The sequence below is a fragment of the Janthinobacterium sp. NKUCC08_JDC genome, assembly GCF_019345575.1.
GTDB classification, from domain to species: domain Bacteria; phylum Pseudomonadota; class Gammaproteobacteria; order Burkholderiales; family Burkholderiaceae_D; genus Janthinobacterium; species Janthinobacterium aestuarii.
The window spans coordinates 857,046-914,074 of the sequence record NZ_JAHKQW010000001.1 but is presented as its reverse complement, the minus strand read 5'-3'; the positions used below and the strand labels follow the sequence as shown (position 1 = coordinate 914,074).

Sequence of the window (57,029 nt, the reverse complement as noted above, 5' to 3'; positions counted from 1 at the left end):
CATGATTCCACCGTATCTGACGGCGCCGCTGATGGACAATGTGCTGATCCCGTATCAAAACGGCAAGCATATCGACCCGTGGCTGGTGGTGTACTACATGAGCGGCTTGCTCGGTTCGGCCCTGCTGGCCTGGCTGCTGGGCTGGGGCAAGACCTATGTGCTGGCCCTGGTGTCCGAACGCATGGGCGCCGATTTGCGCTCGGCCACGTATGAACACCTGATGAAACTGTCGCTGGAATTCTTTGGCGGCAAGCGCACGGGCGACCTGATGGCGCGCATCGGCAGCGGCAGCGACCGCATCTGCGTCTTCCTGTCGCTGCATCTGCTCGATTTCGCTTCCGACGTGCTGATGATCATCATGACGGGTGTGATCCTGTGGTCGATGAACCCATGGCTGGCCATCATGACCCTGGCGCCATTGCCCTTCATCGCCTGGATGATCCACCTGGTGCGCGACCGCTTGCGCACGGGCTTTGAAAAGATCGACCGCGTGTGGAGCGAAGTGACCAACGTGCTGGCCGATACGATTCCCGGCATCCGCGTGGTGAAGGCGTTTGCGCAGGAAAAACGCGAAGCGGCCCGCTTCCGCGACGCCAATGCGCACAACCTGGCCGTCAACGATAAACTGAACAAGGTCTGGTCGCTGTTCTCGCCCACCGTTTCCTTCCTGACGGAGATGGGTTTATTGGTCATCTGGTGCTTCGGCATCTGGCAACTGTCGCGCGGCGAAATCACCGTCGGCGTGCTGACCGCCTTCATCGCCTACAGCACGCGTTTCTATGGCCGTCTCGACTCGATGAGCCGCATCGTCTCCGTGACGCAGAAGTCGGCGTCGGCCGCTAAGCGCATCTTCGACATCCTCGACCACGTGTCGAGCGTGCCGGAACCGGCGCAGCCCGTGAAACTGGACAAGATCGAAGGCAGGATCGACCTGCGCGAAGTCGGTTTCCGCTACGGCAACCGGGCCGTCAACCGCGGCATCACCCTGAACATCAAGGCGGGCGAGATGATCGGTCTGGTAGGCCATAGCGGTTCGGGCAAGAGCACCCTGGTCAACCTGATCTGCCGTTTCTACGACGTCTCGGAAGGCGCGATCTTGCTCGATGGCGTCGACATCCGCTCGTTCGCCGTGTCCGACTACCGCCGCAATATCGGCCTGGTGCTGCAGGAACCGTTCCTGTTCTTCGGCACCATCGCGGAAAATATCGCCTACGGCAAGCCGCACGCGACACGCCAGGACATCATCGCCGCCGCGCGCGCCGCGCATGCGCACGAATTCATTCTGCGCCTGCCGCAAGGCTACGATTCGATGGTAGGCGAGCGTGGCCAAGGCTTGTCCGGCGGCGAACGCCAGCGCATCTCGATCGCCCGCGCCCTGCTGATCGACCCGCGCATCCTGATCATGGATGAAGCGACATCGTCGGTCGACTCGGAAACGGAAAAAGAGATTCAAAAGGCGCTCGATAACCTGGTGCAGGGCCGCACGACGATCGCCATCGCGCACAGGCTGTCGACCTTGCACCGCGCCGACCGCCTGGTGGTGCTGGACCGCGGCCAGGTCGTCGAAGTGGGCAGTCACGATGAACTGATGGCGAAAGAGGGCGCCTATTTCCGCCTCTACGAAGCACAGGCGCGCAACAACGAACTCGCGCTCGACGACAAGGAATAAGCATGGCCAGTACAACTTTTACATTAAGCCGCGACACCTTCGGCAAGCTGGTGATGACGGACGCGGACGGCCAGGTCTTTGAAGGCGTGGCGCCCGTGCGCGCCTTCCCCATCCAGTCGCCCGACGAAGGCATTTCGCTGGTGCTGGGCAATGGCAAGGAAGTGGCGTGGATCGACCGCCTCGACGCCTTGCCGGAACCGGCGCGCAGCCTGCTGCAGGAAGAGCTGGAAGGGCGCGAATTCATGCCCGAGATCGCGCGCGTGAAAAGCGTGAGCAGCTTCGCCACGCCGTGCACGTGGTACGTGGACACGGACCGGGGCGAGACGCAGTTCGTGCTGAAAGGCGAGGAAGACATCCGCCGCATCGGCGCCACGTCGCTGCTGATCGCCGATAACCACGGCATCCACTTTCTGATACGCGACATGTTCAATATCGACAAGACGACGCGCAAGATACTCGATCGTTTCCTGTAAGCGTTTCCCTACCTTGAAAACCGCTGCCTGCAGCGTTTTTTTTTCGTCTGCCGGGCATGAAAAAGCCGCACAGGAGTGCGGCTTTCATGGGTAGCACCGGCAACCATTTCAGGCCGCCGGGATGGCGCTGCATTACATGAACTTGTAGCCTGCGCCGATGTAGAAGTAACGGCCGCGCACGTTGTACAGCTGGGCAAAGCCCAGGGTGCCGTACTGGTTGCCGGCGCCCATCGCGCTAAACGGTGGCATCTTGTCGAACAGGTTCTTGATGCCGGCCGTGAAGGTCAGGTTTTGCATCGCCACGTACTGGCCCGTCAGATCCACTTCCGTGTGCGAAGGAATCGTGCGGGTGCCCGGCTTGATTTCGTCGCGGCGCAAGTCCGAATCGATCATGTCGCCCGTCGTACGGATGACCAGGGAGCCGGACATATTGTCCTTTTCCAGGCTGGCAGTGAACGTGTTGCGGTACTTCGGATTCATGAACGTCTTCAGCGTGCTTTGCACCGGATCGGTTTCCGTATCCTGCGTTTCCATGCGGGTGTAGATGGTGGACGCATTGCGGATCGTGAATTTGCCGAACATCGTTTGCGGCGATGTGTAGCGCAGGTCCGTATCGAAACCGCGCACTTCGGTGGTGGCCAGATTCTGGTTGTTCAGCAGGATGCGTGCGTCGCCATTCTTGATTTCGACATTGCCGCGCTCGATCGCCTTGGTTTCCGTCAGGGTGCCGATCTCGTTCTTCTTGTCGATCTTGAAGTAGTCGATGCTGACCGTCAGCGAGTTCACTGGCGAGAACACCATGCCCAGGTTGTAGGTCTTGCCCGTTTCAGGTTTCAAGTCCTTGTTGGAGCCGGAGACCTGGTAGTAGGCGAAGTTTTTGCAGTTGCCGGCGATCGAAGGGAATGCATCGCAGATTTCCTTGTCGTTCGTCGTATAGGCGCCCGCATCGACGCCGCCATACATCTGTTTCAGCGATGGCGCCAAGTAGCTGCCCGCATACGAACCACGGAACATCAGGTTGTTCAGGGGCTGATAGCGCAAGGCCAGTTTCGGGCTGGTTTTGCTGCCGACATTCGAGATGTCGTCGTAGCGCACGGCCACTTGCGCTTCGACGTTTTTCAGGAAGGGAATCGACAGTTCGCCGAAGATGCCCTTGGAATTGCGGTCCGCCTTGACGGCAGCCTGCTGGATGCTGCCGAAGACCAGGCCATCGATCTGGTTCTGGTCGGGCTGGTCGCTCAGCGTTTCCTTGTTGTACGACACGCCGACGGCGTAAGCCATCGCGCCGCCTGCCAGGTCCATGATCGGCGCCGATGCCTTGGCGTTGAAGAAGGTCAGTTCCGACTTGCCGGCGCGCGTAGGCGTGAGGCGAATCTTGTCGACGGCGGCCTGCGGGTTGTCGGTGCGGGTCGGGTTGATCGTGCCATTCTCGATCGCTTCGTTGAACAGGTCGTAGTGTGCGTAGTTCGAATCGCGGTTGGTAGCCTTGCTGACGCCCTTGCCGATGGCGACGTCCCAGTCGATGCCGCGCGTCGTGCCTTCCAGGCCCGTCGAGAACTGGGTCATCGTGCCCTTGCGGTTGGTCTGGCGCGGGCCCATTTGCATGAAGCGGCCGGCAACGGTCTGGTTGCCGACCTTGAAGTTGCCTGGCGCAGGCTGGGACGAGAAGTCATCCTTGCTTTCGGAATAGGTAAATTCCGCGAACGCGCGAATGCTGTCGCTGATTTTCAGGCTGCCGATCAGCATGCCGCTGGCGCGGTCGGCGCCGTTGGTCGAGGTCAGCAAGGTCTTGTTGACGTCGAAACGGCAGGAACCGTCGCTCAAATCGTCAGGTGGGCATGGCACCAGGGTGCCGCCGCCGACGATATTGCCGCTAGGATGATAGCCACTGCGGCCATCCGGGCCGCCAAAGCGGCGGAAGTCGGCCGAACGGGTCAGGTCGCGGTCTTTGCGGTAGATCGGATCGCGCTTGAAGATGTCGACCGTAGCCAGCACGTTGAAGCCCTGGGTGTCATAGTCGCCAAAACCGTACACGAGGTTGGCCGTCTTTTCCTTTGCGTCCGAGCGCGAGCTTTGGCCGTAGCTGGTTTTCGCTTCCAGGCCCTGGTAATTCTTTTTGGTGATGAAGTTCATCACGCCGGCAACGGCATCGGCGCCATAAATGGCCGAACCGCCATCCTTCAGGATTTCAATGCGTTCCAGCGCGCTCAGCGGGATGGCGTTGACGTCGACCGCGGCGCCCGCGCCCGAACCGTCAGCCAGCGCATTGGTCGGCAGGCGGCGGCCGTTCAACAGGATCAGCACGTTGCGTTCGCTCAAGCCGCGCATCTTGATGTTGGTGGTGCCGGAACCGGAAGGCGAGCTGGCGCTCAGTTCGCCCTGGTCATTGATGTCGATGGAAGCCAGGTTCCGCACCAGTTCAGCGACGCTGGTGGCGCCCGTGCGCTCGATATCTTTCTTGCTGTAGATTTCCACCGGTGCGGCCGTTTCGGCATCCACGCGCTTGATGGCGGAACCGGTGACGACCACACGCTGCACTTTTTCCTCGCCAGCCTTGGCTTCCTGCGCCTGGACGGCCTGGTGCATGAAACCTGCGCTCATGACCAAAGTGCCGGCAAACATCATGCGCAAGGATTTGCTCAATTTCTTTTCAATCATTGTCCATCCTCCAACTAGGAAACTTTAGTTTCCTTAGGGTTTTATGTAGCTATTTGAAAGTATTTTCAAAATGACTATGTTTACAAATTTAGTATTTTAAATTTGCAATTCATCAGACCATTTTTTGATCTTGACTGTCAAGAACTGCCGGGTATTTGTTCAGGTGCATGGCACGAGGCAGAATGAAGGTGGATGAATTTTATTTGTGGCAAGCAGGAAAGTATCAAATTTCAATTGTTAAATAAATTAAATTTGCAATTATGTTCAATTATCATTGAAAGTTCGGTCTTTGCTGATCGCCTGTCTAGACAGCTGTGGTTTTTTTGTGACAATGTCGGGGGTGAACAAGGCGGGCAGCAGGACAAAAAAAAGCCGCCCGGCAGGGGCGGCTGGCGCTGGAAAAGGCGCTATTACTGAAACGCCACTTCCGCAAAGCTGCGCAATTTCCGGCTGTGCAGCCTGTCCACGCCCTGGCGGCGCAGCAGTTCCACGGCGCGGATGCCGATGCGCAGATGCTGGTCGACGCGCTCGCGGTAGAAGTGATTGGCCATGCCGGGCAGCTTGATTTCGCCGTGCAGCGGCTTGTCGCTCACGCACAGCAGGGTGCCGTAGGGGACGCGGAAACGGAAGCCGTTGGCGGCGATCGTCGCGCTCTCCATATCGAGCGCGATGGCGCGGCTCTGGCTGAAACGGCGCTCCGGCGTGCGCTGCGGCAGCAATTCCCAGTTGCGGTTGTCCGTGCTGGCCACGGTTCCCGTGCGCATGATGTGTTTCAGGTCATGCCCAGTCAGCTGGGTGATTTCCGCCACGGCCGTTTGCAGCGCCTGCTGGATTTCCGCCAGCGGCGGGATCGGCACCCACAGCGGCAAGTCTTCGTCGAGCACGTGGTCTTCGCGCACATACGCATGCGCCAGCACGTAGTCGCCCAGGCTTTGCGTGGTGCGCAAGCCGGCGCAATGACCGAGCATCAGCCAGGCGTGCGGGCGCAGCACGGCGATATGGTCGGTAATGGTCTTCGCATTGGCCGGTCCCACGCCGATATTGACCATGGTGATGCCGCTGCCGTCCGCGCGCAGCAAATGGTAGGCGGGCATCTGCGGCAGGCGCGGCGGCGCGGCGCCCAGCGCATCCTCGCTTTCGACCGTCTGGCCGACCCGGCGCGTGACCACGTTGCCCGGTTCGACAAAGGCGATGTAGCCGTCGTCGTCCGAGGGCGCGGCCGCATCGGGCGCGCGGTCCATCATGGCGTGGCCCAGGCGGATGAATTCGTCGATGTAGAACTGGTAATTGGTGAACAGGACGAAGTTCTGGAAGTGCTGCGGCGACGTGCCGCTGTAATGGCGCAAGCGCTGCAGCGAATAATCGACGCGCGGTCCCGTGAACAGCGACAGCGGCTGCGCTTCGCCATGCGCCGGTTCGTGCGTGCCGTTGGCGATGCCGTCGTCCATGGCCGACAGGTCGGGCAGGTCGAACAGGTCGCGCATGGCCAAGCGGCGGCCCGCATCCATATTGCCTTCGATATGGTCATGCTCGGCGAACGAGAAATGCACGGGGATGGGCTGGGCGCTCACGCCCACTTCCAGGTGCACTTTCTGGCCGCTGTTATGGTTTTTCAGCAGCAGGGTGAACTGGTCCAGGTAGTAATCGCCGAACAGGTCGGGGCGCGTCAAGGTGGTTTCAAACACACCGGGGCCGGCGACAAAACCGTAGGCCAGCGGCGAGTCGGCGCGCGCCACGGTGTCCGTCTGGATACGCACGAAGGGGTAGCAGGCACGCACACGTTCGTGCATGTCTTCGCCAGCGACAAAGCGCTGCAGCGCATCGCGCAAGTGTTCGATGCTGCTGCGGTAGATGGCTTGCACCTGTTCCAGCGCCAGGCGTGGATCGTCGAAGCGGGAGGAGGCGATGAAGGGGGGCGTAAGCAAGCGGATTCTCCTTGTGGCGGTTCGTGCATACCATTGTAAGGCAGCAGGGCCAGTCGTGTTGCCGCTCGTGTGGGTCCATGGTTGGGTGCTTGACGAATTCAAATAGAATCTGTATTCTATTTGAATGGTCAGACTTGCTAAATTCAACGAAAACAACTTCATCGACAGCGCAATCGCCGTCGCCGCCCAGTGCGGCGTGGGCGCCGTCTCGATGGCCGCCATCGCCGTCAAGGCCGGTGCACCCATCGGCTCCGTGTATCACCGCTTCGATTCGCGCAACGCCATCCTGGCGCGCGCGTGGCTGCGCGTAAAAAGCGACTTCCGCGAGGAAGTGGCCAGCCGCTGGCTCGGCGGCGACACCTGGGCCGGCGTGCATGGCTTGCTGGACTGGTGCCGGCGCAAGCCCGTATATGCGCGCTTCCTGCTGCAATGCGCGGATAGCCCCGATTTCAACAGTGGCCTCAGCGAGGAATTGCTGGCCGCCGTGGAAGAGGAGCAGGCCGCGCTCGACGCCTGCTTTGTCCGCTGTGCCGAAGCCATGCCCGCCACCGCGGAGCTTGACCTCGATCACATGCTGCTCAAATTCGTGCTGATCGATGCGCCCGTGGCCGTCGTCAAACCTTACCTGACCCAGGAGCGGCCGATACCGGCCAGCGTCGACGCCATGCTGCGCGCCTCGCACGACGCCGTGCGCGGCTGGGCCGCCCATACCACCTCACACTAACAAAGAAAAGAATCCCCATGCGCTATTCCACCCAGCTTGAACACGGCAAGAAAATCCCGCTGCACGACGAAGAAGGTTTCATCGGCATGCGCGCGGCCGGCCGCATCGCCGCCGACACGCTCGACTACATCGCGCCTTTCGTCAAACCGGGCGTCTCGACGGCCAAACTCGACGCCCTGTGCGAAGAATTCATGCGCGCGGCCGGCGCCATCCCCGGCACCATCGACTACCACGGCTACAAGCACGCCAGCTGCATCTCCGTCAATAACGTGGTCACGCACGGCATCCCGTCCGAGACCAAGATCCTCAAAGTGGGCGACATCCTCAACATCGACGTGACGCCGAAGTTCAACGGCTGGTTCGGCGACACCAGCCGCACCTTCAAGGTGGGCGCCGTCTCCATCCTGGCCAACCGCCTCGTCAACACGGCGTATGACGCCATGATGGCAGGCATCCACACCGTGCGTCCCGGAGCGACCCTCGGCGACGTGGGCGCCGCCATCGAAGCGGTAGCCAAGGCGCAGGGCTTTTCCTCCGTGCGCGACTTCTGCGGCCATGGCGTGGGCCAGGTCTTCCATGACACGCCGCAAGTGCTGCATTACGGCCGCGCCGGCACGGGCATCGTGCTGGAACCGGGCATGATCTTCACGATCGAACCGATGCTCAACGTGGGCAGCTACCAGGTCAAGGTCTTGCCCGACAAATGGACGACGGTGACGAAGGACCGCTCGCTGTCGGCGCAGTTCGAGCACTCGCTGGCCGTGACGGAAACGGGCTTTGAAATCTTTACCCTGACCGGTTCGACCGAGCCGCTGGTGTAAGCATGGAGGACGCGCGCCGGCAGCAGCTCACCGATATCGTCGCCGCGAAAGCCGGCGTGGATGTCGCTTGCGCGGCCCGCCACCTGGCGCTGCATGATGACGACGTGGCGGCCGCCTTGCGCGGCATCGACGCCGAACGTTATACGCTGACGCAGCGTCTGCTGAACAAGTACCGGCGCGATCCGGAAGACGCGCTGCAGCACGTGGCGCTGGCCGTGCTGCAGCAGGAAGGCATCGGCAGCGACAGCGTGCTGCGCGCGGAGCGCATCGCGTCCCTGGCGCCGTCCGTCGCCGGCATGGTGATGCTGGCCGAATGGCTGGCCTATGTGGACTGGGAAGGCTACGACAGCGCCCTGTACGCGAATATCGACGCGGTGGCGGCGATCATCGCCGGCGCACTGGACCTGCCCGAGGTGGCGGCCAATCTGCTGCAGGCGCGCGACGAAACGGTGTTCGAAGCGCAGCGCCCCGCGCTGGCCGCCGCCGCCCTGCTGTTCATCGAGCGCCACACTACGCAGTTTCCCTGACGGCTGGCGCTTTGCCGCCGGCGGGCGCGCGTCTTACAATGGCGGCAAGCACTGTTGCCCCATTTTGAAGACTTCCGCATGAGCGATTTTCCCGAAGATATCTACACCGAGCCGTCCGCCGACGTGCACACTCTCAACAACCTGGGCCCCTTGACGGGCATGGCCGGCATCTGGACGGGCACGCGCGGCCTGGACGTCAAGCCGAAAGCGGATGGCCCGCGCAAGCAGGCCTTCGTCGAGCGCATCGAACTGCAGCCGATCGACCCCGTCACCAACGGCCCGCAACTGTTCTACGGCTTGCGCTACTACATCCACATCACCAAGCCGGATCAAGTGAAAACGTACCATGAGCAGGTGGGCTACTGGCTGTGGGAGCCGGCCACGGGCGCCGTGATCCAGACCCTGGCGATTCCGCGCGGCCAGATCGCCATGGCGTCCGGCACGACGACGGCGGACGCCACCAGTTTCGAACTGGTGGCCAAGCGCGATTCGACGGCGTACGGCATCTGCTCGAACCCCTTCCTCGAACACGCATTCACCACCGTCGAATACCGGATCAAGGTCGATATCCACGCCGACGGCACGTGGGGCTACGATGAAGACACGGTCATGCTGATCCGCGGCAAGGACGAACCGTTCCACCACACGGACCGCAACTTGCTGACAAAAGTCGCCGAGCCGACGCCGAATCCGATGGCCTTGCAGGCACTGGCGGCGGCAGCTTAAGGTTTTCCCTGCGCGACGGCTTTGATGGCCCGTTCTTCGCCCATGGCGGCCGCGATCTTCCAGCGCTGCATGGCGCTGGCGCGGTCGGGGCGTTTCAGTCCCGCGCCTTCCCAATCCATCAGTCCCAGGTTGTAGATGTCGCCCGCGCTGCCCTTGTCGGCGGCGAGGGTGAACCATTTGCGCGCTTCCTTGTGGTTGACGGGAATCTGGTAGCCGCGCACGTGGTACAGCCCCAATAAATGCATGGCTTGCGCATTGCCCTTGTTCGCGGCCTGTTTCAGCAGGTCGAGGCCGCGCGCCATGTTGCGCGGTTCCTGCCAGCCTTCGGCCAGCATCACGCCTTTCGCCGCCAGCGCATAGCTGTCGTTTTTCACGAGGCCCTTGCCGATCAGGGGCTTTGCGGCCACCTGGCGCGCTTCGCGCTGCTGCGCCGTCGGCGCGGTGACGGGGCCGGGCTTGCCTTCGCCCATCAGCAGCATCCAGCCATACAGGCCATACGCGCCGGCGTCGCCCTTGCCGACCAGGCTTTCCAGCATGGCCAGCGCCTGTACCTTGTCGCCATTTTCGTACAGCTTGACGGCCTTGGCGCTGCTCGCATCTGGCGGCACTGGGACTGGCGCATGGGGCGCGATGGGCGCCGACGCCATGGCCGTTTGCGGCGGTGGAGCAACCGGGCGCACACGCACGGGCAAGCCATAGCTGGCGGCCAGCACGGCCAGAGTGGCGGGCGCGAGGATCAGCACTTGCGCCAGCTGGTTGCGGCGTCCCTTGCCGGCGATGCCCATGGCCCGTTCGGCTTGCTGCTCGCCGCCCAGCGCCTCGCTCAGCACGTTTTTTACCTTGCGGTTGAACAGCCAGTAGCCGGCGCCCGTGACGAGCAGGCCTGCGACGGCGGCCGCCCCGCGTCCTGCGAAGAACCACGTGGCGATGGCGACGGCCAGCGCGGCCAGCGCGCTTTTCCACCAGAATTGCTTGGCCAGCCGCGTGTAGACCTGGCGCAGGGCGCCGAGCACGCAGGTGCGCACATTGTTGGCATAGTCGGCGGAGACGACATCGACGTGCGCGTGGTCCGCGTCGCCGCTGAGGACGGACTCGATCACGTCCGCATTCAGTTCCGAGGCGGCCACGTCGCGCAGCGGCGTCAGCAAACCTTGCACGTGGGCCGAGAACAGGCCGTCGTCGGCGCTGCCGGCCAGCGCGTCGCTGAGCGCCTTGAGGTCGCCGCGCAGCAGCTTTTCCACGATGTCGTCCAGGGTCAGCCAGCGCAAGTCCGTGCCGTACGCCACCAGGTGGTGCTTTTCCGCGTTGCACGATGCATCGAGGCGCACGATGCGCAGCTTGGCCGCATACAGGGCGTCGACCTCTTGCGGCTGGTCTTCATTGTAAATGCTCACTTTCGCCAGGGCCAGGCTGCTGGCAATGGCTGCCAGTGAGTGCACGCTCTCCTTGTCGCGGATGCGGCGCGCGTCATCGGGTGCCTGCTTGGGCAGGCTGACGCTGTAGCCGGGCGTCACATGCACGTCGACCCAGGCCGCCTTGCCCACCTTGCCGGAACCGTCGCACGGGTTGCAGCGCAAGTCGCCCACGCCGCTGCAGGTGCGGCACGTGACCTTGCCGCTGGCGCGGCAGGTGCCGCAATTGATGTTGCCGGAACCGTGGCAAGTGTTGCAGCTGACCTTGCCGTAGCTGCAATGGTAGCAAGAACGGTATTCGGTGCGGTACTGGGGCCGCGTCTCGCTATGGTAACTGGTGTGCGAGCTGCCGTTGCTGTAGGTGGTAGTGGGCACTTGCACCGTGATGTAGTCGGTGACTTGTTCGGACACGGTGCCGCTGCCGCTGCAATACGAGCACGACACCTTGCCGCTGCCGTAGCAGCCATACGCGTCGCAGCTGACGGTGCGCCCGCCGTGGCAGTTCCAGCATGTTTCCGTCGTCGCGCCGTAGCAGGTGTGGCAGTTGATGCGGCCGCTGCCGGTGCAGTTGCTGCAGGTATCGAGGTGCCAGTACTTGACGGCGTGCGGCAGGTAGACGCCCGCCTCGACGCCGTTGTAGGCCTGGCCTGGCTGGCGCAAGGCATTGTCGAGCTTGCCCGCCGCGCGGCGCAGCCGTTCCTTCTCCTGCGCGTGAGCGAGCGCTCCCACCTCGTGGGAGCCGCAGCGGCAGTCATTGCCCGCTGGCGTGAAATAGCCATTGATGACGCGCTGCTCGAAGCGCGCCTCGAGCGCGTAGTTCGCTTGCAGCGAAAACTCCTGCAGTACGTCTTCCTCGTCCAGCGGCGTGATGTCGTGCGGTTCGAAACGCGTCTTGTCCTGCACCAGAGTGCGCAGCTTGCCCAGCACCGTCGGTATCTCTTCCTTGTCGAGCTTGAGGGGCGCTGGCGCCGTCACGGCCGTTGCTGATGCCTGGGGCATGTCCTCGTTGCCTTGGGTATCGGTGGCCGTCTCGGTGCTGGGGTTCATGCGCGTCCTTTTGCTCTCTGGAAAGATGTTTGAATTTTAGCATCCTCATATGACAAAGCGGATAGCGCCGGTCCGCTTTTTCAGCGCAGGCCGCGGCGGAACTGGTCGGGCGTGCCGCCGCTTTGCCGGCGAAACATGGCGATGAAAGCGGAGGCCGTGCTGTAGCCCAGTTCCAGCGCGATCGCCTGCACGGTGTCGCCCCGTTCCAGCAGGGGCAGGGCGGCCAGGAAGCGCTGGCGCTGGCGCCATTCGCCGAACGGCATGCCCAGTTCGCGCTGGCAGCGGCGCGCCAGGGTGCGCTCCGTCACGTGCAGTTGCGCGGCCCACTCGGCCAGTGAGCGGTTACTGCCGGGCTCCGCCTGCAGGGCCGCCAGCAGCGCCGCAATGACGGGCTCGTCGCTGCCAGGCAGATAGTTGCGGCTGCACGGCGCCAGCTGCAGCTGGTCGACCAGCACCTGCGCCAGGCGCTGGTCTGCTTCGGTGGCGGGCGTGGTGACATGGCGCCCGGCAAAGTCGCCGAGGATGGCTTTGAGCAGGGGGCTCATGACCAGCGCGCACGGCTGGGCCGGCAACTGCGCGCACAGGCTGGCGTCGATGTAGGCCGAGTGAAACACGACATCCTGGCGGATATAGCCGTCGTGCAAAGTCTCGGGCGGTATCCACACGGCGTACTGGGGCGGCGACAGGTAGCGCTGGCCCGCGACCATGATTTCCATCACGCCTGTGGAGCAATACGTGAGCTGTCCCCAAGGATGGCTCTGGTAATCGAACTGCTGGTGCGCGCGGTAATCGTCGAGGCGGAAATACACGGGATGGGGCAGGGTGTCGGAAACGGCGGGGAAATGCTGGTTGCTGGCCATGGTGTCTTTGTCCTGTTCTTCGCATCGATTGTCCGATATTCATTATATCCATGGAATCGGACCATGCGAAAATGGCGGTCTTGAATACTGGAGTACGCCGCATGCAAGTGAAGCACTATCTGTTACCCGTGATCGCCGTGCTGATCTGGGCCATCAATACCATCGTCAGCAAGATGGCCGTCGGCGTGATCGATCCGGCCGCCATCTCGTTCTACCGCTGGCTGCTGGCCGGCGTGCTGCTGGCGCTCGTGTTTGCCCGTCCCGTATGGAAGCAGCGCTCCGTGGTGCGACCGTATCTGGGCAAACTGTTTGTGCTGGGTATGTTGGGCATGGTCATGTACCAGTGCCTCGCCTACATCGCCGCGCAAACGACGACGGCCACCAATATGGGCATCCTCGCATCGATGATGCCGCTGCTGGCCGTGGGCCTGTCCGTGCTGCTGCTCGGTGAGGCGCCCACCGTGGGCGGCGTGTTCGGCGGCCTGGTGTCACTGCTGGGCCTGGCTTACCTGCTCAGCCATGGCGACCCGGCCGCCCTGCTGGCCCATGGCGCGGCCGTGGGTGACGCGCTGATGCTGCTGGCGTGCCTGTCGTATGCGGGCTATGGCGTGCTGCTCAAGCGCTGGAAGATTCCCCTGAATAACTGGCATTCGCTGCTGATCCAGGTCTGGTGCGCCGTGCCCGTGCTGTTCGTGTATTACCTGAGCCAGTCCGCGCCGCCTGTCACCAGCGCCGGCTTGCCGCTGGTGCTGTTTGCCGGCATCCCCGCCTCCATCATCGCGCCGTTTTTGTGGATGCACGGCCTGGCCAAGTTGGGACCGAGCCGCGCGACGACCTTGATGAATCTGCTGCCTGTGTTCACGGTGATCATCGCCATGCTGTTCCTCGGCGAAACCTTGCACAGCTACGATGTGATCGGCGGCGGCGTGACCCTGCTGGGCGTGGTGATGGTGCAATACCTGAAACGTCCGCTGCGCCGCGCACCGGCATAGTTTTTTTGCTATGCTGGTGTTTTGAACAAGGAGGCGCCATGCCCAGCATCGATACTCTGTTGAGTGAACTGGAAGCATTCGGTAACACCAATGATGCGGCGCACACGGCGCGCGCCAGCCGCATGCTCAATATCACGCGCGACACGGGCGAATTGCTGGCCGTGATGGTGCACGCGCGCGGCGCCCGGCGAGTGCTGGAAATCGGCACGTCGAACGGCTATTCCACTTTGTGGCTGGCGCGCGCCGTGCAGGCGCTGGGCGGCAAGGTGGTGACGGTGGAAAAGGCGCAGGACAAGTTCGACATGGCGCACGACAACTTTGTGCGCGCGCAATTGCAGGGCGTGATCGGCCAGCTGCTGGCTGACGCGGGCGACGTGCTGCGCGATGCGGCGGACGGCGCCTACGATTTCATCTTCCTCGATTCCGCGCGCCAGCAATACGCGCAGTGGTGGCCGCAGCTGGACCGCGCGCTGGCGGCCGGCGGCGTGCTGGTGGTCGACAACGCCAGTTCGCACTACGCGGACATGGCCGGCTTCATCGAAGCCATCCGCGCCGACAGCCGCTACACGACGTGCCTGGCCACGGTCGGCAAGGGCGAATTCATCGCCGTCAAGGCGGGCAACTAGTTATTCAGCAACGATAGCCGCTTCCAGCACGCGCACCAAGGATTCGACGCCTTGCGCGTCGACGTCGTCAAAACGGCTGACGAGCGGGCTGTCGAGGTCGAACACGCCGATGATCTGGCCATTTGAAAACACGGGCACCACCAGTTCCGAACGGGAATTGACGTCGCAGGCGATGTGGCCGGGAAATGCATGCACGTCCTGCACGACGATGGACTTGCCTTCGACCACCGTGGTGCCGCACACGCCGCGCCCTTTCTTGATGCGGATGCAGGCGGGTTTGCCCTGAAACGGTCCCAGCACCAATTCCTCGCCCTTGAGGAAATAAAAGCCGGCCCAGTTGAGGCCCGGCATGGTGTTGAAGACCAGCGAACTGAAGTTGGCCGTATTGGCGATGAAGTCGCTCTCGCCCGACAGCAAGCCTTGCAGCTGCGCGCGCAAGTCCGCATACATGGCTTGTTTGGCGGCGGGGGTATCGGTGCCGTAGGCGGCGTCGCTGATGGTAAACGTCATGGTCGTGGTGGCGCGAAAAATAGGGAAGGCAACATGGTAGCGCGTCTGGCGCCTCCGCGCGCGGCCGTCACTGTTTCAGATATTCCTGCGCCAGCTGGCGCAGCAGGGGCAGGGTCGCATGGCCGTGGTCGGCTTGCCAGGCCAGGCCGATGCCGGCCGCCAATTCCTCGCCTTCCGCCAATGGCCGGTAGATCACGCCATCCATGCGCAGCGCGCGGAACGAGTCGGCCAGCAGCGCCATGCCCTTGCCGGCGGCCACGTCGCCGAGCAGCACATGATGGTCGGGCGCTTCGCGCAGGAAATGCGGCGCGAAATCATGCCGGCGGAACACTTGCTGGCAATGGTCGAAAAAGGCGGGCTGGCGCGCCCGTTCGAACCAGTAGATGGGTTCCTGGGCGATGTCAGCAAGGCTGAGCTTGCGCTTCTTCGCCAGCCGGTGCCCGGCGGGCAGGGCCAGCATCATGGGCTGGCGCGCCAGCGGCTGCACGGCCAGCTCGAACGTGGCGCTGGGTAGCGCAAGCAGGGCCGCATCGAGCTGGCCCTTGCGCACGGCGGCGACTAGGCGCGGCGACGGGGCCGCCGTCAATTCCAGGCGGACATTGCCCAGTTGCTCCTCCAGCGCCGCCAGCAAAGGACGGAACAGGCCGGCCGCCACGGAACTCGTCAAGCCCAGGCGCAGGCGCGCGGGTGCGCTGTCTTGCCGCAGCGATTGCTGCGCCATCTCCAGCAAATCAAGGATGTGCAGCGCCTGCGGCAGCAGGGTACGGCCCGCTGGCGTCAAGGCCACGCCCTGCGTGTCGCGCTCGAACAGGCGCGCGCCCAGCTTGTCTTCCAGCCCCTTGATGGCGCGCGACAATGGCGGCTGGGTCATGTGCAATTGCTCCGCCGCCTGGCGGAAGTTCAGGCAGCGGGCGACGGCGCAAAACAGGGTCAAGGCATGGGTATCGAGGGCTCTCATACCAGAAAGGTATCACGAAATCGGGCATTCCCTTGTCATCCGGCGCGGCCCAGACTGGCGGCATCGAGTCAACAACAGAGGAGAGCAGCATGCAACAGCGACGCATCGGCAATAACGGTATGAGCAGTTCGGCATTGGGCCTGGGCTGCATGGGCATGTCGGAATTCTATGGCGCCACGGACGAGGCGCAATCCCTGGCCACCCTGGAAGCGGCCCTGGCGGCGGGCGTGACCCTGTTCGACACGGCCGACGCCTACGGTTTCGGCCACAACGAGCAATTGCTGGGGCGCTTTTTGGCACGCCACCCGGGCCAGGCCCTGGTCGCCACCAAGTGCGGGCTGGCGCGCGAGGCGGGCAGTTATGCGCGCCGCGTCGACAATTCCCCCGCCTACATCCGCCAGGCGTGCGAAGCGTCGCTGGGGCGCCTGGGCGTGGAGGCCATCGACCTGTTCTATCTGCACCGCCTGAATCTCGAGACGCCACTGGAGGAATCGATGGGCGCGCTGGCGCAACTGCGGCTAGAGGGCAAGATCCGCGCCGTGGGCTTGTGCGAGGTGAGCGCCGCCACCTTGCGGCGCGCTGCGGCGATCTGCCCCGTGGCCGCCGTGCAGAGCGAATACTCACTGTGGACGCGCGAACCGGAGCAGGGCGTGCTGGCCGCCTGCCGCGACGTGGGCGCCAGCTTCTTTGCCTACAGTCCGCTGGGCCGGGGATTTTTGACGGGCGCCATTGCCGATGCGGCCAGCCTCGATGCGGGCGACTTTCGCCAGTTCAATCCCCGCTTCGTCGCCGAGAACCTGGCGCGCAACCAGGCCATCGTCGCGCAGGTCAAGGACATCGCGCGCGCAAAAGGCTGCACGCCGGCCCAGCTGGCGCTGGCCTGGCTGCTGGCGCAAGGCGACGACATCATTCCCATTCCCGGCACCAAGCGCATCGCGTATTTGCACGACAACCTCGGCGCGCTGGCCGTGCGGCTGGACGAGGCGGAACTGGCGGCGATGAACGCGGCCTTTCCCTTGGGCATGGCGGCGGGCGCGCGCTATACGGAAGAAGGCATGAAGGGCGTGGATGCCTGAAAAAAAGGCTATGTCACCGTTAGATGTGGGAATGCTCCTAGTGTTGCCTTCAATAATGTTTCTGGCGAGCGGATGCGCCCGGCGTCGAGTATCCAGCGCCAGCCCAGGTAATTCGACAGGTAGCGTGTGGCCACGCCGTGAAACGGCCGTAGCCAATCCCGCAAGCGGCTGTGATACGCATTGACGTTTTGCACGTGGGCGGCGCCCCGCACGCGGATGCCGGCACGCAAGTTGACGGCCTGGTGGCTGACCCCTGCTTCATGGGCGAAGGCGCGGTAGGCGGCATGACCATCGGTGACCAGCAAGATATCCTTGTCGATGACGGGTGGCAGGCAAGCATGTAGCTGTGCCTTGGTCAGTGCTCCTTTTCCCGTGACGAAATCGAGGGTTTGTCCAGTGCGGTCACGCGCCACCAGGATGCAGACTTGCTCATTCGATATGCCACGTTTAAAGGCATGATCACCACGGCGCCGCGCCGGGCGCGTCAAATGCCGCGATCCCTTCTCCGATTCCAGTACATACAGCTCGTCCGCTTCGGCGATGCCATGCAGGCGATGGGGCCGGTCCGTTTTTGCCAATGATAAAAACCGGTGGCGCCAGCGAAACGTGGTATTGCGGTGCACGCCCAGCTGTAACGCCGCCTTGCGCACGGAATCCGATGTCAGCATGCAATGGGCATATTCAATCCACAGCGCCTTGTGGCGCAAGCGGGCAAGCGGCGTGCCGGTGAGTGCATTGAAGGTGCGGCCGCAAGGCACGCAACGGTAGCGCTGCAGTCCGTGTGCATGGCCGTGCCGGTGAGCATGGTTGCTGTTGCAAACCGGACAGTGCGGTTGTTGGCGGGCCACGCTTTCGATCAATGCCACGGCGACGTCTTGCGATGCGGCCCCGTGCAGCAGGGCGATGCCCGCCAGGCGCTGGCGGCGGTTCAGTTCGGCGAACTGGGCGATGAAGGTTTTCCATTGGGCTGGCTGCATGGAAGGCTCCCGCTTGTCTGCGATGCTCAGTCAGACAGCAGGGACACGGGAAGATTCCCTGAATTCCCCTACTTGTCGAGGACAGAGCCTGAAAAAAACGCGTGAGTGTACGCCAGCGTACCTAACTGAAACTTTCTCTGCAGGATAATCGCCGGCGATCTGCTAGCATTTGGCAGTGACTGCGCGCTGCGCTTTGCACGCTGTTCAATGGTCAGGTATCCGATGAGGTGGATGTTGTTAGATGACGATATTTTCGATATAGAACTGAAGTTATTGCTTGAGGGAATACTGCTGCGCTATCAGCACGATTTCCGCGATTATTCCGTGGCGTCCCTGCGCCGGCGCATGCGCCAGGCCATGGAGCGCTTCGGCTGCGCCAGCCTGTCGCAATTGCAGGACCGCATCTTGCACGAGCCGGCCATGTTCGCGCAGATGCTGCAGTTTTTCACGGTGCAAGTGAGCGAGATGTTCCGCGATCCCGCGTATTTTCGTGCCCTGCGCGAAAAAGTCGTGCCCATCCTGCATACCTATCCCTCGATCAAAATCTGGGTGGCCGGCTGCAGCAGCGGCGAAGAGGTATGGTCGCTGGCCATCTTGCTGGAAGAAGAGGGCTTGCTCGAGCGCAGCATGATTTATGCGACCGACATCAATGTGGAAGCGCTGGCCGCCGCTGAAGCGGGCATTTATCCCATCGAACGCATCGCCCAGTTCAGCGAGAATTACCAGCTGGCGGGCGGCAAGCGCTCGCTGTCCGACTATTACACGGCCGCCTACAAGGGCGCCATCTTTGACCGGCGCTTGCGGCGCCAGTTCGTCTTCGCCGACCACAGCCTGGCGACGGACAGCGTGTTTTCGGAGGTGCACATGGTTTCCTGCCGTAACGTCATGATTTACTTCAACAAAGATTTGCAAGACCGCAGCCTTGGCCTGTTCCATGAAGCGCTGGTGAACCGGGGCTTCCTGGGGCTGGGCATGAAGGAAAGCCTGCATTTCAGCCGCCATGCGGACAGCTTCAACGAGCTGAGCCCGGCCGAACGCATCTTCCAGCGTGCCTGACATGCTGCCAAGCTGCGACGTCGCGCCACCGCCCGCCGGCCTGCGCCTGATCGCCATCGGCGCCTCGGCCGGCGGCGTCGAAGCGCTGGGCATCGTGCTGCGCGCCTTGCCCGCCACCTGCCGTGCAAGCGTCGTGGTGGTGCTGCACCTGGCGCCGGGCCGCTCGAGCCAGTTGCCGCAGCTGTATGCGGAACGTTGCCAGCTGCCTTTGCGCGAGGCGCAGGACAAGGAACCGCTGCAAGCGGGCGTCGTGTATTTCGCTCCGCCCGATTACCACCTGCAAGTCGAGCCCGATGGCTGTTTTTCCCTGTCGCAGGAAGCGCCCGTGTATTTTTCGCGCCCGTCCATCGATGTCTTGCTGGAAACGGCGGCGCTGGCTTACAGGCGAAACATGCTGGCCATTATCCTGACGGGCGCTTCGGCCGATGGCGCGGCGGGCCTGGCGCGCGTGCGGCAGCTGGGCGGTAGTGCCTGGGTGCAAGACCCGCAGCGGGCCAGTTGTGGCATCATGCCGGCGGCCGCGCTCAAGCTGGCGGGCGCCGACCGCGTGCTCGATTTGCCGCAAATGGCCGCCAGCCTGGCATTGCTCGGCGATCGCGAACACAAGTGAATGGGAGTGGTGTAGTGCGTGTAATATATGTGAGAATTGAAACAATGTTGATGTTCATATCGAAACACGATGGCATCTTGCCGTTGCGATGCCTGAAGATGATTCCGTGACCGCACCTATCCATATCCTCGTCGTTGACGACATCGCGCAAAACCTGGTCGCCGCCGAAGCCGTGCTGGCACGGCCCGGTATTGTCATCCTGAAGGCAAGCTCAGGCGCGCAAGCGCTGGAATTGCTGTTGACGCATGAAGTGGCGCTGGCCCTGATCGACGTGCAAATGCCGCACATGGATGGTTTCGAGCTGGCCGAGCTGATACGCGGCAGCGAGCGCACGCGCAGCATTCCGCTGATCTTCCTGACGGCGGCGTCGCGCGAACCGAGCTACAGCTTCCGCGGCTACGAGGCGGGCGCCGTCGATTTCCTCTACAAGCCCATCGACGTGAAGGCCTTGCAAAGCAAGGTGGCCGTGCTGGTCCAACTGTACCAGCAGAAACGCGAATTGTCGGCCCAGCTCGACGAACTCAAGCATGCCTTGCACCTGAATGAACTGTTCACGGCCGTGCTGGGCCACGACTTGCGCACGCCCTTGTCGGTGGTGATGAACGGCGCCATGCTGTTGCCGATGATGAGCGACCACCCGAAGGTGATCGTCACGGCGCAGCGTATCGAAAGCAGCGCCAAGCGCATGGGACGCATGGTCGACCAGCTGCTGGACCTGGCGCGCATCCGTTCCGGCACGATGGAGTTGCGCAGCAGCACGCACGACTACCTGGCGCTGGCGCGCGCCATCGTCGAGGAGTTCGAGACGGCGGGCCAGGCGCCGCTGGTCGAAGTCAGCAGCGTGGGTAATCTGCACGGGCAATGCGATGCGGGCTTGCTGTCGCAAGTCATCTCGAATCTGTTAAACAATGCCATCACGCATGGCGAGCCGGGCACGCCCGTGCAACTGGACCTCGATGGACGGGCCGCCGACCATATCGAATTGCGCATCGCTAATCGCGGCGTCATCCCGGCCGCCTTGCTGCCGACCCTGTTCGAGCCATTCCAGCAGGCGGGCGAGAAGCGCCGGACGGGGCAGGGCCTGGGGCTGGGCTTGTACACGGTCAACATGTTCGTCAAGGCCCACGGCGGCACGGTCGAGATCAGTTCGACGGCCGCGCAGGGCACGCTGGCGACCGTGCGCATCCCGCGCCAGTGCCAGGTGCGCGTGCAAGCGGGATTGGTTACATGAGCGCGCCAGCTTGGCCGCGCGGCGGCGGCAATATGGGCGAGCTGGTGCGCCAGCGCGACTGGTCCGCCACCAGCCTGGGCCCGCTCGATGGCTGGCCCGCCCATTTGCGCACGAGCGTCGACATCGTGCTCAATTCGCCGATGGCGATGGTGCTGATGTGGGGCCCGCAGCACGTGATGATTTACAACGACGATTACATCCAGATCGCAGGCGAGCGCCATCCGGCCGCACTGGGCGGCACGGTGCCGGCCATCTGGCCTGAAATCTGGGACTGGAATGCGCGCATCCTCGAAACGGGACTGCGCGGGGAAACACAGTTGCACCGAGAATGCTGCTTGCCGCTGTTGCGCGGCGGACAGCGCACCGACGTCTGCTTCGACCTGTTTTATACGCCCGTGCATGGCGACGAGGGCCAGGTGGACGGCGTGCTGTGCACGGCACTGGAATTGACGGCGCGCATGGAAGAAGGGCGCCAGCTGAAGCTGGCCACGGCCGAGCTGGGCAAACTCAACACGACCTTGCAGGCCGAGAGCGAGGCCGTGCGCGCGGCCAACCGCCGCCTGGGCGAGGAACGCGCGCTGCTGCGCGCCCTGTTCCAGCAGGCGCCCAGTTTCATGGCCATGCTGCGCGGGCCGCGGCACGTGTTCGAGCTGGCGAACGAACATTATCTGCGCCTGGTCGGTCACCGCGATCTGCTGGGCAAGACAGTCGAAGCGGCCTTGCCTGAAGTCAAGGAGCAAGGTTTCATCGAACTGCTCGACCAGGTCTACCGCACGGGCGAACCGTACGAGGGACGCCAGGTGAAGGTGGATTTGCAGACGGCGGACGGGCAGACGGGCCAGCGCCAGATCGACTTCGTCTACCAGCCCATCAAGGATGACGAGGGCGCGGTCACGGGCATCCTCGTCGAAGGCATCGACGTCACCGAACGCATGGAAGGCGAGGAGCGCTTGCGCCTGGCCCAGCAGGCCGGCGGCATCGGCACCTTCGAATGGTTTCCCGAGACGGGCGCGATGCTGGTGTCGCCCACCTTCCGCCGCCTGTGGGGCATTGCCGACGAGGTGGAAGTGACGGAACGCTTGCTGGTGAGCCTGGTCGATGCGCGCGACCAGCAAAAGGTCGGACCGAGCAAGCTTGCTGTGGCGCCCAATCCCCTCGAATACGTGGAGTACCGCATCCGCCGCCCCGCCGATGGCGCGCTGCGCTGGATCGCGCGCCAGGGCGAGGTGGTGGCAGGCCGCGTGCCGGGCCAGCGCCGCTACGTGGGCGTGTCGTTCGATGTGACGGAGCGGCGCCAGATCGAGGATGAACTGAACGCCAGCCAGGAGCGTATGGCCGCTATTTTCGGCCAGGCCTCGGTGGGCTTGTCCGAGCTGGGCCTCGACGGCAGTTTCCAGAGGGTCAACGGCGCCCTGTGCTGCATGCTGGGCCGCTCGGCCGAAGAGCTGCTGAGCCTAAACATGAACGACATCATGCATCCGGCGGACGTGCCCGGCAACAGCGTGCTGTTCCAGCGCCTGGTGGAAACGGGCGAATCGTTCTCGCTGGAAAAGCGCTACCTGAAGCCCGACGGCTCGCAAGTGTGGGTGTCGAGCAATGTCAGCCGCCTGGTCGATGAACAGGGACAGACGCGCTCCTTGATCGCCGTCAAGACGGATATCACGGACCGGCGCCGCGTGGAAAAAGCGCTGCATGAATTGAACGAAACGCTCGAGCACCGGGTCGAACAGGAAGTCGGTGAGCGCACGAAGGCGGAAGACGCCTTGCGCCAGGCGCAAAAGATGGAAGCCGTGGGCCAGCTGACGGGCGGCATCGCGCACGATTTCAATAATGTGCTGCAAATCATTTCCGGCAATTTGCATTTGCTGCAGCATTTGACGGGCACGGATGGCGTCATGCGCCAGCGCCTCGATACGGCGATTGCCGCCGTCGAGCGGGGCGCCAAGCTGTCGTCGCATCTGCTGGCGTTTGCGCGGCGCCAGCCTTTGCAGCCGGTGGTGGCCGACCTGGCGCGCGTGGTGCGCAACATGGATGCGCTGCTGCGGCGCGCCCTGGGCGAAGCGATCGACATCGTGCTGGTGGGCGGCGGCGGGTTGTGGAATACCCTGGTCGACCGCGGCCAGATCGAGAACGTCATCCTGAACCTGGCCATCAATGCGCGCGACGCCATGGATGGCGTGGGCAAGCTGACCATCGAGCTGGGCAACGTCGTACTCGACGAGCAGTATGTGCACAACCTGGTCGACGTGCCTGCCGGCCAGTACGTGATGCTGTCGGTGACGGACACGGGCCGTGGCATGAGCGGCCCCGTGCTGCAGCGCGCGTTCGAGCCGTTCTTCACCACCAAGCCGGAAGGCGCGGGCACGGGCTTGGGCTTGTCGATGGCGTATGGCTTTGTCACGCAAAGCCGCGGCCATATCCGTATTTACAGTGAACCTGGCGTGGGCACGGGAGTCAAAATCTATTTGCCCCGTTCCCTGATGGCGGAAGCGGACGAGGAACTGGAATTGAGCGGCGTCGTCACGGGCGGCACGGAAACGGTGCTTGTGGTGGAAGACGATGTGGGCGTGCGCACCACCGTGGTCGATATGCTGGGCGCGCTCGGCTACAAGGTGCTCAAGGCCGAGGATGGCGAAAGCGCGCTGGCCGTGCTGCACAGCGGTGCGCAGATCGACTTGCTGTTTACGGACGTGATCATGCCCGGTCCCGTCAGCAGCACGGAGATGGCGCGCCAAGCACGCGAGTTGCAGCCCGATATCGCCGTCTTGTTTACGTCGGGCTACGCGCAGGATGTCATCGTGCACGAAGGCAGACTCGACGCGGGAGTGGAATTGCTCAGCAAACCGTACCGGCGCGAAGAGCTGGCGCGCAAGCTGCGCCATGTGCTGGCCAACCGCCAGCAGCAAATGCGCGCGCGCCAGTTTGAACGGTCCGGCGCACCGGTGGCCGGCACGCAAGCGGGTGGCGGCCTGGCGGCCAGCGTGCTGGCAGGCGGCACGCCGGGGCTGGACTTGACGGGGCATGCGCCAGAACCGCAGGGGGACATGCCGACATCGATGAAGATACTCGTGGTGGAAGACAATCTCGATTCGCAGCTGATGGTGTGCGAACTGGTGGGTATGCTGGGCCACACGGTCAGCGGCGTGTCCGATGGCGAGGCGGCGTGGAAATTGCTCAACGAGCAAGACTTCGATATCCTGTTTACGGATGTCAGCCTGCCCGGCATGTCCGGCATCGCGCTGGCGCGCATGGTGCTGCGCGATAAACCTGATATGCGCATTATCTTTTCCACGGGCTATGGCAAGGAGTCGATGGATGAACTGGGCTTTTCCGCCAGCGTCTTGCGCAAGCCCTATGATTTGCTGGAGTTGCAAGCGGCACTCGATCAACCCTGACGGGCACGCGCCGGCACGGCTTGCCCGTCTCACCCTGCAGAGGCAAATGGATGACTCCTGAACTGACGATGCTGGCCTGCACCCTCGTGCTGGCGCTGGTGCAAATCCTGCTGCCCGCCCTGTTTCGCACGCGCGAAACGGGCACGGCCTATAACGTGAGCGCGCGCGACGGCGACGGGCCGCCTGTGGGCAAGATCACGGCCCGCTTGCGCCGGGCCCAGGCGAACCTGTTCGAAACCCTGCCCCTGTTCGCCGCCGCCGTGCTGATCGCCCACGTGACGGCGCAGGAAAGCGCGCTGACTCTGTACGGCGCCGCCCTGTACCTGGCCGCGCGCGTGCTGTACCTGCCCCTGTACGCGTTTGGCGTGCCCGTCGTGCGCACGCTCGTGTGGTGCGTGTCGATTGTCGGTTTGCTGATGCTGTTCTGGGCCATCCTGTTTGCTTCCTGAATTCCTACGTCAGCTGTGGCGCCCGTCCTATGGCGGCGCGCCAGGCCCGGCCGTAAAGTAGCTGCACCCTGGCGCTGTGGCGCCGGCATGGCGGTTTTACTTTTAGGATGGCAATGATGCTTGCTTCGCTGAACAAGTCTGGTCGACACATCCAGCGTCTGCTGCGCTCGGTATTTGGCGTGGCGCGGCTGCGCACGGGCCAGCAGGAAGTCATCGACAGCGTGCTGGCCGGGCGCGATACCCTGGCCATCATGCCCACCGGCAGCGGCAAGTCCCTGTGCTACCAACTGCCCGCCGCCCTGTTGCCGGGCGTGACCCTGGTCGTGTCGCCGCTGATTTCGCTGATGAAGGACCAGCTGGAAAAGCTGCACGAACTGGGCATCACAGCCGTGCAGCTCAACAGCAGCCTGTCGCGCGCCGAAGAGGACGACGCCATCGCCCGCATCGCCCAGGGCGGCAGGCTGATCATTTTTTGCACGCCGGAACGCCTGGCGATGCCCGAGTTCCTGTCCTTGCTGGCCAGCGCGCCGCCCAGCCTGGTCGTCATCGATGAAGCCCATTGCATTTCCCAGTGGGGCCATGACTTCCGTCCCGCCTACCTGGAAATCGCGGCCGCCCTGCGCGCGCTGGGCCGTCCGCCCGTGCTGGCGCTGACGGCCACGGCCACCGGGGAAGTGATAGCCGATATCGACGCGCAGCTCGAAGCGCGCAAGCTGCAGGTCATCAACACGGGCATCTACCGCGCCAATTTGCGCTACCGCGTGATCCAGGTCACGAATGCGGGAGAGAAACAGGACGAAGTCTTGCGCCTGCTGCGCGAGACGCCCGCCGTGGGCATCGTGTATGCGGCCACCGTCAAGGCCGTCGAGGACCTGGCGGCGCGGCTGGAGGAACTGGGCGAGAGCGTCACGTGCTACCACGGCAAGCTGGCGGCGCGCGAGCGCAAGCACAACCAGGACTTGTTCATGAACGGCGAGCGCCGCATCATGGTCGCCACCAACGCGTTCGGCATGGGCATCGACAAGCCCGACACGCGCTTCGTCATCCACTTGCAGGTGCCGGCCAATCTGGAAGCGTATTACCAGGAATCGGGCCGGGCCGGGCGCGATGGCTTGCCCGCCGACTGCACCTTGCTGTACTTCCAGGAAGACAAGCGGGTGCAGCAATTCTTTCTGGCCAAGCACTATCCCACGGCCGAAGAACTGGCCGCCATCGTGGCGGCCGCGCAAGAATTGCCGGCCACGTTTGCGTTCGCCGCCCTGGCAGCGCGCCTGCCCGAGTTTTCCGATGGCCATCTGAAGGTCTGTCTGAAACTGTTGAAAGACGGCAAGCTGCTGCGCCAGGACCGCAAGCTCGGCTACCGCTTGACAGCCCAGTCGGCCGCCACGCCTGCGTATGCGCAGCTGGCGCAGATCTATGTCGACAAGCAGGAGCGCGACAAGCAGGCGCTCGAGCAGATGGTGGCGTATGCGCAAAGCGGCCTGTGCCGCTGGAAACTGCTGCTCGATTATTTTGGCGATGCCGGCGATTTCGAGCGCTGCTGCACCTGCGACAATTGCCAGTCGCCGCCCGCGCTGGCCGCACCCATCAGCCTTGACGAGTTCCCGCCCGCGCCTGCTGGAACGCCACCGCCAGCGCTGGCGCCCCAGATCGCCGTCGGCAGCCGCGTGCGCGTACCGCGCTACCAGATCGGCACCGTGCTGTCCGTGGCGGGCGACCAGGTCACCATTGCCTTTCCGGAAAACACCACGCGTACCTTCATGGCCGAGTTCGTCGTCCCCGCGTGAAGCCATGGTGCGCTGCCGAACAGTGATTTGGCGCAAGCGCGCTAGAATCAGCCCATTCCAACGCGCTTTTTTTAAGGCAGGGGGCAGGGCATGGCAGACATGGTGGTGGTGCGCAAGGAAGGCTTGTACTGTGTGCCGGGTCAGTTCTACATCGACCCGTGGCGTCCCGTCGAGCGCGCCATCATCACGCATGCGCACGCCGACCATGCGCGTGTCGGGCATCGGCACTACTTGTGCGCCGCGCCCGGCGAGCAAGTATTGCGCGCGCGCCTGGGCGCCGTGTCCATCCAGGGCCTCGCGTATGGCGAGACCATCGACCACCACGGCGTGCGCGTGTCGCTGCATCCGGCCGGCCACGTGCTGGGTTCGGCCCAGGTGCGCATGGAAGTGGGCGGCCAAGTGTGGGTGGCGTCGGGCGACTACAAGCTGCAGCCCGACCCCACGTGCGTACCGTTCGAGCCCGTGCGCTGCGATACCTTTATTACGGAATCGACCTTCGGCCTGCCCATCTACCGCTGGCAGGCGCCACAGGAAGTTTATGACGACATCAACCAGTGGTGGCGCAGGAATGCGGCTGAAGGGCGCACCAGCGTGCTGTTCTGCTATGCCTTCGGCAAGGCGCAGCGCATCCTGGCCGGGCTCGATCCTTCCATCGGCCCCATCATCTGCCATGGCGCGGCACAGGCATTGACGCAGGTTTACCGCGAATCGGGCGTGGCCTTGCCCGCCACCGTGCTGGTGGGCGACGTGACGGACAAGGCGGCCCTGAAGACGGCGATGGTGATCGCGCCGCCGTCGGCCGCCGGTTCGCCGTGGATGAAGCGTTTCGGCGACTACAGCGATGCGTTCGCCAGCGGCTGGATGCTGTTGCGCGGCGCGCGCCGGCGGCGCGGCGTGGACCGGGGTTTTGTCCTGTCCGACCATGCCGACTGGCCTGGCCTGATGCAAGCGATCAAGGCCACGCAGGCCGAACGCATCATCGTCACGCACGGCTCGATTCCCGTGATGGTGCGCTGGCTGCAGCAGAACGGCTGGCAGGCGGGCGGCTTCGAGACGGAGTATGGCGACGACGAGGCCGATGACGGCGTGCCCGGTGCGTCCACGGCAGCGGAGGACGTCGCCCATGCGTGACTTTGCCCGGCTGTACGCGGAACTCGACGAGACGACCTCCACCAGCCGCAAGCTGGCGGCGCTGCAAGCGTATTTTCGCGGCGCCTCGCCCGAGAATGCGGCCTGGGCCGTGTACTTCCTGGCCGGCGGCAAGCCGCGCCAGGCCGTGCCCACCAAGTTGCTGCGCGAGTATGCGACCGAGCGGGCGGGCCTCGACGCCTGGCTGTTCGACGAGGCCTATCACGCCGTGGGCGACCTGGCCGAAACCATCGCCCTGATCCTGCCCGCGCCCGCCAAACGCAGCGACGTCGGCCTGGCCGAGTGGGTCGAGCAGCGCATCGCACCGTTGCGCGGCGCGCCGCCCGAGACCATCCGCGCCGACTTGCTGGCCTACTGGGACGAACTGGAAACGCGCGAACGCTTCCTGCTGATCAAACTGATCGGCGGCGGCTTTCGCGTGGGCGTGTCAAAGCTGCTGGTGACGCGCGCGCTGGCCTCCATCGCCGCCGTCGACAGCAAGCTGATCGCCCAGCGCCTGATGGGTTGGACCGATGGCAAGGTCAGCCCCACGGGCGCGGGCTTTCTCAAACTGATCGCCGCGCAGTCCGATGGCGAACATGCGCTGCGCGGCGGCCAGCCGTATCCGTTCTTCCTCGCCCATCCCTTGCAGGCGGAGCCGCAGAGTCTCGGCGACATCGGCGACTGGCTGGTCGAGTGGAAATACGACGGCATGCGCGCCCAGCTGCTGCGCCGCGAAGGCGTGAACTGGCTGTGGTCGCGTGGCGAGGAATTGATCACGGAGCGGTTTCCCGAGCTGGCGCAGCTGGCCTTGCCCGAGGGTACCGTACTCGATGGCGAAATCCTCGTCTGGCAGCCGGGCGACGTGCCGGCGCCGTTTGCCGATCTGCAACAACGCATGGGCCGCAAGAGCGTGTCGTCCAAGCTGCTGGCCGAGCTGCCGGCCGTGCTCGTGGCCTACGATGTGCTGGAACTTGATGGCGTGGACGTGCGCCAGCTGCCCCAGCTCGAGCGCCGCGCGCTGCTGGAAGCGGTAGTGGCCGGCGTGGCTTCTCCCGCGCTGCGTTTGTCGCCGCGCATAGCGGCGGCAAGCTGGGAGGCGCTGGCGGCCATCCGCGCTGAATCGCGGGCGCGCGGCGTGGAAGGCATGATGCTCAAAGCCAAGTCTGCCGCGTATGGCGTGGGTCGCACGAAAGACGTGGGCACATGGTGGAAGTGGAAGATCGACCCGTATTCGATCGACGCCGTACTGATCTACGCGCAGGCAGGCCACGGCCGGCGCGCGTCGCTGTACACGGATTACACGTTTGCCGTGTGGGGTGACGTTGAGGAAGGCGAGCAGGGGGAACGTAAGCTGGTGCCGTTCGCCAAGGCGTACTCGGGCTTGACGGATGCGGAGATCGGGCAAGTCGACGCCGCCATCCGCAAGACGACGATAGAAAAATTCGGTCCCGTGCGCAGCGTCAAGCCGACGATGGTGTTCGAGATCGGCTTCGAGGGCATCGCCGCGTCCAGCCGCCACAAGGCGGGCATCGCCGTGCGCTTTCCCCGCATCCTGCGCCGGCGTGACGACAAGGCCATCGCCGATGCGGACACGCTGGCCACGCTGAAGGCCATGCTGGTCCAGGCCACATGAGCAAGCGATGAGAAAAAGCGCGCTGGCGCAGCGCATCGATGCGTGGTTTGACGCGCGCGGCTGGGCGGTGTTTCCGTTCCAGCGCGCCGTCTGGCGCGCGGCCGCACAGGGACAATCGGGTTTGCTGCACGCGAGCACGGGCTCCGGCAAGACCTATGCCGTCTGGTTCGGCGCCTTGCTGCGCGCCGAGCGACTACAAGACAAGGGACGAAAGCAGGGCTTGCGCGTGCTGTGGATCACGCCCATGCGGGCGCTGGCGGCCGACACCGTGCGCGCGCTGCAAGCTTCGGGCGCGGAGCTTGCACCGGGCTGGCGTATCGAGGCGCGCACGGGCGACACGAGCGCCGCGCAGCGGGCGCGGCAGGCGAAGGCCTGGCCCGAGGTGCTCGTCACGACGCCGGAAAGCCTGTCCTTGATGCTGAGCCAGGCGGATGCCCGCGAACGCTTCAGCCTGCTGGAAACCGTGATCGTCGATGAGTGGCATGAATTGATGGGCAGCAAGCGTGGCGTGCAGGTGCAGCTGGCGCTGGCTCGCTTGCGCCGCTGGAATGGCGCATTGATGACGTGGGGCCTGTCGGCCACCCTGGGTAATTTGCAGCAGGCGCAGGACGTCTTGCTGGGCGAGGAAAGCACCGGCGTGCTGGTCGAAGGCAAAGTCAAAAAGCACATCCTCGTCGACAGCCTGATTCCAGTCAACCCCACGCGCTTTCCCTGGGGGGGCCACCTGGGTATCCAGATGCTGCAACCGTTGATCGCCGAGATCGAGGGCAGCGCCACCACCCTCGTGTTCACCAACACGCGTTCGCAGGCCGAGCTGTGGTACCAGCACCTGCTCGATGCGCGGCCCGACTGGGCGGGACTGATCGCCCTGCACCACGGTTCGCTGGACCGCGAAGTGCGCGAGTGGGTCGAGCAGCACCTGAAAACGGGCGAGCTGAAAGCCGTCGTGTGCACGTCCAGCCTGGACCTGGGCGTCGATTTCCTGCCCGTCGAGCGGGTGCTGCAGGTGGGTAGCGCGAAAGGCATCGCGCGCCTGGTGCAGCGGGCCGGGCGCAGCGGCCACGCGCCGGGCCGCATTTCGCGCGTCACCCTCGTGCCCACCAACAGCCTGGAATTGCTGGAAGCGGCCGCTGCCCGCACTGCCCTGGCGCAAGGCCACCTGGAAGCGCGGCCCGTGCCGGACAAGCCGCTCGACGTGCTGGTGCAGCACCTGGTGACGATTGCGCTGGGCGGCGGTTTCCAGTCTGCCGAGCTGTACGCGGAAGTGCGCGCGGCCTGGTCCTACCGCCACCTGACCCCGGACGAGTGGCAATGGGCGCTCGATTTCGTCGCGCGCGGCGGGCAAAGCCTGACCGTGTATCCGGAATACCGCAGAGTGCTGCCGGACGAGGAGGGCGTGTACCGCGTGCCGGACGTGGCGCTGGCGCGGCGCCACCGCATGAGCATCGGCACCATCGTCTCGGAGGTGGCGATCCAAGTCAAGTTCCTCGGTGGCGGCCGCATCGGCAGCATCGAGGAATCGTTCATCGCGCGCCTGAAGCAGGGCGACCATTTTTTGTTTGGCGGGCGCATTCTGGAATTCGTGCGCGTACACGAGATGACGGCCTACGTGCGGCGCGCCACGGGCAGCCGCGGCGCCGTGCCGCGCTGGCAGGGCGGCAAGATGCCGCTGTCGTCGGAACTCGCGCACGCCGTGCTCGACCAGTTGCAACTGGCGCAGGAGGGCAAGGCCAGCGGGCCGGAAATGCGCGCGCTGGCGCCGCTGCTGGCCATCCAGCAGGCATGGTCGAGCTTGCCCACGCGCGCGGCCCTGCTGCTGGAAACCCTGTCCAGCCGCGAAGGCCATCATTTGTTCGTGTATCCGTTTGCGGGACGCTCCGTGCACCTGGGCCTGGCGTCCTTGCTGGCCTACCGCATCGCGCGCGTGCAGCCGGCGACCTTGTCGATCGCCGTCAACGATTACGGCTTTGAATTGCTGGGCGCGGACGACATCGATTTTGCGCCGCTGTTGACGGGCGCCAGCGGCGCCGACCTTACCCTGTTCAGCACGGACAATCTGCTCGAGGACGTGCTGGCCAGCCTGAATGCGACGGAATTGTCGCAGCGGCGCTTCCGCGAAATCGCCCGCATCGCCGGCCTCGTGTTCCAGGGCTATCCGGGCCAGCCAAAAAGCGCGCGCCAGTTGCAGGCCTCGTCCTCGCTGTTTTTTGAAGTATTTCGCAAGCACGATGCGGCCAATCTGCTGCTCACGCAGGCGCAGCGCGAAGTGCTGGAACAGGAACTGGAATTGACGCGCCTGCGCGCCACCTTGCGCGAGCTGCATGGACGGCGCATTTCCCTGCAGCCGCTGGAGCGGGCTTCGCCATTTGCCTTCGGCCTGATGGTCGAGCGCTTCCGCGAACAGCTGACGACGGAAAAGCTGTCGGACCGGGTGGCGCGCCTAGTCAGTGCGCTGGAAAAGGCGGCCGCATGAGCGGCCAGCAAGCGCACTGCGTGGTGGAGCTGGCTGGCGAGATAGTCTGGCTGCTGGCGCACAAGGCCATCTATTGGCCGGCGCGCAAGATGCTGGTCGTCGCCGACATCCATTTCGGCAAGGCGGCCGCGTTTCGCGCGCTGGGCGTACCCGTGCCACGCGGCACCACGACGCAAAACCTGCTGGCGCTCGACAGCTTGCTGGCCAGTTACGCTTGCGAGGAAATCGTCTTTCTCGGCGACTTTCTGCACGCGCGCGCCGCCCATGCGCCCGCCACCGTGGCGGCCATGCTGGCCTGGCGCGCGCGCCATCGGGACGTGCGCCTGACGGTGGTGCGCGGCAACCACGATGCGCATGCGGGCGATCCGGCCGCCACGCTGCGGATACGCATGGTCGACGAACCGCACCAGGTGGGCAAGCTGTCGTTCTGCCATCATCCGGATACGGTGGCGCCCGGCTACGTGCTGGCCGGCCACGTGCATCCCGTATTCCACTTGCGCGCAGCAGGGACGGGACTGCATGGCGGCGGCTTGCGCCTGCCGTGTTTCCTGCTGGGGCAGGATCGCGCCATTTTGCCCTCGTTTGGCGCCTTCACGGGCGGCCATGCGGTGCGCCCAGGAGCTGGCGAGCGCGTCTACGTGACGGCGGACGCGGCGATTTTTCCGCTGCCCGCTAACTGCTGAGTGTTTGGTACTTTTGGTGAAAAACTGAAAGTAACTACGCTACCGTAGGCGGGACTCATCCTACATACGCTCTTGCCATCCTCCTATTTCTTGTGGCCCATGCGCGCACTAAGATGACGGTTCCCTTGCCATGCGAGGGGGAAGATTTGCATGGTTTGCATTGTTTTTTGCATTGTTTCTGATTCCATCGATCAAGGAGATCATCATGGCCACATCGAGCGACAATAAACAGCAAGGTAGTAAAACCAGTAGCAGCAGTAGCAGCGGCGGCAACAAGCAAAGCGATACCAGCAAACGGGGTTTCGCTTCCATGGACCCCGCCCAGCAGCGTGAAATCGCCAGTGAAGGCGGACGTGCCGCGCATGAAAAGGGCACGGCCCATGAATTCACGTCCGAAGAGGCCCGCCGCGCAGGCAGCCAAAGCCACAAGAACGATGCCAACCGGCAAAGCGCCTCCAGCTCCAGCGGTTCGCGCGACAATGCCAGCATGAACCAGGATGGCGGCCGCGACAGTGGCAACAAGCAAAGCGGCGGTTCGGGCTCCAGCTCGGGGTCGCGCAACAAGTAGTGACTGGCAAGCAGTAGCACGTTGCAAGTAGCAATGGGCCCTGGGCGGCGGGAGGCAGGCACGCCGCTGGCCAGGGCCGCGCTTGTTTGGCTGCCGCTGGCTAGCGAAAATTTTGATGCATTGCAGCAGGCATGGACTATGATGAAATAGCTGCGCCGGCCACGGCCCACGCGCAGTCAACGCAGTGAACGCAGTCAATCCGCACTCACGTACTCACGATCAGGGAGAAGATGATGGGCAACTCCACTACGCCGCAGCCCGGCAATAGCCAGGGCGGTGCGCCGTCCATGGCAGGCAGCAAGCAAAGTACGGCCGAGTCGGGCGAAAACTTTGTGCTGGTCGATAGCGAGCAAGGCCTCGATATCGGCGACGATCTGTTTTCCATCGGCGAAGTGCGGCGCGCCGACCGCTTGCCCCATCACCAGGCCGGTTCCGCCGGGCAGAGCCGGCAGAGCGCCGACGATGCGCCCGATACCACGGGCAGCACGGGCGTCTGATCTTTCCACCGTCGCTTAATCTTCGGACCATCCCCGCTGGGCCAGCCGCAAGACGTGTTCGCGCACGTCGGCTGGCCAGTCCTGCACGCATGCGAGGAACGCCGGCTGCTTGCCGGCGAACAGGGCGCGGCTCGCTTCCTCGAAGCCGGGCGCGTCGCCGGCCAGCGCATTCATGACTTTATAGGCCGCTTCGCGTGCCTGGCGCTGTTCATCGTGCGCCTTGTTGCCGCGCTGCGCGTGTTCCACCAGTTTGCGCAAGGCCACGGAAGCACCACCCGGCTGCGTTGCCAGCCATTCCCAGTGACGGGGCAGCAGGGTGATTTCGCGCGCCACCACGCCCAGCTTCGGCCGGCCTGCCGTGCGCGCGGGAATGTCTTCCTGCGGCGCCGGCGTGGCTGCACGCGGCAGGCGCTGCAGCACATCGGCCAGGCTGCCATGCAGGTTCAGGTCGACCTGGCTGCCGCTGGCGTCGTCGAAGATCAGGATCTGCGCATCGGGTTCGCGCGTCACCAGTTCCTTCAGTGTTTGCGCCACGGCGTGCAAGGGGCCGGCGGCCACTTTGCGTTTGCCGGCGAAGGCGGTGAGCTCGGGTGTTGCGGGGGTATGCATGTTTGCCTCCATGGGGGAATGAGGCAATTTTACCCGGGTTAAATTGAAAGTCAATAACACCCGGGTAAAATAGGGTAAACCTGCTACAGATCGACCCGGCCGTGTTCGCCCATATCCTTCGGCGGCTCGCCCGTGATAGCGGCCTTGGCCATTTCATAGAATTGCATCATCTTGCTGGCGCTGCTATCCCAGTATTCGGCCGACTGTATCGTCACCTTGATCAGCGACAGCTTGGGATCGTCGAGTCCGCCAGGAAACCAGGCTTTCACCAGCGGGTTCCACAATTCCTCCGCCTTGGCGCGGTCTTTCAGCAACAGCGCGTGGCCGCAGACGGACACATACAGGCTGTCGCCCGTGTCGACAAAGCTGACGTTGACTTGCGGATTGTTCAGCAAGTCGCGCGTGTAGGCGGCATCGTCCGAGACAAAAAACCAGATTTGCCCTTCGCTGTCGACCTGCTGCTGGGTCAGCGGCCGGCTGGTGAGCGTGCGCATGTCGTCGCTGGTGGTCAGCATGCCGAATTTGACGTCCTTGATCTTGGCCGCGATGCTGGCCAGTTGTTCACTGGAATACTGTTGCATGTGCTTGCTCCTGTTTGATTGTCCTGAACAACAGCATAGACGGGCATGGCACGCGGCTCTGTACGGCAGCTTACGTAGCAGGCCAGCTTTGTTTCAAAGCTGTTACAAAACGCTGGCCCGGCGGAGCGCCCCATGTATTGACTTAATAAATGATAATCATTATCATTTGTTTGAAAATATAAGCATGCACTTTGATTGAAGGATGGGAATGAAGCACACTGACTTGTCGCGCCACCTGGCCCGCTCCTTGCCGGGAGCGATTGATGGGTAATGCGGGCGCCGCAGACAAGGCCAGGAACAACGCCAGCCGCGCCGTCTGGCTGAAGAACTTGCATCAATGGCACTGGATCAGCTCGGCGCTTTGCCTGCTGGGCATGTTTTTGTTCGCCATTACCGGCATCACCCTGAACCACGCCGGCCAGATCGAAGCGAAGCCGGCGATCACGCGCCAGAAGGCGGAGCTGCCGGCGCCCCTCGTCACGGAACTGGCCGCCTATGCCGTCAAGCACGATGGTGCCAACGCACCGATGCCGGCCGCCGCCGAAGCCTGGCTCCAGCAGCAATGGTCGCTCAATGCGGGCGGGCGTCCCGCCGAATGGTCGGTCGACGAAGTGTATCTGCCGCTGCCCAAGGCGGGCGGCGACGCCTGGGTGCGCATCGGCCTCGAAGACGGGGCCGCCGAATATGAATTGACGGACCGGGGCTGGGTGTCCTGGCTCAATGATGTCCACAAGGGCCGCAACACGGGCGTGGCCTGGAGCTGGTTCATCGACATTTTTGCCGGCGCCTGCATCGTGTTTTGCCTGACGGGTTTGTTGATTTTGAAGTTCCACGCGGCCAACCGGCCATTTACCTGGCCGATGGTGGGCCTCGGTATCTTGATACCTTGCGCGATCGCCTTGCTGTTTATCCACTGATGTTTTTTCCTTTTTACAGGCACACCATGAAATTACGCTACTCCCTGGCGCTTGGCCTTCCCCTGATCGGTACGTCGGCGATGGCTGCCGACCTGGCCCTCAAGATTGAACTGCCGCAACTGAACGTGGCGGAATACCACCGTCCCTACGTGGCGGCGTGGCTGGAAACGGCGGACCAGAAGGTCGTTGGCAATCTGGCTGTGCTGTATGACGTGAAAAAGAAGGACAAGGCCGGCGAAAAATGGCTGAAGGACATGCGTCAATGGTGGCGCAAGAGCGGCCGCGACCTGGCCATGCCCGTTGACGGCGTCAGCGGCGCCACGCGCGCCCCCGGCGAACATACCTTGACGTTCCCCGGCGCCAAAGCCTTGCTCGACAAGCTGCCGGCCGGCGAATACCAGGTCGTCGTGGAAGCGGCGCGCGAAGCGGGCGGACGCGAACTGGTGCGCGTGCCGTTCCAGTGGCCGTTGAAATCGGCCCAGTCCGTGCCTGCCAAGGGCAAGGAAGAACTCGGCAATGTCGTCGTCCAACTCAAACCATAAGGCGCACATCATGTTCAAGCAATTCAACAAAACCCTGATCGCTGTGGCCCTGGCCGGCCTGGCCATGAACGCCCACGCCCACCGCGGCTGGATGGTGCCATCGAGCACGATGGTGGAAAGCAAGGACGCCTGGGTGACGGTGGATGCGGCCGTTTCCGACGGCCTGTTCGAGATCGACCACCAGCCGCTGCGCCTGGATGCGCTGCAAGTGACCGGTCCGGATGGCGCGAAAGTCACGCCGGCGAACACGGTCACGGGCCGTTTGCGCAGCGTCTTCGACGTGAAAATGGAAAAGCCGGGCACGTACAAGGCGGCCATCGTGTCGCAAAATGTGATGGGCAGCTACAAGCTCAATGGCGAGCAGAAGCGTTTCCGCGGCAATGAAGAGACGTTCAAGAAGGACGTGCCGGCCGACGCGCAAGAGCTGAAAATCACGCGCACGGCAGCGCGCCTGGAAACTTTCTTCAGCAATGGCGAAACCAGCACGGAAGTGTTCAAGCCGACCGGCGTGGGCCTGGAATTCGTGCCCGTGACGCACCCGAACGACTTGCGTGCGGGCGAGAAAGCCACGTGGCGCTTCCTCGTCGATGGCAAGCCGGCGGCGAACCAGGCCTTCAGCCTCGTGCCAGGCGGCGTGCGCTACCGTGGCGTGCTCGGTGAAATTCGCCAGAGCACCGATGCCAAGGGCGAGATCACGTTTACGGTGCCAGCAGCCGGCATGTATTACCTGAGCAGCACCTGGCCAGCGGCCGCACCGGCCGTGGCCGGCCAACCGCCGGTGATGCCCGAGCGCCGCATGACGTACGCGGCCACCGTGGAAGTGCTGCCGCAGTAAGCGGCGGCATCGTCACGAGAGCGCCGATGCGCCGGGTCCTGCTGCCGCAGCATATTTCCGATCAGGCCGCGCCGCCCGGCGCCGCGATCCGGGACTTGCGCGGCTTGTCCATGGGCACCAGCTGGTCTGTGCGCCTGCTCGAGTCCGCCATGCCGGGACGCGCGGGCAGCGCCGACTTGCAGCAGGGCTTGCAGCAGCAGCTGGACCTGGTGGTGGCGCAAATGAGCCACTGGAGCGACGAGTCCGACCTGGGCCGCTTCAACCGGGCCGAGCCAGGCAGCTGGCACAGCCTGCCCGCCGCGTTTTGCGAGGTGCTGGGCTTTGCCATGCACGTGTCGCAAGCATCGGGCGGCGCGTACGACCCGTGCGCGGGCGCCCTCGTCAATCTGTGGGGCTTCGGTCCCCGCCATCGCTACGACGAACCGGGCTTTTTGCCGCCAAAAGACGATAGCGTGGCCCTGCTGCTGGCGCAAGGCCAGCGCCGCCGCCTGGAGCTGGACTTGCCGGCGCGCCGCGCGCGCCAGCCGGGCGGCTTGCAGCTCGATTTGTCCGCCATCGCCAAGGGCTATGGCGTGGACCGCCTGGGACGCTACCTGGACAGCCAGGGCATCCACCATTACCTGGTCGAAGTCGGTGGCGAGCTGCGCGGCGCCGGCAGCAAGCCCGACGGCCAGCCGTGGTGGGTCATGCTGGAACAGGTCGATGGCGCCGCCGATAGTGCCGATCATGCGCAGCATCCGGCGGAAATGCTGCTGGCGCTGCACGGCTTGTCCGTGGCGACGTCGGGCGATTACCGGCGTTTCTTCAAGGACGGCACGGTGCGTTTCTCGCACACCATCGATCCGCGCAACGGCATGCCGATCGCCAATCAACTCGCTTCCGTCACCGTCGTGCATGAGCAATGCATGGCGGCCGACGCCTGGTCGACGGCCCTGACCGTGCTGGGTGTCGAGGCCGGCATGGCGCTGGCCGAAGAGCAGGGCCTGGCCGTGCGCTTTGTGCAGCGCGACGGTCACGGCTACCATGAAACGCTGAGCAGCCACATGCTGGCCATGCTCGACGAATGAACGATTAATCCATGATTTTTACGCACGATACGACGCGGCTGGCCTTGCTGGCCGCCCTGTCCCTCAGTTATGCGGGCGTGTGCCTGGCGCCCTGGCTGCGCGCGCGCGCCAAGCGCCGCACGTCCGACGCGGCCAAGGCGGCGCTGGCCGATAGCCGGCCCTGGCTGGTGGCGTATGCGAGCCAGACGGGCAATGCCGAGGAACTGGCCACGCAAACGGCGCAGAGCCTGCAGCTGGCCGGCATCCCCGTACGCCTGTGCGCGCTGGCCGAAGTCACGGCAGCTGATCTGCAGCAGGCGGAACGGGCCTTGTTCCTGGTCAGCACGTATGGCGAAGGCGACGCGCCCGACAATGCGGCCGCCTTCATGGGCCGATTGATGACGGGTGAGATTGCGCTGCCGCAATTGCACTATGCCGTGCTGGCCCTGGGCGACCGCAGCTATGGCCAGTTCTGCGGTTTCGGCCGCGCGCTCGATGCCTGGCTGGCGGCGCAGGGCGCGTCGCGTCTGTTCGAACGCATCGAAGTCGACCGCAGCGCCAGCGCCGCCATCGAGCAATGGTTCCAGCACCTGAGCCACCTGGCCGGCACCAGCGACGCGCCGGACTGGAGCGCGCCCGCGTTTGGCGACTGGCGGCTGACGCAGCGGCGCCACCTCAACCCCGGCAGCGCCGGCGGCGCCATCTATCATGTGGAACTGGCGCCCGTGGCCGGCAGCTTGCCGGAGTGGCAATCGGGCGACCTGGTGCAGGTGACGGCGCCCGCCGATCCATCGCAGCCGCGCGAATATTCGATCGCCTCGATCCCGCGCGATGGCGGCGTGCACTTGCTGGTGCGCCAGCATGCGCATCCCGATGGCAGCCTGGGCCTGGCCTCGGGCTGGATCACGGCGCAGGCCAAGGTCGGCGATGTGGTGCAGCTGCGCTTGCGCCAGCACCGGCGTTTCCGCCTGGAAGACAATGCCCAGCGGCCACTGATTTTGATCGGCAACGGCAGCGGCATCGCCGGCTTGCGCGGACATTTGAAAAGCCGCGTGCTGGCAGGGCAGCGGCGCAACTGGCTGATCTTTGGCGAACGCAATGTGGCCCACGATTTTCATTATCGCGAAGAGATCGAAGGCTGGCACGCCAGCGGCGACTTGCCGCGTCTGGACCTGGCGTTTTCGCGCGACCAGGCGGAGCGGACCTACGTGCAGGACCGCCTGCGCGGCAATGCCGATGAAGTCAAGCTGTGGCTGGAGCAGGGCGCGGCCATCTATATTTGCGGCAGCCTGGCCGGCATGGCGGGCGGCGTCGACCAGGCGCTGCAAGAGATCCTGGGCCGGCCCGCGCTCGATGCGCTGGCAGCTGAAGGGCGCTACCGGCGCGACGTGTATTAATACGGAGGGGACTGCTTACGGCTGGATATCGGCCAGCGGCGCCGTGTCCATTCCGCCGCTCACTTCCTGCAAGCCGCGCGCCAGGCTGGAGATGCTGGGGTTGTCGATGAAGACGCAACGTTTTCCCGTGCGCTTGCAATAATCCTTCACGCGCCAGTAGGCGCTGTGGCTGATGCAGCCCGTCTGGCAAATCACCAGGTCGGCCGCCGCCAGGCTCGAGTCGAGCAGGTTGGCATTGTCTTCCAGGCCCCCGTCGTGGTGGGCGAACTGCGCGCCCACCCGCTCGATCAGGGCGCGGTAGGTGGCGACATTGCCGCTGCGTCCGCCCACGCACAAGACGCTTTGGTCGACGAGGCGGATCGGCATTTTGAGCTTGCCGCCGGTCGGCACTTCCAGCTTCGGCGCCGGTGGCGGCGCGACAGCGGCCGGGCGCGGCTGGGCCTGTTTCAATTCCGCGATTTGCTGGCGCAATTCCTTTTCGCGCTCATCCATTTGCGCCAGGCGTTCGACCAGGCGCGTGCGCGATTCCAGCGCGGGGATGGCGGCCTGCAACTGCGCCAGTTCCGCGCGCAAGCCGTCGATCACGCTATCCTTGCCGATGGCCTCGGCACGCGTGCGCAGCAGCACGGCTTCCTGGCGTTCCAGCTCGCCCGTCTTTTCCATCAGGGCGGCCTGGCTGCGTTGTTGCAGCTTGGATAGTTCCTGTGTCAGGCGCACATTTTCTTCCTGCAAGGCCGTAAATTTTCCCATGTCGGCGCGCACGCAGGCGCCGGCCTGGTGCTGGATCATGTGCAGGTCGCGGCACATCTGCTCTTCCAGCTCGGCATCGCAGCGCGGGTGCGTCAAGCCGGCCCAGAAAGCGCCCGACACGTCGCCGTTGGCGACGGCCGTGCGCCACAGTTGCGCTACCTGCTCCGTCGTCTTGGCGCCGCGAAAGCGCAGGATCACGGGAGCGTAGCGGCGTTCGAGTTCCTTTTGCAGCGCTTCGGACAGGCGGTTGCGCGCGCCGCATTCCGTCACGGCGCCCACGTGCACTTCGTAGTCGTCGGCCAGCACGCGTCCGCCCGTCATCTTGCCCACCAGTTTGCGCAGGTAGCCCAATGGCAAACCCACGCCGACCAGCGGACAATGGCAGGTGTGCGACAGTTCCCACAGCCGGCGGCGGCGCGAAGCGAGCGCGGCCGTTTCCGTGTCGGCGTGGGCGCAATTGCTGATGACGGGCAGGGACTGGTCTTTGTCACACATGGCGGTATCCTGTTGGGCGGTGGAGATGTTGAAGAGAACTATTGCGGCAGGGGCGAAGCGGGGCGCCTGGCGCTCAGCATGCGTGCCAGGCGATCCAGCAAGGTGGCCTTCGGCGGCACGGGCTGGTGCAGCGCCACCAGGGCGGCCCATTGCTGCGACAGTTGCTGGCAAGTTGCTTGCAGCACGGGACTCAGGCCGGGCGAGCCGGCCAGCGCTTGCAGATGGCGTTCGATGACACCGGCCAGTTTCTCGCAGGGACTGCCCGCATGGTAGTGCGACATCAGGTGCAGCACGGCCGACAGCAGCAATTCAGGCTGTTGGCTTTGCGGGGAAGAAAACATCGGGGAAGGTCGGTCGTGCGCCATCAAACACTCCTGTGCGGTGGTTTGGCTGGCTGCGCGCACGGGGCGCGACTGGCTGGCGAGCGTGGTGACTGGCTGCCGTGCTGCTTCAGGCAGTCAGGATCAGCTTGTTCAATTGGGTGACGCGCAGGCGATAGATCTTGCCGCTGTGCTCAATCTCCACTTCGCGGCCCTGCTGCAGCAGCGCTTCGCTGGTGATGCGGCGCGCCGGCTGGGCCATGCTGACGGGAGGACGGACGTGGGCAGTAGCGGCATCCTGGATCAAGGCTGGTTTTGAGCTTTGCATGTTGGGCTTTCTTTATCTCATTTGAGAATGATTCGTATTTGCATTATTGTTGAATGTGGCCCGAAAAGCAAGGCTTATTTGTGCGGAACCGGCGCTTTTTTATGGCGGCGCGACGCCTTGGCCGACGAGGTCGTTCAAAGGCGGCCGCTGGCGCGGCGTGGAGGGGCGGTGGCGGCAAAAAAGACCCGGCAAGGCGGTGCGCGCCTTGGCCGGGTCAAGCCTGTGCCAAGCTGGAAGAAAGCGGGATGGCGTTAAATCGTGGCCAGCAATTGCGCCGAGGCAGTGGCGGCCGCAGTGGTATCGGCCTTGAGCTTGGCGGCGGCCAGCTGCTTGGCGCGCGAGCGCGAGGGCGGCAGGCGGCGCAGGGTTTTCAGGGCGTCCGGATCCTTGATGCCGATGGTGCGCTGGTCAACCGAGATCAGGCCGATTTCATTGAAGGCGGATAAGGTGCGGCTCACCGTTTCCAGGGTCAGGCCCAGGTAGCTGCCGATTTCATGGCGCGTCATGCGCAGGTTGAACAGCTTGCTCGAGTAACCCATCTGCGCGAAGCGGTCGGCCAGCGAAACGAGGAAGCGCGCCACGCGGGCCTCGGCGCTCAAGGCGCCCAGCATGCCGATCATCGCCTGTTCGCGCACCAGTTCGCGGCTCATCACGCCGTACATGACGTTTTCCAGTTCCAGGTGAACACGTCCCAGCGCCGTCAGCTTCTTGAACGGCAGCAGGATCAGGTCGCAGTCGGACAGGGCCACCGCTTCCGAGGAGTAATGGCGCGAGTGGATGCCGTCGACGCCCAGCATGTCGCCCTTCATGGGAAAGCTCAGAACCTGTTCATTGCCGAATTCATCGATGAGCACGGTTTTCAGGAAGCCCGAATTGACGATGTACAGGGTGTCGAACGGCTGGCCGATGGTGTGCACGCGCTGGCCCGTCTTGAATTGCACGTGCTGGAACAGCAGTTCGTCGGCGGCGATGGTGCAGGCGCTGGAGATATGCAGCAGGTCGCACACCTCCTTCAGGTTCGACCAGAGCCGCCCCTGGCGCTGGCGCCCTGCTTCCATCGGAGAGGAGGGGGCCAGCGATGGGGAGGCGGCGCGGGTTTCGGGCGTTTGCGTGGACAGCATGTTCATCTCCTGGTGACAGGTAGTTCAGAGTTGAATAACAGGGTGCGCAGGACGGCGGGCAGGGAAGGGGCGGCGCGCGTCCAGGCAGGTAAAGCTCAATTCGCTGACGACTTGCTGTGTGATGAAATAACTTCCCAGCAACTTGATTACTGGTTTCAGTATGCCAACAACCGTATCCAATTAATATCAGCAGTGGCTGAATATGGCAGTAGGAGCTGTGGTAGGTGAGGTAGGATTGTTCCTACGGTCGACGCGCGGGCGCGCGCCGCCGTGCTCAAGTCTTGAAGGGGGATAAGAGGCGGTGCGCCACGGCGTACTGGACCATTTCCGACAGCGAACTCATGCCCATCTTTTGCATGATGCGCGTCTTGTGCGTACTCACCGTCTTGACGCTCAGGTGCAGATTGTTGGCGATTTCCGTGATCGACTTGCCCGCCACCAGCAGGGAAAAGACTTCGAACTCGCGGTCCGACAACTGTTTGTGCAGCAAGCTTTCATTCGGCATCATGATGTTGAGCACGAGCTGCTCCGCCACCTCGGCGCTGATATACGGACGTCCCGACGCCACCTTGTGGATGGCGCCTACGAGCTGGGTGCCCGCGCTTTCCTTGGTCAGATAGCCTTGCGCGCCGGCGCGGATGGCGCGCACCGCATATTGTTCTTCCTCGTGCATGGTGAGGATCAGGATGGCCAGCTTCGGCGCCTCGCTGCGGATTTGCCGGATCAGGTCGACGCCGCTGCGGCCCGGCATCGACAGGTCGAGCAGCAGTAGGTCGAAGCCGCCCTGGCGTACGTGGTTGAGTACTTCAAAGCCGTCGATGGCTTCACCCACGATATCGATGTCCGGCGCGCCGTCAAGGATGCGCTTCAATCCTTCTCGCATGATGGTGTGGTCGTCGGCAATCACAATACGTATCATAGGCGGGCAATCTGGATGCGTGAAATCTGCTCTGTCCGTCACCGGACAATCAAATGTTGAGAAACGAGAAACGTTGCCATTTTAACTGACGCGGCCGAAAATTTGCCTTTTTCTTAATGTGCCGGCAACGGCGGTCTCCGTGGTCATGTGACCCCTTATTCCGACGGTGGTTCCTTGATCAGCCTATGCACGAGTACCGGCAGTTTTGAGTGCGACAGCACCTTGTTGGTCACGCTGCCCAGCAGCAATTGCCCCCAGCCGCTGCGGCCATGCGAGCCCATGAAAATCAGGTCGCAATGCTGCAATTGCGCCACTTCCACGATTTTCAGGGCGGGGCTGTCGGAAAAGGCCGTCAAGCCCGTCGCTTCCAGGCCCCGCTTGGCGGCCGCGTCGAGGATGGGCTGCCAGTGGTCGGTGCCCGCCTTGCGCATGGCGATGCGGTACTCCTCCTCGCTGGGGTAGCTTGGCGGAATGATCTCGATGTATACCGGGTACTGGTATTCGGGCGCCACGTACACGGCAAGGATGTCGGCGTGCATCTGTTCGGCAAAGGCAACGCCGGCACAGGCCGTCAAGTTGGAGACGGTGGAGCCGTCCGTGGCGATCAGAATTTTCTTATACATGGCAGATCCTTTGACGGTGACTGAGCGCACGCAACGCCTCTTATTGTAGACGCGGCGGCAGCATTGTATTCATGTAAAGACTTGATAATTATCAACACAACTGCACCTTCAGTATAGACAACATTGGCAGAAAGATCGTGTTTTAGCTGCAACGATGTCCATACTGCGCTGTTGCGCGGGCGCCCGGAAGCAGGATTTGTTGTACTGCGCGTGGTCTTGCACCCACGCCAATGGTAGTATTTCAAAATACAACAGCAGGAACACTTATTTCCTGGTGGAAAAGCTCTTGTGGACCAGCTTTGCACCAGGAAGCGCGTTTTGAGATTTACCAACAGGGCGGCGCCCTGCTACACTCGCACCATCGCAGCGGTATTGCCTCAAATCATCTTAATCGAGAAATTGTGGGTATCAGTCTGTAAAACGCACAGTTCAGGCGGAATTTTGACAAATTATGGAGAAGCAGGGATATGACCAACGCCGCTGATGATTTCGACGCATTATTCGATGAAGTATCTGCGCAAAGTGCGGCCGCGGCTCAGCCCGCACCTGCCGCCGCGCCCGCTCCCGCCGTGATTGCGGATGACGATTTCGACGCGCTGTTCGACTCCGTGTCGGCCAGCGCCGCCGTGGCAGAAACGCCAGCCGCGCCGGAAGCGGCGCCCGTGGCCAGCGCCGATGCGCCTGGCGACGCGGCCGATCCCGTCGACCAGTCCGACAAGCCGATGTTCGAGCGCCTGGGCGGCATCGTGCGCCTGCTGCACGATTCGCTGCGCGAACTGGGCTACGACAAGGCGTTGACGGAAGCGTCGTCGCAGATCGTCGACGCCCAGGACCGCCTGGAATACGTCGCCACCCTGACCGAACAGGCAGCCAACAAGGTTCTGAACACGCTCGACGAAGGCATGCCGGCGCAAGATGTGCTGTCGAAGAAGGCCAAGGACATGGACAGCCGCTGGACGGCCCTGTTCGATGGCAAGCTGAGCCTGGAAGAATTCAAGGCCCTGGCCGGCGATTCGCGCCAGTTCGCGCAAGCCGTTTCCGAAGCAACGGAAGCGGAAAAAGCGCGCTTGCTGGAAATCATGATGGCGCAGGACTTCCAGGACATCACGGGCCAGCTGATCAAAAAAGTGGTCAACATCACCAAGACGGTGGAAAACGAACTGGCCCAGCTGCTGCGCGACAACGCGCCGGCCGAAGTGCGCGAGAAACTGGCGCAAAAGCCGGTGCCGCTGATGCAGGGCCCGTCCGTGCCGTCGGTGGCGCTGGACCAGGATAATGTAGACGACCTTCTTGCGGATTTGGGATTCTAATGGACGATATGCTCAAGGATTTCGTCGTTGAGGCGATGGATCTTGCGGTTAATGTTGAAGAGCACTTGTTGCGCCTCGAGCGCGATCCTGACAACAAGGAAACACTGAATGCCGTGTTTCGTTCCTTCCACACCATCAAGGGTGGCGCCGGCTTCATGGGCTTGCCCGCGCTGGTGGCGGCCTGCCATCTGACGGAAAACCTGTTCGATGCCTTGCGCACGGGCGCCGCGCCCGTGACCCCGATCGCCATCGAGGCGGCGCTGCAAGCGTCCGGTTTCGTCGCCGACCAGCTGACGGAGCTGGCCAATGGCGCCGCGCCGGAAAGCTTGCCGGCCATGCCGGAAGAGCTGGAACACATCCTGACAAACGCCATCGAAGGCAAGGGCATGGACGCGCCTGCGCCAGCCGCCGCCGTGGCGGAAGTGGCCGCGCCCGTTGCCGAGGTTGCCGAAGTTGTTGTGGCCGCGCCGACCGCTGCCGTTGCCACTGCCAGCGCCGATGGCCTGGACTGGGAAGCCATGTACAACGCCGTCGTGCCCGAAGGTAGCCGGGTCGCAGCCGCGCCCGTGTCCGCCGCCGCTGCGCCTGCCGCCGTGGCCGCCGCGCCTGCCGCTGCTGCCGCTGCTGCCGCCAAACCGGCCGCCAAGGCCTGGGATGGCGCCGAACGGCGCGAAGAGCGTCCGGAAGTACGCCATGCCGCACCGGTCAAGGAAGACAGCATCCGCGTCGACGCCGTCAAGCTCGACGCGCTGCTGGAAGTGGCCGGCGAATCCGTGCAGGCCGCCAACCAGGCTGCCGTGCTGCTCGAACGCTTGCTGCAATTCAAATTCGAAGGCCAGGCCGCCACCCTGATGGCGACCTTGGCGGAAACCCTGGAACGCGCCTCGCGCTACTCGACGGAACTGCAGCGGGCCACCCTGGCCACGCGCATGCAGCCCGTCGGCCGCCTGTTCCAGAAATTCCCTCGCCTGGTGCGCGAACTGGCGAAAGACCTGGGCAAGGATGTCGAGCTGACCATCGAAGGCGCGGAGACGGAAGTCGACCGCGTCGTCGTGGACAGCCTGTACGATCCGCTCGTGCACATGCTGCGCAACTCGCTCGACCATGGCGTCGAATCGCCGGAAGCGCGCCTGGCCGCCGGCAAGCCCGCCAAATCGTATATTTCGCTGAAAGCCTGGCAGGAAGCGAACAGCGTCATGATCGTGCTGCAGGATGACGGCAAGGGCATGGACCCGGTCTTCCTGCGCAGCAAGGCCCAGCAAAAGGGCTTGATCAGCGAAAACGCGCAACTGAGCAACGACGAATGCTTCCAGCTGGTGTTCCTGCCGGGCTTCTCGACCAAGGAAGTCGCCTCCAGCGTTTCCGGGCGCGGCGTGGGCATGGACGTGGTGAAAACGGCCGTGGAGAAAAACCGCGGCGCGATCCATATCGAATCATCGCTGGGCAAGGGCACCAAGTTCGCCATCCGCCTGCCGATCGAATTGTCGATCGTGCCGACCATGCTCGTGTCGACCTCGGGCGCCGCGCTGGCGCTGCCGATGGCGGTGGTGCAGCGTGTCGTCGAATTGCCGGAAACCTTCATGGAAGTGGGCGGCGCGCCCGTGCTGAAAGACCAGGGCCGTCCATTGCCCGTGCGGTCGCTGGCCGGCTCGCTGGGCTACGAATCGTGCAGCGAGCGCGTCGGCATCGTTGTCGCCGCGCCACAGCCGTACATTCTGGCCGTGGAAGCCGTCGATGGTACGGCCGACCTCGTGATCAAGCCGATGACGGCCATCACCGTGGAAGGCATTACCGGTACTGCCCGCTCGGCCGAAGGCGAGCTGGTGCTAGTCGTGGGCCTATCTTTCCTGATGGATGGTTGCAGGGGAAGTGTGCGCATGGCTGCCTAGAAACACCGGCACTGACACCAAGCCCGCTGCAGACCTCTGCAGCGGGCTTTTTTTTCGGCTTTTTTCGATTTTTATTCGCCCCGCCGGCATTTTGGCGGATTTTCGTATCAGCAATTTTTTCGTCATATCCGCAAAGCATGCCAAATTTTGTATCGCCTATCCCACGCTGGAGCGGCTTTTGGTTCTGCATTGCACAATATATGGCATAATCATTGCCGATCCCTTCGATCAGTACGACAGATCACTTACTACAGGCTGTGGCAACGCTGCATAAATCATGATGAAGACGCTTTACGACAAACTCTGGGAATCCCACGTTGTTCGGGCCGAAGATGATGGCACGACAATTTTGTATATCGACCGGCACCTGCTGCACGAAGTCACCAGCCCGCAAGCCTTCGATGGCCTCAGCGTGGCGGGCCGCCAGCCATGGCGCATTTCCGCCAACCTGGCCGTGGCCGACCATAACGTGCCGACCACGAGCCGCGTGGACGGCATTGCCGATCCGGTCTCGCGCCTGCAGGTGGAAACCCTGGACAAGAACGCCAAGCACTACGGCTTGACCTACTTCAACATGAACGACAAGCGCCAGGGCATCGTGCACGTGATCGGCCCCGAACAGGGAGCGACCCTGCCCGGCATGACGGTCGTCTGTGGCGATTCGCACACGTCCACGCATGGCGCCTTCGGCGCGCTGGCGCACGGCATCGGCACGTCCGAAGTGGAACACGTGCTGGCCACGCAAACCTTGCTGCAAAAGAAATCCAAATCCATGCTGGTGCAAGTCGACGGCGCGCTGCCGGCCGGCGTGACGGCCAAGGATATCGTGCTGGCCATCATCGGCAAGATCGGCACGGCCGGCGGCACGGGTTACTGTATCGAGTTCGGCGGCTCGGCCATCCGCGCCCTGTCGATGGAAGGACGCATGACGGTGTGCAACATGGCCATCGAGGCGGGTGCGCGCGCCGGCATCATCGGCGTCGACGACACCACCATCAATTACGTCAAGGGCCGTCCGTTTTCGCCGGCCGGTCCGCACTGGGAGCGCGCCGTCGCCTACTGGCGCACCCTGCATTCGGATCCGGGCGCCCGCTTCGACCTCGTCGTCACCCTCAACGCGGCCGAGATCGTGCCGCAAGTGACCTGGGGCACGTCGCCCGAAATGGTGGTCGGCGTCGATGGCCGCGTGCCTGACCCTGACCAGGAAAAAGACAGCGTCAAGCGCGATGCGATGGAAAAGGCGCTCGTCTACATGAACCTCAAGCCGAACACGGCCATCGAAGACATCCGCATCGACAAGGTCTTCATCGGTTCCTGCACCAATTCGCGCATCGAGGATTTGCGCGCGGCCGCCGCCGTGGTGCGCGGCAAGTACCGCGCCTCGAACGTCACCCTGGCGCTGGTCGTGCCCGGTTCCGGACTCGTCAAGGACCTGGCCGAGCGCGAAGGACTGGACCGCATCTTCAAGGATGCCGGTTTCGAATGGCGCGAGCCGGGCTGCTCCATGTGCCTGGCCATGAATGCGGACCGTTTGGAACCGGGCGAACGCTGCGCTTCCACGTCGAACCGCAACTTCGAAGGTAGGCAAGGGCAGGGCGGCCGTACCCACCTGGTGTCGCCCGCGATGGCGGCGGCGGCGGGCATCGCCGGCCACTTTGTCGACGTGCGGGGATTGCGATGACGGCAGGGACTGGCGCCGCTGGTTTACACTAGCGGTATCAGTCCCATCTTTCTTATCGAGAACTCATCATGAAAAAACTCTTCGCCCTCCTTATCGCCACCGTCATCCTGTCTGGCTGCAACACCGTCTCCGGCATCGGCCGCGATGTGCAGAAAGTCGGCCAGGTTGTCACTGGCGCCGGCGGAAAATAAACAGTGACGTGCGGGCGCACTGCGCCGCGCGTCTTACCGAGTAGAAACAGCATGGATAAATTTACGATTTACGAAGGCCTGGTCGCCCCGCTGGACCGCGCCAACGTCGACACCGACGCGATTATTCCGAAGCAATTCCTGAAATCGATCCACCGCAGCGGTTTCGGCCCCAACCTGTTCGACGAATGGCGCTACCTCGACCATGGCGAGCCGGGCCAGGACAACAGCCGCCGCCCGCTGAACCCCGAGTTCGTGCTCAACGAGCCACGCTACCAGGGCGCTTCGATCTTGCTGACACGCAAGAACTTCGGCTGCGGCTCCTCGCGCGAACACGCGCCTTGGGCACTGGATCAATATGGCTTCCGCGCCATCATCGCGCCATCGTTTGCCGACATCTTCTTCAACAACTGCTACAAGAACGGCTTGCTGCCCATCGTGCTGTCGGAAAGCCAGGTCGAGCACCTGTTCAATGAAGTCAAGGCTTTCCCCGGCTACAAGCTGGTGGTGGATCTGGAGCAGCAATGCGTGCGCACCAGCAATGGTTCCGTGTCGTATCCGTTCGAGATCGACGCCTTCCGCAAATATTGCCTGATGAATGGCCTCGACGATATCGGCCTGACCCTGCGCCACGCCGACGATATCCGCGCCTTCGAAGAGCGGCATCTGCATAATCAACCCTGGCTCGCCAACGTCATCTAATCGATAAAAATATGAAAATTGCAATCTTACCCGGCGACGGTATCGGTCCTGAAATCGTCGCGCAAGCCGTCAAGGTCTTGCATGTGCTGGGCGAATCGTTCGAACTGGAAACGGCGCCCGTGGGCGGCGCCGGCTATGCGGCCCATGGCCATCCTTTGCCGGAAGCCACCCTGGCGCTGGCAAAAGCGGCCGATGCCGTGCTGTTCGGCGCCGTGGGCGACTACAAATATGACAATCTGGAGCGCCAGTTCCGCCCCGAGCAGGCGATTCTGGGCTTGCGCAAGAACCTGGGCCTGTTCGCCAACCTGCGCCCGGCCATTCTGTATCCGGAACTGGCGGGCGCCTCGACCCTGAAGCCGGAAGTGGTGTCCGGCCTGGACATTTTGATCATCCGCGAATTGACGGGCGACATCTATTTCGGCCAGCCCCGCGGCGTGCGCGAGTGCCCGGACGGTCCGTTCAAGGGCCAGCGCGAAGGCTTCGACACCATGCGCTATGCGGAAGGCGAAATCCGCCGCATCGCCCACGTGGCTTTCCAGGCTGCGCAAAAACGCGACAAGCGCCTGACCAGCGTGGACAAGGCGAACGTGCTGGAAACCTTCCAGTTCTGGAAAGACATCGTCACCGACGTGCACAAGGAATACCCGGACGTGGCGCTCGACCATATGTATGTCGATAACGCGGCCATGCAGCTGGTGCGGGCGCCGAAGAAATTCGACGTCATGGTGACCGGCAACATGTTCGGCGACATTCTGTCGGATGCGGCCGCCATGCTGACGGGTTCGATCGGCATGCTGCCGTCCGCCTCGCTGGATGCCAACAACAAGGGCTTGTACGAGCCATCGCACGGTTCGGCGCCCGATATCGCGGGCAAGGGCATTGCCAATCCGCTGGCGACGATCTTGTCGGCCGCCATGATGCTGCGCTATTCGCTGAACCGCGAAGAGCAGGCGAACCGTATCGAGGGTGCCGTCAAGCAAGTGCTGGCGCAAGGCTTGCGCACGGCCGACATCCATGAAGCGGGCACGACTTTGGTCGGTACCGAGGCCATGGGTGATGCAGTTGTAAAAGCACTGGGATAAAATAGTCTAATGACGGCAGTCGCCGTCTCATCTTGAGGAATGGTAATGAAATTAGTTGGCTTGGTAGGTTGGCGCGGTATGGTCGGTTCGGTCCTGATGCAACGCATGCAGGAAGAGGGTGATTTCGCCCATATCGAACCGGTGTTTTTCACCACTTCGAACACGGGCGGCTCGGCGCCGGCCATGGCGAAGAATGAAACCATCCTCAAGGATGCCAACAACATCGCCGAACTGTCCAAGTGCGACATCATTATTTCCTGCCAGGGCGGCGACTACACGAGCGCTGTCTTCCCGCAGCTGCGCGCCAGCGGCTGGAATGGTTACTGGATCGATGCGGCCTCGACCTTGCGCATGGAAAAAGACGCCGTCATCGTGCTCGACCCCGTCAACCTGCACGTCATCAAGGATGCACTGGGCAAGGGTGTCAAGAACTACATCGGCGGCAATTGCACCGTGTCGTGCATGATGATGGGCCTGGGCGGCCTGTTCCAGCACGATTTGATCGACTGGATGACGTCGATGACCTACCAGGCGGCATCGGGCGGCGGCGCGCAGCACATGCGCGAACTGCTGACGCAGTTCGGCACCATCAACGGTTCCGTCAAGGCGCTGCTGGACAACCCCGCTTCCGCCATCCTGGAAATCGACCGTCAGGTGCTGGCCACCCAGCACGGCTATTCCCCGGATGAAATCAAGCAATTCGGCGCGCCGCTGGCCGGCAACCTGATCCCATGGATCGACAAGGACCTGGGCAACGGCCAGTCGAAGGAAGAGTGGAAGGCGGGCGCGGAAACGAACAAGATCCTCGGCCGCGGCCTCGATTTCGGCACCAAGGAAATTCCAGTCGACGGCCTGTGCGTGCGCATCGGCGCCATGCGCTGCCATTCGCAAGCGCTGACCATCAAGCTGAAAAAAGACGTGCCGCTCGATGAAATCAACGACATCATCGCCAGCAACAATGAATGGGTGAAATTCGTGCCGAACACGCGCGAAGCGTCCGTGCGCGACCTGTCGCCGGCCGCCGTCACGGGCAGCCTGACGATACCCGTCGGCCGCGTGCGCAAGATGAGCATGGGCGGCGAATACCTGTCCGCGTTCACCGTGGGCGACCAGTTGCTGTGGGGCGCGGCCGAGCCGCTGCGCCGCATGCTGCGCATCCTCTTGGACGCATAACGACCATAAATTGCTGATCCAGATCAAGCCGGGGCTGTTTTCCCGGCTTTTTTTTCGTCCTGAGCCCGTCAAGGCTCAACCATGCGGAGCTTGCATAGCTCTGGGCATGATGATATGTTGATACCTCTGGAAAAGTAACAGTTTTCCCATGTCAACTAAGATGCCGCCAACTATGCCTGTACACACTCGTCCCCGGGTCGCCTCCCTTGCCATTAAAACACTCAGCAGCGCTGTCGCCTGTGCGGTGTTATTGTCACCGGCGGCATCCGCAGCCGAGCTGGGCAAGATCACGGTGCTGTCCGCCGCCGGCCAGCCGCTGCGCGCCGAGGTCGAATTATCGGCCATCAAGCCAGGTGAGGCGTCGAGCTTGCTGGCCAAGCTGGCGCCGCCGGACGCCTACCGCCAGGCCAACGTGGAATTCAATCCCGCGTTGAACGCGCTGACGTTTGCCGTGGAAAACCGCAACGGCAAGCCCTTCATCCGCATCAGCTCGGCGCAACCGGTAGCCGAACCCATGGTCGATTTGCTGCTGGAACTGAGCAGCAAGAGCGGACGCCAGGTGCGCGAATATGCGTTCGTGCTCGACACGCCGGAAGCGCGCCAGACGCGCGGCGCGCAAGTGACGGCACCGGCCGAGCCGGGCAAAGGCAAGGCGGCCGCTGAAGCTGCCCCAGCGGCGGCGAAAAAACCGGCCGGCGAATACAAGGTCAGGACGGGCGACACCCTGAGCCGCATCGCCAGTGAACTGAAGCCATCGGGCGTGTCGCTCGACATGATGCTCGTCGCTCTGTACCGCGCCAATCCCGACGCCTTCAAGGGCGAGAACATGAACCGCATGCAGGCCGGGCGCATCCTGGCAGTGCCAGGCGCGGACACCGTGCGCGCCACCGGTGCGGCGGAAGCGAAGGGCATCGTGACGGCGCACGCCATCGATTTCGAAGCCTACCGCAACAAGCTGGCAGGCCAGGTGTCGCAAAGCAAGCCGGCCAAGGCGGCGGAAGCGACGCAAAGCACGGCCGGCAAGATCGGCGCGACCAAGGTACAGGAAAAGCCGACGGCCGTGAGCGAGTCGCAAGACAAGCTGAAACTGTCGAAGGCGGAGCCGGCGGCCAAGTCGGCCGGCAAGAGCGCGGTGGCCAGTGAGGAAGACAAGATCGCCAAGGCCAAGCAGGTCGATGAAGCGGCTGCCCGCGTCAAAGAGCTGGAAAAGAACGTCAGCGACCTGGAAAAGTTGATGGCGGTCAAGAGCAAGGCCATGGCCGACAAGAGCGCCCCGGCGCCCGCCAAACCGGCCGAGGTCGCCGCCAGCGCACCGGTTGTTGCCAGCGTGCCAGCCGAAGCCCAGCCTCCCGTGCCCAAAGCAAAGCCGGTGCCGTTGGTGAAAAAACCTTCGCCGCTGGAACCGACCATCACCGACAAGATCAATGACCACCTGGGCGCCATCGGCATCGGCATCGCCGCGCTGCTGGCCGCCGTGGCCGCGCTGGTGATCGCGCGCCGCCGCAAGGAGACGCCGCCGCCCGCCCAGGAAGATATCGCGCCCGTGTTCGAACCGGAAGCGCCCGTGACGCCGCCGTCCGGCTTGGCGCCGGAAGACCAGCAGTCCGAAGCGAGCAACCACCTGTTCGGTACGGGCGCCGCCGCTGCCAGCGTGGCCGCCGCAGCGGGCGCCAGCATGCTCGATGCGAATGAAACGGACCCCGTCGCCGAAGCGGACGTGTATATCGCTTACGGCCGCGATGGCCAGGCGGAAGATATCCTCAAGGAAGCCTTGCGCATCCATCCGGAACGCCATACGGCCCGCCTGAAGCTGCTGGAAATCTATTCGGCCCGCAACGACGTGCGCGCGTTTGAAGACCAGGCCAGCGAGCTGTACAGCCTGACCCGGGGTCAAGGCGAAGAGTGGCCGCAGGCGGCCGCGCTGGGCCTGGCGCTCGACCCCACCAATCCCCTGTATGGCGATACGGAAGACGACGCCGTCGTCAGCCTGAGCAAGGCTGCCGGCGACGACGTGCATGGACAGAGCATGGACTTGCCAGATGAGCCGCCCGCGCCGCTGGCCGATCTGGCGCCGGCCGAACCGGTGTCTTCCGTGACGGCCCGCGATGCGCGCGATCCCCTCGATTTCGACCTCGACAGCCTCGATTTCGAGCCTGTTTCTACCACCGACCCGATCGTCATGCCGGGACCGGACAGCAAGCCGGTCTCCGCCGCGCAGGATGCGCAGTATGACGCCAGCATGGATTTCGGCCTGGACCTGGAGCCGCCTGCCGGCCCCGTCAATGGCGTGGGCGCCGGCCTGACGCCGTTGCCTGATCCGCTGAAGGATATCGATCTGGCCCATTTCGACCTCGACGAGCCCGTGGCGCCGGCTGCCGCGCCGGTCGCGGCGGCCGAGCCTTCCCTCGACAGCCTGTTCGACGACGCGCAAACGCCTGAGACCTTGCCGGAAGCCATACCGCCGGCACAGGAGTTCGACCTGTCCGGCATCGACCTGGACCTCAACGATGGCAAGACGGCCAGCGTGGGGGTGGACGACCCGCTGTCGGCCATCCACATGGAAATGGATACCAAGCTGGACCTGGCGATCGCCTATCAGGAAATCGGCGACAAGGAAGGCGCACGCGAGCTGATCGATGAGGTCATCAAGGGCGGCAGCGAAGAGCAGGTTGCCAAGGCTAACACAATGAAGGCACTCCTTAGCTAGCAATACCCGCCGGTGCGGCAGGCTGCCGCGCCGGTATAATGCTTCGATGCAAAATATTACGACAGCAACGCCATTGAAGCGTATCGTCCTCGGCCTGCAGTATGACGGCACGGCCTGGCACGGATACCAGAAACAGGAAGACGGGCAAACGGTGCAGGACCAGCTGGAAAACGCGCTGGAGCAGTTTGCCCGTGTGCGCCTGGCCACCACGTGCGCCGGCCGCACGGATACGGGCGTGCATGCGCTCGAGCAAGTCGTGCATTTCGATACGGAACTGAACCGCGACGTGCACTCGTGGGTGCGCGGCGTCAACGCCTTCCTGCCGAAATCCATCGCCGTACGCTGGGCCAGGGAACTCGAAGGCGACCCGACGGTCAATGATTTCTTCCACGCCCGCTTCAGCGCCCGCGCGCGCACCTATCATTATGTGTTGTACAACAACGCCACCCGGTCGCCGCTGGTGGAAGGGCGTGCCGGTTTCTTTTTCCGTCCGCTCGACGTGGAACTGATGCGCCAGGCCGTGCAGCCGCTGCTGGGCTGGCATGACTTCACGGCCTTCCGCGCCGCGCAATGCCAGGCCAAGTCGCCCGTCAAGCTCATGCATGACATCCGCATCGAGCGGCGCGGCGATTGCGTCATTTTCACGATTACGGCCAATGCCTTCCTGCACCACATGGTGCGCAACCTCGTCGGTTCGCTCGTCTACATCGGCACGGGGCGCGAAAAGCCGGAATGGCTCGGGCATTTGCTGGAAAGCAAGGATCGCCACGCGGCCGCGCCCACCTTCATGCCGGACGGCCTGTACCTGGCGCAGATCGATTACGATCCGAAATGGGCATTGCCGCAAGACAGCAGCAGCGCCTTGCCCTGGTTCTGACGTTTTACTTCAAGCAATAACTTCAAGGAAAAGCCATGCCACGCACACGCATCAAGATCTGCGGCCTGACCAGAGTCGAAGACATCCACGCTGTCGTGGCGGCGGGCGCCGACGCCATCGGCTTCGTGTTTTATCCGCAGAGCCCCCGCTATGTGACGCCCGAACAGGCAGCTGCTCTGATCGCGACCATGCCGCCCTACGTGACGGCGGTGGGCCTGTTCGTCAATGCCAGCGTGGACGAGGTGCGGGCGACCAGGGCCGTTGCGCCCTTATCGATGCTGCAATTTCATGGCGACGAGACGCCCGAACACAGCGCCGCGCTGGCCGCGGCCGTGAATACGCCGTTTACGCAAGTGTTCCGCGTCAAACCCGACACCAGCTTTGAAGATTTGCTAGAATACGAACAGCGCTATCGCGCCGCCAGTCCCTTGTTTGCCAGCCTCTTGCTGGACACCTATGTGGATGCCTATGGCGGTGCAGGAAAGGTATTTGATTGGTCCCTCATTCCAAAAGAACTCGCGCCTCGGGTCGTTTTAAGTGGTGGCTTGAGCGTACAAAACGCGACTGACGCAGTGGTGCGCGTGCGCCCTTACGCCGTCGACATCAGCAGTGGTGTCGAAGCGTCCAAGGGCATCAAGGACGCGTCCCGAGTCCGCGCGTTTATCGCCGCGGTGCAGGATGCCGATGCCATCATTGCCAGAGGAAACAACCATGAATGATCACACCATTGCGCCCGGCGCAGCCGCCGCATTGTTCCACGCCACCGATTACCCGTTCCCCGACCTGCGCGGCCACTTCGGCCCCTACGGCGGCTCCTTTGTTGCCGAAACGCTCACGCATGCGCTGGCCGAACTGAAAGACGCCTACGCGCGCTACAGCGCCGACCCGGAATTCCTCGAAGAATTCCGCTACGAGCTCAAGCACTTCGTCGGCCGTCCGTCGCCGATCTACCACGCCAAGCGCTGGTCCGAGCTGGCCGGCGGCGCGCAAATCTATTTCAAGCGCGAAGACTTGAACCACACGGGTGCGCACAAGATCAATAACGTGATCGGCCAGGCCTTGCTGGCCAAGCGCATGGGCAAGCCGCGCATCATCGCCGAGACGGGCGCGGGACAGCACGGCGTGGCCACGGCCACCATCTGCGCCCGCTTCGGCCTTGAATGCGTGGTCTACATGGGCAGCGAAGACGTCAAGCGCCAGGCGCAGAACGTGTACCGCATGAAATTGCTGGGCGCGACCGTCGTGCCCGTCGAATCGGGCTCCAAGACCCTCAAGGATGCGCTGAACGAAGCCATGCGCGACTGGGTCACCAACATTGAAAACACCTTTTATATCATCGGCACCGTGGCTGGCCCGCACCCGTATCCGATGATGGTGCGCGACTTCCAGTCCGTGATCGGCGAGGAATGCCTGGTGCAGATGCCGGAAATGACGGGCCGCCAG

The 57,029-nt window shown here is 63.6% G+C and carries 52 protein-coding genes (2 of these 52 cut by a window edge); 37 read left to right on the top strand and 15 right to left on the bottom strand.

What is annotated here, in order from left to right; genetic code table 11:
- A protein-coding gene (locus tag KO538_RS04200; protein ID WP_080698525.1) for an ABC transporter ATP-binding protein crosses the window boundary here: on the top strand, positions 1-1,669 show its 3' portion. It extends 602 nt beyond the left edge of the window; only the last 1,669 of its 2,271 coding nucleotides appear in the window; the start codon falls outside the window, past its left edge; its stop codon occupies positions 1,667-1,669.
- A gap of 2 nt (positions 1,670-1,671) precedes the next feature.
- Positions 1,672-2,142, top strand: coding sequence for a DUF1854 domain-containing protein (locus KO538_RS04195; protein ID WP_034750645.1), 471 nt, complete (start codon positions 1,672-1,674; stop codon positions 2,140-2,142).
- Positions 2,143-2,274: 132 nt separating this feature from the next.
- Here the strand turns inward: KO538_RS04195 and KO538_RS04190 are convergent, their stop codons facing one another.
- Both KO538_RS04190 and KO538_RS04185 read right to left on the bottom strand, forming a co-directional pair.
- Positions 2,275-4,800, bottom strand: a complete 2,526-nt coding sequence (locus KO538_RS04190; protein WP_034750642.1) for a TonB-dependent receptor — start codon at positions 4,798-4,800, stop codon at positions 2,275-2,277.
- Positions 4,801-5,210: 410 nt separating this feature from the next.
- Entirely contained in the window at positions 5,211-6,725 is a 1,515-nt protein-coding gene (locus KO538_RS04185; protein WP_034750639.1) for an AMP nucleosidase, read from the bottom strand.
- Positions 6,726-6,849: 124 nt separating this feature from the next.
- Here KO538_RS04185 and KO538_RS04180 point away from each other — a divergent pair, with 124 nt between their 5' ends.
- The 4 genes from KO538_RS04180 (at position 6,850) to KO538_RS04165 (ending at position 9,523) form a co-directional block, all read left to right on the top strand.
- Positions 6,850-7,449, top strand: coding sequence for a TetR/AcrR family transcriptional regulator (locus KO538_RS04180; protein ID WP_034750636.1), 600 nt, complete (start codon positions 6,850-6,852; stop codon positions 7,447-7,449).
- Positions 7,450-7,466: 17 nt separating this feature from the next.
- Positions 7,467-8,270: a type I methionyl aminopeptidase gene (gene map, locus KO538_RS04175; RefSeq protein ID WP_051991081.1), complete on the top strand. Its 804-nt coding sequence runs from the start codon at positions 7,467-7,469 to the stop codon at positions 8,268-8,270.
- Positions 8,271-8,272: 2 nt separating this feature from the next.
- On the top strand, positions 8,273-8,797 hold the full coding sequence (locus tag KO538_RS04170; protein WP_219327532.1) for a hypothetical protein: 525 nt from the start codon (positions 8,273-8,275) through the stop codon (positions 8,795-8,797).
- Between the two features lie 78 nt (positions 8,798-8,875).
- A complete protein-coding gene (locus KO538_RS04165) occupies positions 8,876-9,523 on the top strand; it encodes an FABP family protein (protein WP_219327531.1) in 648 nt (215 codons plus the stop codon).
- Here the strand turns inward: KO538_RS04165 and KO538_RS04160 are convergent.
- Both KO538_RS04160 and KO538_RS04155 read right to left on the bottom strand, forming a co-directional pair.
- Positions 9,520-11,982: a tetratricopeptide repeat protein gene (locus KO538_RS04160; RefSeq protein ID WP_219327530.1), complete on the bottom strand. Its 2,463-nt coding sequence runs from the start codon at positions 11,980-11,982 to the stop codon at positions 9,520-9,522. The two genes, KO538_RS04165 and KO538_RS04160, sit on opposite strands and share 4 nt — an antisense overlap.
- Before the next feature lie 80 nt (positions 11,983-12,062).
- Positions 12,063-12,842 carry a helix-turn-helix transcriptional regulator gene (locus KO538_RS04155; RefSeq protein WP_072455213.1) on the bottom strand — a complete coding sequence of 260 codons (780 nt, stop codon included), beginning with the start codon at positions 12,840-12,842 and terminating at the stop codon, positions 12,063-12,065.
- Positions 12,843-12,943: 101 nt separating this feature from the next.
- Here KO538_RS04155 and KO538_RS04150 point away from each other — a divergent pair, with 101 nt between their 5' ends.
- Both KO538_RS04150 and KO538_RS04145 read left to right on the top strand, forming a co-directional pair.
- Positions 12,944-13,834 (top strand): DMT family transporter, encoded by an 891-nt coding sequence (locus KO538_RS04150; RefSeq protein WP_070303530.1) that lies wholly within the window; start codon positions 12,944-12,946, stop codon positions 13,832-13,834.
- 38 nt (positions 13,835-13,872) lie between these two features.
- Positions 13,873-14,460, top strand: a complete 588-nt coding sequence (locus KO538_RS04145; RefSeq protein ID WP_034750625.1) for an O-methyltransferase — start codon at positions 13,873-13,875, stop codon at positions 14,458-14,460.
- Here KO538_RS04145 and KO538_RS04140 read toward each other — a convergent pair whose 3' ends face one another.
- Both KO538_RS04140 and KO538_RS04135 read right to left on the bottom strand, forming a co-directional pair.
- A complete protein-coding gene (locus KO538_RS04140) occupies positions 14,461-14,970 on the bottom strand; it encodes a GAF domain-containing protein (protein WP_307788856.1) in 510 nt (169 codons plus the stop codon).
- A gap of 67 nt (positions 14,971-15,037) precedes the next feature.
- Positions 15,038-15,928, bottom strand: coding sequence for a LysR family transcriptional regulator (locus tag KO538_RS04135; RefSeq protein WP_219327529.1), 891 nt, complete (start codon positions 15,926-15,928; stop codon positions 15,038-15,040).
- Positions 15,929-16,017: 89 nt separating this feature from the next.
- Here KO538_RS04135 and KO538_RS04130 point away from each other — a divergent pair, with 89 nt between their 5' ends.
- A complete protein-coding gene (locus KO538_RS04130; protein WP_219327528.1) occupies positions 16,018-17,004 on the top strand; it encodes an aldo/keto reductase in 987 nt (328 codons plus the stop codon).
- Positions 17,005-17,012: 8 nt separating this feature from the next.
- Here the strand turns inward: KO538_RS04130 and KO538_RS04125 are convergent, their stop codons facing one another.
- Positions 17,013-17,981: an IS1595 family transposase gene (locus KO538_RS04125; protein WP_219327527.1), complete on the bottom strand. Its 969-nt coding sequence runs from the start codon at positions 17,979-17,981 to the stop codon at positions 17,013-17,015.
- 231 nt (positions 17,982-18,212) lie between these two features.
- Here KO538_RS04125 and KO538_RS04120 point away from each other — a divergent pair, with 231 nt between their 5' ends.
- The 12 genes from KO538_RS04120 (at position 18,213) to KO538_RS04065 (ending at position 33,494) form a co-directional block, all read left to right on the top strand.
- The gene (locus tag KO538_RS04120) at positions 18,213-19,037 is read left to right on the top strand and encodes a protein-glutamate O-methyltransferase CheR (RefSeq protein WP_200873008.1); all 825 of its coding nucleotides are present in this window, start codon (positions 18,213-18,215) and stop codon (positions 19,035-19,037) included.
- A 1-nt stretch (position 19,038) separates the two neighbouring features.
- Positions 19,039-19,647 (top strand): chemotaxis protein CheB, encoded by a 609-nt coding sequence (locus KO538_RS04115; protein WP_219327526.1) that lies wholly within the window; start codon positions 19,039-19,041, stop codon positions 19,645-19,647.
- 106 nt (positions 19,648-19,753) lie between these two features.
- On the top strand, positions 19,754-20,878 hold the full coding sequence (locus tag KO538_RS04110; RefSeq protein WP_219327525.1) for a hybrid sensor histidine kinase/response regulator: 1,125 nt from the start codon (positions 19,754-19,756) through the stop codon (positions 20,876-20,878).
- Positions 20,875-24,273: a PAS domain S-box protein gene (locus tag KO538_RS04105; RefSeq protein ID WP_219327524.1), complete on the top strand. Its 3,399-nt coding sequence runs from the start codon at positions 20,875-20,877 to the stop codon at positions 24,271-24,273. The genes KO538_RS04110 and KO538_RS04105 overlap by 4 nt, the downstream gene beginning before the upstream one ends.
- A 50-nt stretch (positions 24,274-24,323) precedes the next feature.
- Entirely contained in the window at positions 24,324-24,722 is a 399-nt protein-coding gene (locus KO538_RS04100; protein ID WP_072452423.1) for an MAPEG family protein, read from the top strand.
- 116 nt (positions 24,723-24,838) lie between these two features.
- A complete protein-coding gene (locus KO538_RS04095) occupies positions 24,839-26,509 on the top strand; it encodes an ATP-dependent DNA helicase RecQ (RefSeq protein ID WP_219327738.1) in 1,671 nt (556 codons plus the stop codon).
- A 90-nt stretch (positions 26,510-26,599) separates the two neighbouring features.
- Complete coding sequence (locus KO538_RS04090) at positions 26,600-27,640, top strand: ligase-associated DNA damage response exonuclease (protein ID WP_219327523.1); 1,041 nt, start codon at positions 26,600-26,602, stop codon at positions 27,638-27,640.
- A complete protein-coding gene (locus tag KO538_RS04085; protein ID WP_219327522.1) occupies positions 27,633-29,273 on the top strand; it encodes an ATP-dependent DNA ligase in 1,641 nt (546 codons plus the stop codon). Before KO538_RS04090 ends, KO538_RS04085 begins: the two co-directional genes overlap by 8 nt.
- A gap of 7 nt (positions 29,274-29,280) precedes the next feature.
- Entirely contained in the window at positions 29,281-31,746 is a 2,466-nt protein-coding gene (locus KO538_RS04080) for a ligase-associated DNA damage response DEXH box helicase (RefSeq protein WP_219327521.1), read from the top strand.
- Positions 31,743-32,429, top strand: a complete 687-nt coding sequence (pdeM, locus tag KO538_RS04075; RefSeq protein WP_219327520.1) for a ligase-associated DNA damage response endonuclease PdeM — start codon at positions 31,743-31,745, stop codon at positions 32,427-32,429. The genes KO538_RS04080 and pdeM overlap by 4 nt, the downstream gene beginning before the upstream one ends.
- A gap of 205 nt (positions 32,430-32,634) precedes the next feature.
- On the top strand, positions 32,635-32,997 hold the full coding sequence (locus KO538_RS04070) for a KGG domain-containing protein (protein ID WP_046686239.1): 363 nt from the start codon (positions 32,635-32,637) through the stop codon (positions 32,995-32,997).
- 230 nt (positions 32,998-33,227) lie between these two features.
- Complete coding sequence (locus tag KO538_RS04065; protein WP_072452433.1) at positions 33,228-33,494, top strand: hypothetical protein; 267 nt, start codon at positions 33,228-33,230, stop codon at positions 33,492-33,494.
- Positions 33,495-33,509: 15 nt separating this feature from the next.
- Here KO538_RS04065 and KO538_RS04060 read toward each other — a convergent pair whose 3' ends face one another.
- Positions 33,510-34,103 carry a DUF2239 family protein gene (locus KO538_RS04060; protein WP_219327519.1) on the bottom strand — a complete coding sequence of 198 codons (594 nt, stop codon included), beginning with the start codon at positions 34,101-34,103 and terminating at the stop codon, positions 33,510-33,512.
- An 83-nt stretch (positions 34,104-34,186) separates the two neighbouring features.
- Positions 34,187-34,684: a pyridoxamine 5'-phosphate oxidase family protein gene (locus KO538_RS04055; RefSeq protein WP_219327518.1), complete on the bottom strand. Its 498-nt coding sequence runs from the start codon at positions 34,682-34,684 to the stop codon at positions 34,187-34,189.
- Positions 34,685-34,947: 263 nt separating this feature from the next.
- Between KO538_RS04055 and KO538_RS04050 the strand changes: the two genes are divergently transcribed.
- The 5 genes from KO538_RS04050 to KO538_RS04030 are packed head-to-tail and all read left to right on the top strand — an operon-like array spanning position 34,948 to position 39,421.
- Positions 34,948-35,601: a PepSY-associated TM helix domain-containing protein gene (locus tag KO538_RS04050; RefSeq protein WP_219327517.1), complete on the top strand. Its 654-nt coding sequence runs from the start codon at positions 34,948-34,950 to the stop codon at positions 35,599-35,601.
- Positions 35,602-35,627: 26 nt separating this feature from the next.
- On the top strand, positions 35,628-36,143 hold the full coding sequence (locus tag KO538_RS04045; RefSeq protein ID WP_034750905.1) for a DUF2271 domain-containing protein: 516 nt from the start codon (positions 35,628-35,630) through the stop codon (positions 36,141-36,143).
- Between the two features lie 10 nt (positions 36,144-36,153).
- On the top strand, positions 36,154-36,978 hold the full coding sequence (locus KO538_RS04040; protein WP_219327516.1) for a DUF4198 domain-containing protein: 825 nt from the start codon (positions 36,154-36,156) through the stop codon (positions 36,976-36,978).
- 26 nt (positions 36,979-37,004) lie between these two features.
- On the top strand, positions 37,005-38,045 hold the full coding sequence (locus KO538_RS04035) for an FAD:protein FMN transferase (RefSeq protein WP_219327515.1): 1,041 nt from the start codon (positions 37,005-37,007) through the stop codon (positions 38,043-38,045).
- Positions 38,046-38,056: 11 nt separating this feature from the next.
- The gene (locus KO538_RS04030) at positions 38,057-39,421 is read left to right on the top strand and encodes a sulfite reductase subunit alpha (protein ID WP_219327514.1); all 1,365 of its coding nucleotides are present in this window, start codon (positions 38,057-38,059) and stop codon (positions 39,419-39,421) included.
- A gap of 15 nt (positions 39,422-39,436) precedes the next feature.
- Here KO538_RS04030 and KO538_RS04025 read toward each other — a convergent pair whose 3' ends face one another.
- The 6 genes from KO538_RS04025 to KO538_RS04000 form a co-directional block, all read right to left on the bottom strand.
- Positions 39,437-40,666 carry a DUF2325 domain-containing protein gene (locus KO538_RS04025; RefSeq protein WP_219327513.1) on the bottom strand — a complete coding sequence of 410 codons (1,230 nt, stop codon included), beginning with the start codon at positions 40,664-40,666 and terminating at the stop codon, positions 39,437-39,439.
- Positions 40,667-40,704: 38 nt separating this feature from the next.
- A complete protein-coding gene (locus tag KO538_RS04020) occupies positions 40,705-41,031 on the bottom strand; it encodes a hypothetical protein (protein WP_219327512.1) in 327 nt (108 codons plus the stop codon).
- A gap of 85 nt (positions 41,032-41,116) precedes the next feature.
- A complete protein-coding gene (gene hemP / locus KO538_RS04015; RefSeq protein ID WP_034750559.1) occupies positions 41,117-41,314 on the bottom strand; it encodes a hemin uptake protein HemP in 198 nt (65 codons plus the stop codon).
- A gap of 251 nt (positions 41,315-41,565) precedes the next feature.
- Positions 41,566-42,372 carry a Crp/Fnr family transcriptional regulator gene (locus KO538_RS04010; protein WP_034750901.1) on the bottom strand — a complete coding sequence of 269 codons (807 nt, stop codon included), beginning with the start codon at positions 42,370-42,372 and terminating at the stop codon, positions 41,566-41,568.
- A gap of 337 nt (positions 42,373-42,709) precedes the next feature.
- A complete protein-coding gene (locus KO538_RS04005) occupies positions 42,710-43,354 on the bottom strand; it encodes a response regulator transcription factor (RefSeq protein WP_034750556.1) in 645 nt (214 codons plus the stop codon).
- A 155-nt stretch (positions 43,355-43,509) separates the two neighbouring features.
- Positions 43,510-43,977: a universal stress protein gene (locus KO538_RS04000; protein ID WP_219327511.1), complete on the bottom strand. Its 468-nt coding sequence runs from the start codon at positions 43,975-43,977 to the stop codon at positions 43,510-43,512.
- A gap of 467 nt (positions 43,978-44,444) precedes the next feature.
- Here KO538_RS04000 and KO538_RS03995 point away from each other — a divergent pair, with 467 nt between their 5' ends.
- The 11 genes from KO538_RS03995 to trpB form a co-directional block, all read left to right on the top strand.
- On the top strand, positions 44,445-45,287 hold the full coding sequence (locus KO538_RS03995; RefSeq protein WP_219327510.1) for a protein phosphatase CheZ: 843 nt from the start codon (positions 44,445-44,447) through the stop codon (positions 45,285-45,287).
- Positions 45,287-47,176, top strand: coding sequence for a chemotaxis protein CheA (locus tag KO538_RS03990; RefSeq protein WP_219327509.1), 1,890 nt, complete (start codon positions 45,287-45,289; stop codon positions 47,174-47,176). Before KO538_RS03995 ends, KO538_RS03990 begins: the two co-directional genes overlap by 1 nt.
- Before the next feature lie 277 nt (positions 47,177-47,453).
- Positions 47,454-48,857, top strand: a complete 1,404-nt coding sequence (leuC, locus tag KO538_RS03985; RefSeq protein WP_072452451.1) for a 3-isopropylmalate dehydratase large subunit — start codon at positions 47,454-47,456, stop codon at positions 48,855-48,857.
- A 68-nt stretch (positions 48,858-48,925) separates the two neighbouring features.
- The gene (locus tag KO538_RS03980; protein ID WP_010400408.1) at positions 48,926-49,048 is read left to right on the top strand and encodes a lipoprotein; all 123 of its coding nucleotides are present in this window, start codon (positions 48,926-48,928) and stop codon (positions 49,046-49,048) included.
- A 51-nt stretch (positions 49,049-49,099) separates the two neighbouring features.
- Positions 49,100-49,747, top strand: coding sequence for a 3-isopropylmalate dehydratase small subunit (leuD, locus tag KO538_RS03975; RefSeq protein ID WP_058049067.1), 648 nt, complete (start codon positions 49,100-49,102; stop codon positions 49,745-49,747).
- 11 nt (positions 49,748-49,758) lie between these two features.
- A complete protein-coding gene (gene leuB, locus KO538_RS03970) occupies positions 49,759-50,829 on the top strand; it encodes a 3-isopropylmalate dehydrogenase (RefSeq protein ID WP_034750539.1) in 1,071 nt (356 codons plus the stop codon).
- Positions 50,830-50,874: 45 nt separating this feature from the next.
- The gene (asd, locus tag KO538_RS03965) at positions 50,875-52,002 is read left to right on the top strand and encodes an aspartate-semialdehyde dehydrogenase (RefSeq protein ID WP_072452459.1); all 1,128 of its coding nucleotides are present in this window, start codon (positions 50,875-50,877) and stop codon (positions 52,000-52,002) included.
- Between the two features lie 244 nt (positions 52,003-52,246).
- Positions 52,247-54,709, top strand: coding sequence for a FimV/HubP family polar landmark protein (locus KO538_RS03960; RefSeq protein WP_374106825.1), 2,463 nt, complete (start codon positions 52,247-52,249; stop codon positions 54,707-54,709).
- 73 nt (positions 54,710-54,782) lie between these two features.
- Entirely contained in the window at positions 54,783-55,586 is an 804-nt protein-coding gene (gene truA / locus KO538_RS03955) for a tRNA pseudouridine(38-40) synthase TruA (RefSeq protein WP_034750899.1), read from the top strand.
- 35 nt (positions 55,587-55,621) lie between these two features.
- Entirely contained in the window at positions 55,622-56,305 is a 684-nt protein-coding gene (locus KO538_RS03950) for a phosphoribosylanthranilate isomerase (protein ID WP_070303556.1), read from the top strand.
- A protein-coding gene (trpB, locus tag KO538_RS03945) for a tryptophan synthase subunit beta (protein WP_219327507.1) crosses the window boundary here: on the top strand, positions 56,298-57,029 show its 5' portion. Its footprint extends 519 nt past the window's final position; 732 of the gene's 1,251 nt are visible here — the first part of the coding sequence; the start codon lies at positions 56,298-56,300; the stop codon falls past the right edge of the window. The genes KO538_RS03950 and trpB overlap by 8 nt, the downstream gene beginning before the upstream one ends.

Bases quoted from the DNA above. Each gene is read 5' to 3' on its own strand.
- KO538_RS04195 (WP_034750645.1), top strand. From the start codon at position 1,672: ATGGCCAGTACAACTTTTACATTAAGCCGCGACACCTTCGGCAAGCTG.
- KO538_RS04190 (WP_034750642.1), bottom strand. From the start codon at position 4,800: ATGATTGAAAAGAAATTGAGCAAATCCTTGCGCATGATGTTTGCCGGC.
- KO538_RS04180 (WP_034750636.1), top strand. From the start codon at position 6,850: ATGGTCAGACTTGCTAAATTCAACGAAAACAACTTCATCGACAGCGCA.
- map (WP_051991081.1), top strand. From the start codon at position 7,467: ATGCGCTATTCCACCCAGCTTGAACACGGCAAGAAAATCCCGCTGCAC.
- KO538_RS04170 (WP_219327532.1), top strand. From the start codon at position 8,273: ATGGAGGACGCGCGCCGGCAGCAGCTCACCGATATCGTCGCCGCGAAA.
- KO538_RS04165 (WP_219327531.1), top strand. From the start codon at position 8,876: ATGAGCGATTTTCCCGAAGATATCTACACCGAGCCGTCCGCCGACGTG.
- KO538_RS04160 (WP_219327530.1), bottom strand. From the start codon at position 11,982: ATGAACCCCAGCACCGAGACGGCCACCGATACCCAAGGCAACGAGGAC.
- KO538_RS04155 (WP_072455213.1), bottom strand. From the start codon at position 12,842: ATGGCCAGCAACCAGCATTTCCCCGCCGTTTCCGACACCCTGCCCCAT.
- KO538_RS04150 (WP_070303530.1), top strand. From the start codon at position 12,944: ATGCAAGTGAAGCACTATCTGTTACCCGTGATCGCCGTGCTGATCTGG.
- KO538_RS04145 (WP_034750625.1), top strand. From the start codon at position 13,873: ATGCCCAGCATCGATACTCTGTTGAGTGAACTGGAAGCATTCGGTAAC.
- KO538_RS04140 (WP_307788856.1), bottom strand. From the start codon at position 14,970: ATGACGTTTACCATCAGCGACGCCGCCTACGGCACCGATACCCCCGCC.
- KO538_RS04135 (WP_219327529.1), bottom strand. From the start codon at position 15,928: ATGAGAGCCCTCGATACCCATGCCTTGACCCTGTTTTGCGCCGTCGCC.
- KO538_RS04130 (WP_219327528.1), top strand. From the start codon at position 16,018: ATGCAACAGCGACGCATCGGCAATAACGGTATGAGCAGTTCGGCATTG.
- KO538_RS04125 (WP_219327527.1), bottom strand. From the start codon at position 17,981: ATGCAGCCAGCCCAATGGAAAACCTTCATCGCCCAGTTCGCCGAACTG.
- KO538_RS04120 (WP_200873008.1), top strand. From the start codon at position 18,213: ATGTTGTTAGATGACGATATTTTCGATATAGAACTGAAGTTATTGCTT.
- KO538_RS04115 (WP_219327526.1), top strand. From the start codon at position 19,039: ATGCTGCCAAGCTGCGACGTCGCGCCACCGCCCGCCGGCCTGCGCCTG.
- KO538_RS04105 (WP_219327524.1), top strand. From the start codon at position 20,875: ATGAGCGCGCCAGCTTGGCCGCGCGGCGGCGGCAATATGGGCGAGCTG.
- KO538_RS04100 (WP_072452423.1), top strand. From the start codon at position 24,324: ATGACTCCTGAACTGACGATGCTGGCCTGCACCCTCGTGCTGGCGCTG.
- KO538_RS04095 (WP_219327738.1), top strand. From the start codon at position 24,839: ATGCTTGCTTCGCTGAACAAGTCTGGTCGACACATCCAGCGTCTGCTG.
- KO538_RS04090 (WP_219327523.1), top strand. From the start codon at position 26,600: ATGGCAGACATGGTGGTGGTGCGCAAGGAAGGCTTGTACTGTGTGCCG.
- KO538_RS04085 (WP_219327522.1), top strand. From the start codon at position 27,633: ATGCGTGACTTTGCCCGGCTGTACGCGGAACTCGACGAGACGACCTCC.
- KO538_RS04080 (WP_219327521.1), top strand. From the start codon at position 29,281: ATGAGAAAAAGCGCGCTGGCGCAGCGCATCGATGCGTGGTTTGACGCG.
- pdeM (WP_219327520.1), top strand. From the start codon at position 31,743: ATGAGCGGCCAGCAAGCGCACTGCGTGGTGGAGCTGGCTGGCGAGATA.
- KO538_RS04070 (WP_046686239.1), top strand. From the start codon at position 32,635: ATGGCCACATCGAGCGACAATAAACAGCAAGGTAGTAAAACCAGTAGC.
- KO538_RS04065 (WP_072452433.1), top strand. From the start codon at position 33,228: ATGATGGGCAACTCCACTACGCCGCAGCCCGGCAATAGCCAGGGCGGT.
- KO538_RS04060 (WP_219327519.1), bottom strand. From the start codon at position 34,103: ATGCATACCCCCGCAACACCCGAGCTCACCGCCTTCGCCGGCAAACGC.
- KO538_RS04055 (WP_219327518.1), bottom strand. From the start codon at position 34,684: ATGCAACAGTATTCCAGTGAACAACTGGCCAGCATCGCGGCCAAGATC.
- KO538_RS04050 (WP_219327517.1), top strand. From the start codon at position 34,948: ATGGGTAATGCGGGCGCCGCAGACAAGGCCAGGAACAACGCCAGCCGC.
- KO538_RS04045 (WP_034750905.1), top strand. From the start codon at position 35,628: ATGAAATTACGCTACTCCCTGGCGCTTGGCCTTCCCCTGATCGGTACG.
- KO538_RS04040 (WP_219327516.1), top strand. From the start codon at position 36,154: ATGTTCAAGCAATTCAACAAAACCCTGATCGCTGTGGCCCTGGCCGGC.
- KO538_RS04035 (WP_219327515.1), top strand. From the start codon at position 37,005: ATGCGCCGGGTCCTGCTGCCGCAGCATATTTCCGATCAGGCCGCGCCG.
- KO538_RS04030 (WP_219327514.1), top strand. From the start codon at position 38,057: ATGATTTTTACGCACGATACGACGCGGCTGGCCTTGCTGGCCGCCCTG.
- KO538_RS04025 (WP_219327513.1), bottom strand. From the start codon at position 40,666: ATGTGTGACAAAGACCAGTCCCTGCCCGTCATCAGCAATTGCGCCCAC.
- KO538_RS04020 (WP_219327512.1), bottom strand. From the start codon at position 41,031: ATGGCGCACGACCGACCTTCCCCGATGTTTTCTTCCCCGCAAAGCCAA.
- hemP (WP_034750559.1), bottom strand. From the start codon at position 41,314: ATGCAAAGCTCAAAACCAGCCTTGATCCAGGATGCCGCTACTGCCCAC.
- KO538_RS04010 (WP_034750901.1), bottom strand. From the start codon at position 42,372: ATGGAAGCAGGGCGCCAGCGCCAGGGGCGGCTCTGGTCGAACCTGAAG.
- KO538_RS04005 (WP_034750556.1), bottom strand. From the start codon at position 43,354: ATGATACGTATTGTGATTGCCGACGACCACACCATCATGCGAGAAGGA.
- KO538_RS04000 (WP_219327511.1), bottom strand. From the start codon at position 43,977: ATGTATAAGAAAATTCTGATCGCCACGGACGGCTCCACCGTCTCCAAC.
- KO538_RS03995 (WP_219327510.1), top strand. From the start codon at position 44,445: ATGACCAACGCCGCTGATGATTTCGACGCATTATTCGATGAAGTATCT.
- KO538_RS03990 (WP_219327509.1), top strand. From the start codon at position 45,287: ATGGACGATATGCTCAAGGATTTCGTCGTTGAGGCGATGGATCTTGCG.
- leuC (WP_072452451.1), top strand. From the start codon at position 47,454: ATGATGAAGACGCTTTACGACAAACTCTGGGAATCCCACGTTGTTCGG.
- KO538_RS03980 (WP_010400408.1), top strand. From the start codon at position 48,926: ATGAAAAAACTCTTCGCCCTCCTTATCGCCACCGTCATCCTGTCTGGC.
- leuD (WP_058049067.1), top strand. From the start codon at position 49,100: ATGGATAAATTTACGATTTACGAAGGCCTGGTCGCCCCGCTGGACCGC.
- leuB (WP_034750539.1), top strand. From the start codon at position 49,759: ATGAAAATTGCAATCTTACCCGGCGACGGTATCGGTCCTGAAATCGTC.
- asd (WP_072452459.1), top strand. From the start codon at position 50,875: ATGAAATTAGTTGGCTTGGTAGGTTGGCGCGGTATGGTCGGTTCGGTC.
- KO538_RS03950 (WP_070303556.1), top strand. From the start codon at position 55,622: ATGCCACGCACACGCATCAAGATCTGCGGCCTGACCAGAGTCGAAGAC.